The 57,671-nt window shown below is 65.6% G+C and carries 47 protein-coding genes and 2 tRNA genes (2 of these 49 running past the window's edge); 13 read left to right on the plus strand and 36 right to left on the minus strand.

All coding sequences use genetic code 11. From position 1 onward, the window contains the following. The 9 genes from rpoB to NLR35_RS11080 form a co-directional block, all read right to left on the minus strand. Window positions 1-208, minus strand: partial view of a DNA-directed RNA polymerase subunit beta gene (gene rpoB / locus NLR35_RS11040; protein WP_257166574.1) — the beginning only. 3,911 nt of this gene lie to the left of the window's left edge; only the first 208 of its 4,119 coding nucleotides appear in the window; the start codon lies at window positions 206-208; its stop codon lies beyond the left edge, outside the window. Window positions 209-753: 545 nt separating this feature from the next. Further along, window positions 754-1,131, minus strand: coding sequence for a 50S ribosomal protein L7/L12 (gene rplL, locus NLR35_RS11045; RefSeq protein WP_172108050.1), 378 nt, complete (start codon window positions 1,129-1,131; stop codon window positions 754-756). Window positions 1,132-1,191: 60 nt separating this feature from the next. Continuing rightward, the gene (rplJ, locus tag NLR35_RS11050) at window positions 1,192-1,710 is read right to left on the minus strand and encodes a 50S ribosomal protein L10 (protein WP_006611827.1); all 519 of its coding nucleotides are present in this window, start codon (window positions 1,708-1,710) and stop codon (window positions 1,192-1,194) included. Window positions 1,711-2,293: 583 nt separating this feature from the next. Then, the gene (locus NLR35_RS11055; protein ID WP_257166575.1) at window positions 2,294-3,262 is read right to left on the minus strand and encodes a 2-hydroxyacid dehydrogenase; all 969 of its coding nucleotides are present in this window, start codon (window positions 3,260-3,262) and stop codon (window positions 2,294-2,296) included. An 81-nt stretch (window positions 3,263-3,343) separates the two neighbouring features. Further along, window positions 3,344-4,036 (minus strand): 50S ribosomal protein L1, encoded by a 693-nt coding sequence (gene rplA, locus NLR35_RS11060; protein WP_015667632.1) that lies wholly within the window; start codon window positions 4,034-4,036, stop codon window positions 3,344-3,346. A gap of 6 nt (window positions 4,037-4,042) precedes the next feature. Beyond that, window positions 4,043-4,471 carry a 50S ribosomal protein L11 gene (rplK, locus tag NLR35_RS11065; protein WP_007602986.1) on the minus strand — a complete coding sequence of 143 codons (429 nt, stop codon included), beginning with the start codon at window positions 4,469-4,471 and terminating at the stop codon, window positions 4,043-4,045. Window positions 4,472-4,705: 234 nt separating this feature from the next. After that, a complete protein-coding gene (gene nusG / locus NLR35_RS11070) occupies window positions 4,706-5,266 on the minus strand; it encodes a transcription termination/antitermination protein NusG (RefSeq protein ID WP_257166576.1) in 561 nt (186 codons plus the stop codon). Continuing rightward, window positions 5,266-5,457 carry a preprotein translocase subunit SecE gene (gene secE, locus NLR35_RS11075; protein ID WP_006611822.1) on the minus strand — a complete coding sequence of 64 codons (192 nt, stop codon included), beginning with the start codon at window positions 5,455-5,457 and terminating at the stop codon, window positions 5,266-5,268. The genes nusG and secE overlap by 1 nt, the downstream gene beginning before the upstream one ends. 267 nt (window positions 5,458-5,724) lie before the next feature. After that, on the minus strand, window positions 5,725-5,883 hold the full coding sequence (locus NLR35_RS11080; protein WP_257166577.1) for a hypothetical protein: 159 nt from the start codon (window positions 5,881-5,883) through the stop codon (window positions 5,725-5,727). Here NLR35_RS11080 and NLR35_RS11085 point away from each other — a divergent pair. Further along, window positions 5,882-7,120, plus strand: coding sequence for an ABC transporter substrate-binding protein (locus tag NLR35_RS11085; protein WP_257166578.1), 1,239 nt, complete (start codon window positions 5,882-5,884; stop codon window positions 7,118-7,120). The genes NLR35_RS11080 and NLR35_RS11085 overlap by 2 nt on opposite strands. A gap of 104 nt (window positions 7,121-7,224) precedes the next feature. Here the strand turns inward: NLR35_RS11085 and NLR35_RS11090 are convergent. Further along, window positions 7,225-7,300, minus strand: a tRNA-Trp gene (locus tag NLR35_RS11090). A gap of 150 nt (window positions 7,301-7,450) precedes the next feature. Here NLR35_RS11090 and NLR35_RS11095 point away from each other — a divergent pair. Further along, the gene (locus NLR35_RS11095; protein WP_257166579.1) at window positions 7,451-8,683 is read left to right on the plus strand and encodes a serine hydrolase; all 1,233 of its coding nucleotides are present in this window, start codon (window positions 7,451-7,453) and stop codon (window positions 8,681-8,683) included. Between the two features lie 353 nt (window positions 8,684-9,036). Here the strand turns inward: NLR35_RS11095 and NLR35_RS11100 are convergent, their stop codons facing one another. Then, window positions 9,037-9,804, minus strand: coding sequence for an SDR family NAD(P)-dependent oxidoreductase (locus tag NLR35_RS11100; RefSeq protein ID WP_257166580.1), 768 nt, complete (start codon window positions 9,802-9,804; stop codon window positions 9,037-9,039). A gap of 314 nt (window positions 9,805-10,118) precedes the next feature. Continuing rightward, complete coding sequence (locus NLR35_RS11105) at window positions 10,119-10,826, minus strand: histidine phosphatase family protein (RefSeq protein WP_257166581.1); 708 nt, start codon at window positions 10,824-10,826, stop codon at window positions 10,119-10,121. Window positions 10,827-10,970: 144 nt separating this feature from the next. Here NLR35_RS11105 and NLR35_RS11110 point away from each other — a divergent pair, with 144 nt between their 5' ends. After that, the gene (locus tag NLR35_RS11110) at window positions 10,971-11,756 is read left to right on the plus strand and encodes an SDR family NAD(P)-dependent oxidoreductase (protein WP_257166582.1); all 786 of its coding nucleotides are present in this window, start codon (window positions 10,971-10,973) and stop codon (window positions 11,754-11,756) included. Between the two features lie 983 nt (window positions 11,757-12,739). Here NLR35_RS11110 and NLR35_RS11115 read toward each other — a convergent pair. Next, the gene (locus NLR35_RS11115; protein WP_257166583.1) at window positions 12,740-13,696 is read right to left on the minus strand and encodes a phosphotransferase family protein; all 957 of its coding nucleotides are present in this window, start codon (window positions 13,694-13,696) and stop codon (window positions 12,740-12,742) included. 340 nt (window positions 13,697-14,036) lie between these two features. Between NLR35_RS11115 and NLR35_RS11120 the strand changes: the two genes are divergently transcribed. Next, window positions 14,037-14,306: a hypothetical protein gene (locus NLR35_RS11120; RefSeq protein ID WP_257166584.1), complete on the plus strand. Its 270-nt coding sequence runs from the start codon at window positions 14,037-14,039 to the stop codon at window positions 14,304-14,306. Window positions 14,307-14,485: 179 nt separating this feature from the next. On the opposite strand, the gene NLR35_RS11125 is transcribed toward NLR35_RS11120, so the two are convergent. Further along, complete coding sequence (locus NLR35_RS11125) at window positions 14,486-15,544, minus strand: phosphotransferase family protein (protein ID WP_257166585.1); 1,059 nt, start codon at window positions 15,542-15,544, stop codon at window positions 14,486-14,488. Between the two features lie 281 nt (window positions 15,545-15,825). Further along, the gene (locus NLR35_RS11130) at window positions 15,826-17,061 is read right to left on the minus strand and encodes an acyl-CoA dehydrogenase family protein (protein ID WP_257166586.1); all 1,236 of its coding nucleotides are present in this window, start codon (window positions 17,059-17,061) and stop codon (window positions 15,826-15,828) included. Window positions 17,062-17,286: 225 nt separating this feature from the next. Here NLR35_RS11130 and NLR35_RS11135 point away from each other — a divergent pair, with 225 nt between their 5' ends. Then, window positions 17,287-17,958, plus strand: a complete 672-nt coding sequence (locus NLR35_RS11135) for a TetR/AcrR family transcriptional regulator (protein ID WP_257166587.1) — start codon at window positions 17,287-17,289, stop codon at window positions 17,956-17,958. 19 nt (window positions 17,959-17,977) lie between these two features. Next, complete coding sequence (locus tag NLR35_RS11140) at window positions 17,978-18,223, plus strand: hypothetical protein (protein WP_257166588.1); 246 nt, start codon at window positions 17,978-17,980, stop codon at window positions 18,221-18,223. A gap of 164 nt (window positions 18,224-18,387) precedes the next feature. On the opposite strand, the gene NLR35_RS11145 is transcribed toward NLR35_RS11140, so the two are convergent. Next, entirely contained in the window at window positions 18,388-19,614 is a 1,227-nt protein-coding gene (locus NLR35_RS11145; RefSeq protein ID WP_257166589.1) for a CaiB/BaiF CoA-transferase family protein, read from the minus strand. A gap of 325 nt (window positions 19,615-19,939) precedes the next feature. Then, complete coding sequence (locus NLR35_RS11150) at window positions 19,940-22,039, minus strand: methyl-accepting chemotaxis protein (RefSeq protein ID WP_257166590.1); 2,100 nt, start codon at window positions 22,037-22,039, stop codon at window positions 19,940-19,942. A 244-nt stretch (window positions 22,040-22,283) separates the two neighbouring features. Here NLR35_RS11150 and NLR35_RS11155 point away from each other — a divergent pair, with 244 nt between their 5' ends. Beyond that, on the plus strand, window positions 22,284-22,865 hold the full coding sequence (locus NLR35_RS11155; protein WP_257166591.1) for a hypothetical protein: 582 nt from the start codon (window positions 22,284-22,286) through the stop codon (window positions 22,863-22,865). Between the two features lie 309 nt (window positions 22,866-23,174). On the opposite strand, the gene NLR35_RS11160 is transcribed toward NLR35_RS11155, so the two are convergent. After that, complete coding sequence (locus tag NLR35_RS11160) at window positions 23,175-23,927, minus strand: NUDIX domain-containing protein (RefSeq protein WP_257166592.1); 753 nt, start codon at window positions 23,925-23,927, stop codon at window positions 23,175-23,177. A 110-nt stretch (window positions 23,928-24,037) separates the two neighbouring features. Between NLR35_RS11160 and NLR35_RS11165 the strand changes: the two genes are divergently transcribed. Both NLR35_RS11165 and NLR35_RS11170 read left to right on the plus strand, forming a co-directional pair. Continuing rightward, a complete protein-coding gene (locus NLR35_RS11165; RefSeq protein ID WP_257166593.1) occupies window positions 24,038-25,075 on the plus strand; it encodes an SPFH domain-containing protein in 1,038 nt (345 codons plus the stop codon). Continuing rightward, the gene (locus tag NLR35_RS11170; RefSeq protein ID WP_257166594.1) at window positions 25,062-25,991 is read left to right on the plus strand and encodes a sugar kinase; all 930 of its coding nucleotides are present in this window, start codon (window positions 25,062-25,064) and stop codon (window positions 25,989-25,991) included. The genes NLR35_RS11165 and NLR35_RS11170 overlap by 14 nt, the downstream gene beginning before the upstream one ends. Window positions 25,992-26,355: 364 nt before the next feature. Here NLR35_RS11170 and NLR35_RS11175 read toward each other — a convergent pair whose 3' ends face one another. From NLR35_RS11175 to NLR35_RS11230, 12 genes are all read right to left on the minus strand, one after another. Further along, a complete protein-coding gene (locus NLR35_RS11175) occupies window positions 26,356-26,823 on the minus strand; it encodes a hypothetical protein (protein ID WP_257166595.1) in 468 nt (155 codons plus the stop codon). A gap of 15 nt (window positions 26,824-26,838) precedes the next feature. Next, a complete protein-coding gene (locus tag NLR35_RS11180) occupies window positions 26,839-28,800 on the minus strand; it encodes an alpha amylase C-terminal domain-containing protein (RefSeq protein ID WP_257166596.1) in 1,962 nt (653 codons plus the stop codon). 14 nt (window positions 28,801-28,814) lie between these two features. Then, entirely contained in the window at window positions 28,815-29,186 is a 372-nt protein-coding gene (locus NLR35_RS11185) for a tRNA-binding protein (protein WP_257166597.1), read from the minus strand. 650 nt (window positions 29,187-29,836) lie between these two features. Then, a complete protein-coding gene (locus NLR35_RS11190; RefSeq protein ID WP_257166598.1) occupies window positions 29,837-30,181 on the minus strand; it encodes an ankyrin repeat domain-containing protein in 345 nt (114 codons plus the stop codon). Window positions 30,182-30,303: 122 nt separating this feature from the next. Then, window positions 30,304-31,278 carry an ABC transporter ATP-binding protein gene (locus tag NLR35_RS11195; RefSeq protein ID WP_257166599.1) on the minus strand — a complete coding sequence of 325 codons (975 nt, stop codon included), beginning with the start codon at window positions 31,276-31,278 and terminating at the stop codon, window positions 30,304-30,306. Then, window positions 31,275-32,264 (minus strand): ABC transporter ATP-binding protein, encoded by a 990-nt coding sequence (locus NLR35_RS11200; protein WP_257166600.1) that lies wholly within the window; start codon window positions 32,262-32,264, stop codon window positions 31,275-31,277. Before NLR35_RS11200 ends, NLR35_RS11195 begins: the two co-directional genes overlap by 4 nt. Before the next feature lie 259 nt (window positions 32,265-32,523). Further along, window positions 32,524-33,441: an ABC transporter permease gene (locus NLR35_RS11205; protein WP_257166601.1), complete on the minus strand. Its 918-nt coding sequence runs from the start codon at window positions 33,439-33,441 to the stop codon at window positions 32,524-32,526. After that, entirely contained in the window at window positions 33,438-34,379 is a 942-nt protein-coding gene (locus tag NLR35_RS11210; protein WP_257166602.1) for an ABC transporter permease, read from the minus strand. Before NLR35_RS11210 ends, NLR35_RS11205 begins: the two co-directional genes overlap by 4 nt. 14 nt (window positions 34,380-34,393) lie before the next feature. Continuing rightward, complete coding sequence (locus NLR35_RS11215) at window positions 34,394-35,995, minus strand: ABC transporter substrate-binding protein (RefSeq protein WP_257166603.1); 1,602 nt, start codon at window positions 35,993-35,995, stop codon at window positions 34,394-34,396. A gap of 285 nt (window positions 35,996-36,280) precedes the next feature. Further along, window positions 36,281-37,237 (minus strand): N-carbamoyl-D-amino-acid hydrolase, encoded by a 957-nt coding sequence (locus NLR35_RS11220; RefSeq protein WP_257166604.1) that lies wholly within the window; start codon window positions 37,235-37,237, stop codon window positions 36,281-36,283. A 73-nt stretch (window positions 37,238-37,310) separates the two neighbouring features. Then, window positions 37,311-38,840, minus strand: coding sequence for an aldehyde dehydrogenase family protein (locus NLR35_RS11225; protein ID WP_257166605.1), 1,530 nt, complete (start codon window positions 38,838-38,840; stop codon window positions 37,311-37,313). An 8-nt stretch (window positions 38,841-38,848) separates the two neighbouring features. Next, window positions 38,849-39,724, minus strand: coding sequence for an NAD(P)-dependent oxidoreductase (locus tag NLR35_RS11230; protein WP_257166606.1), 876 nt, complete (start codon window positions 39,722-39,724; stop codon window positions 38,849-38,851). 109 nt (window positions 39,725-39,833) lie between these two features. On the opposite strand from NLR35_RS11230, the gene NLR35_RS11235 reads away from it, so the two are divergent. Continuing rightward, window positions 39,834-40,760 carry a LysR family transcriptional regulator gene (locus NLR35_RS11235; protein ID WP_257166607.1) on the plus strand — a complete coding sequence of 309 codons (927 nt, stop codon included), beginning with the start codon at window positions 39,834-39,836 and terminating at the stop codon, window positions 40,758-40,760. A 73-nt stretch (window positions 40,761-40,833) separates the two neighbouring features. Then, window positions 40,834-41,157, plus strand: a complete 324-nt coding sequence (locus NLR35_RS11240; RefSeq protein WP_257166608.1) for a hypothetical protein — start codon at window positions 40,834-40,836, stop codon at window positions 41,155-41,157. A 65-nt stretch (window positions 41,158-41,222) separates the two neighbouring features. On the opposite strand, the gene NLR35_RS11245 is transcribed toward NLR35_RS11240, so the two are convergent. The 3 genes from NLR35_RS11245 to NLR35_RS11255 form a co-directional block, all read right to left on the minus strand. Further along, a tRNA-Gly gene (locus NLR35_RS11245) sits at window positions 41,223-41,296 on the minus strand. 452 nt (window positions 41,297-41,748) lie between these two features. Continuing rightward, on the minus strand, window positions 41,749-42,351 hold the full coding sequence (locus NLR35_RS11250; RefSeq protein WP_257166609.1) for a TMEM175 family protein: 603 nt from the start codon (window positions 42,349-42,351) through the stop codon (window positions 41,749-41,751). A 141-nt stretch (window positions 42,352-42,492) separates the two neighbouring features. Beyond that, window positions 42,493-43,407, minus strand: coding sequence for a hypothetical protein (locus NLR35_RS11255; RefSeq protein ID WP_257166610.1), 915 nt, complete (start codon window positions 43,405-43,407; stop codon window positions 42,493-42,495). Between the two features lie 305 nt (window positions 43,408-43,712). Between NLR35_RS11255 and NLR35_RS11260 the strand changes: the two genes are divergently transcribed. Beyond that, window positions 43,713-45,596 carry an acyltransferase family protein gene (locus NLR35_RS11260; RefSeq protein ID WP_257166611.1) on the plus strand — a complete coding sequence of 628 codons (1,884 nt, stop codon included), beginning with the start codon at window positions 43,713-43,715 and terminating at the stop codon, window positions 45,594-45,596. 22 nt (window positions 45,597-45,618) lie between these two features. On the opposite strand, the gene NLR35_RS11265 is transcribed toward NLR35_RS11260, so the two are convergent. Together NLR35_RS11265 and NLR35_RS11270 are read right to left on the minus strand one after the other, a co-directional pair. Then, the gene (locus NLR35_RS11265; RefSeq protein ID WP_257166612.1) at window positions 45,619-47,517 is read right to left on the minus strand and encodes an acyltransferase family protein; all 1,899 of its coding nucleotides are present in this window, start codon (window positions 47,515-47,517) and stop codon (window positions 45,619-45,621) included. 160 nt (window positions 47,518-47,677) lie between these two features. Beyond that, a complete protein-coding gene (locus NLR35_RS11270) occupies window positions 47,678-49,582 on the minus strand; it encodes an acyltransferase family protein (RefSeq protein ID WP_257166613.1) in 1,905 nt (634 codons plus the stop codon). A 323-nt stretch (window positions 49,583-49,905) separates the two neighbouring features. Here NLR35_RS11270 and NLR35_RS11275 point away from each other — a divergent pair, with 323 nt between their 5' ends. Then, complete coding sequence (locus tag NLR35_RS11275; protein WP_257166614.1) at window positions 49,906-50,334, plus strand: hypothetical protein; 429 nt, start codon at window positions 49,906-49,908, stop codon at window positions 50,332-50,334. A gap of 88 nt (window positions 50,335-50,422) precedes the next feature. Here NLR35_RS11275 and NLR35_RS11280 read toward each other — a convergent pair whose 3' ends face one another. Next, on the minus strand, window positions 50,423-57,671 hold the 3' portion of the coding sequence (locus NLR35_RS11280; RefSeq protein WP_257166615.1) for a VCBS domain-containing protein. 6,974 nt of this gene lie beyond the right edge of the window; 7,249 of the gene's 14,223 nt are visible here — the last part of the coding sequence; its start codon lies beyond the right edge, outside the window; it ends in the stop codon at window positions 50,423-50,425.

The raw sequence follows: 57,671 nt of genomic DNA on the forward strand, positions 1-57,671 counted from the left end.
TGCCGGAGAAGTCGGAGATCGGGAACACCGAGCGGAACACCGCCTGCAGGCCCTCATCCGGCCGGCCGCCCGTAGGCTCGTCCACCATCAGGAACTGGTCATAGGACGCCTTCTGAACCTCGATGAGGTTCGGCATCTCCGCGACTTCCTTGATGTGTCCAAAGAACTTGCGAACACGTTTGCGACCGGTGAATGTCTGCTGCGCCATCGTGGGCCTCTCATGTCGTCGCCCGGAGGGGCGATCCTTCCGAAACAGCGGCTGCCACCGCCATCCCGGGTTGAATTTCGATCCATTTCGAAGGTCTGAGGCACAGAGCGCGGAACGGAAACGTCCCAGATCTGTTCTTCAGACCGCCAAAACGCAAAACGACGCGCGAGGCGCGAGGGCGCACCCGCTCGTCAGAACTAGTTCGTCACGGACTGCAAAAGCCCGAAATTGCCTATCTCCCAACGGCTTACGATAGAGACGCCACTCCATCGCGAAAACCGGCTTTTCGTGCTGCCGACCCAATATGGGTTGACATTAGTCGAGATTCGAGAGCGACGTCCCCAAATCTCCACACTTTTCCGTGTTCGGCCCGCAGCGGACTTCCCCGTTGCACGCCTTTTGCAACGATTCCGGCCGATCCGGATACCCCCGCAAACGTCTTTGTCTTTATGATGACCGGGCAATGTTACCACCCGGTCACCAGATCGTCGGGGAGCGCCCCGCGCTTGGCCCTCAGGCGCGGGACGCTCCAGAGCCAATCGCGCTTACTTGAGCTCGATCTTGGCGCCAGCCTTCTCGAGCTGAGCCTTGATCTTCTCGGCCTCGTCCTTGTTGACGCCTTCCTTGACCGGCTTCGGAGCGCCCTCGACCAGGTCCTTGGCTTCCTTCAGGCCCAGGCCGGTGATGGCGCGGACTTCCTTGATGACCTCGATCTTCTTGTCGCCGGCCGAAGCCAGGACAACGGTGAACTCGGTCTTCTCTTCCGCCGGAGCGGCAGCAGCGCCACCAGCGCCCGGAGCGGCGACGGCCACGGCGGCCGCGGCGGACACGCCCCACTTCTCTTCCAGGAGCTTCGCGAGCTCAGCAGCCTCGAGAACGGTGAGGGCCGAGAGGTCGTCGACGATCTTCTGCAGGTCAGCCATTGATGTAGTCCTTTAGTGTGGTTCGGTTCGAAACCAGGTTGTGAGTGTTTGCGAAGGGCGTCAGGCCGCTTCGCCCTTTGAGGCATGAGCCTGAATGACGCGCGCGACCTTGGCCGCGGGAGCGTTGGCGAGCTGGGCCAGCTTGGTCGCCGGAGCCTGGATCAGGCCGACGAGCTTGCCGCGCAGTTCGTCCAGCGACGGCAGCGAGGCGAGAGCCTTCACGCTGTCGACATTCAGGACGGTTGAGCCCATCGAGCCGCCGAGGATGACGAACTTTTCGTTCGCCTTGGCGAATTCGATGGCAACCTTGGGCGCCGCGACTGGATCGTTCGAAGTTGCGATCACGGTCGGCCCCTTCAACAGGGAACCGATGCCGACGACGTCCGTGCCTTCAAGAGCAATTTTGGCGAGACGGTTCTTCGAGACCTTCACCGACGCGCCAGCCTGCTTCATCTGCATGCGCAGCTTCTGCATCTGGGCCACGGTGAGGCCGGAATAGTGAGCGACGACCGCGACGCCCGTGGTCTTGAAGACCTCGTGCAGTTCTTCGACCGCCTCTTTTTTTGCCGCTCGTTCCACAGCAAGCTCTCTCCGGTTGGCGGCCTTCGCCCAAAAGCGGGACCGCCGGGTTAAACCCGCCGCCCCGCCAAACATGACCTCTGGACTCATGACCCCGAGGACACGCAAGGCAAAACGGCGATGAATAGCCTGCCCTTCCGAAAGCCCTGATGAAGGGCTCGCGGAGTGTCGAGGTTCGAACCAAACCTGCATGCCACCGCGACAAAGCGCAGAGGACATGCCGAAATCCGGTTTTCACCCGTCTATGCAGGCTGGATGATTAAGCCATTGAGGAAATTGGATTTCCGCACCGGCGCCTGCAGTCTCGGACAGGATTCGGGGTGATCGGCGGACCGACCTCCCCTGCGGCATTTCGAGAGCAGAAAGATCCTTCTTCCTTCCGAGACATCCGAACGGATATTCTCAAAAGGAATGCCGGCTCTCCACGTCTTTCGGAATGCGCGCACGGGCGCGCCAGCAAAAGCCAGCCCGCCCGGAAGCCGGTTCTTTAACGGGTCGATGACGACTTGCCAAGACCCCCATCAGCAAAAATCGCACCAATTTGGAGGTGCGGCGGCCGCCGGCCGGAGGCCCTTAAAGTCCTTTATGAGCCTGCTGAGGACGCAGATACCGCATAAGGCAGCCTCTGACCCGCGAAGAACGCCGCGAGATTGGCCACCACGCAGGCCTGCATCGCAACGTGCGACTCACGGGTGTTACCGCCGATATGGGGCGTCACCACGACATTGGGAAGCGCCGTCAGTTCATCCGGCACATGAGGTTCGGTCTCGAACACATCCAGGCCGGCCCCGGCGATGGTGCCGTCCTTGAGCGCTGTCTGCAGCGCGCGCTCGTCAATGACCGAGCCGCGCGAGATGTTCACGACATGACCGTCAGGTCCGAGCTTCTTCAGCAGCCCGGCATTGACCACGTGGGTGGTCTCGGCGCTGGCGCGGACGGCGATCATCAGCACGGTGCACCATTCGGCCAGCGCATCCAGGCTCGGGACGTATCGGTACGGCAGGTCGTCGTACCGGGTGCGGTTGAAATAGCCGACCTCGGCCTCGAACGCGGCGACGCGGGCCGCGATCTTGCGGCCGATCTCGCCCATGCCGTAGACGCCGACCTTGCAGCCTGAAAGGCTCGGCGGCGGCTTCATCAACGGCGACGGCTTGGCCGCGGCCCAGCCGCCATCGCGCACGTATGCGTCGGCGACGATCAGCCGCCGCGTGCTCGCCAGCATCAGCATGACCGCGATATCGGCAACGGCTGCGGCATTGGCCCCCGGGCTGTGGCCGACCGCGATGTTGCGTTCAGCGGCAGCCTTGAGGTCGACGCCATCATAGCCGGTGCCGTAGCAGACGATCGCCCCCAGCGCCGGCAGCCGGTCCATCTCGGCCGCCCCCAACCGCTGGGCGCCGGCCGTGACCAGGGCCCGCACCTGCGCCACCTCCGCCGCCGGAAACACCTCGTGCGCCGGCTTGCCGCCGGTGTCGAGCAGGTCGAAGCGGTCGGCGAAGCGCTGGGTCAGCGATTTGGGGAAGCGGGAATAGATCAGGACCTTGTCGGGCATCGCGGCTGCGGACTCCAAAAATGCGAAGGGCGGGATCGATCAACGATCCCGCCCTTCTTAATCTAGCTCATGCGTGGCCGCTTAGGCGAGCACGGTGCCCGGCTCGACCTTGACGCCCGGGCCCATCGTCGAGGACACCGCGACGCGCTGGACGTAGGTGCCCTTGGCGCCTGCCGGCTTGGCCTTCACGACCGCATCCGCCAGCGCCTTGATGTTCTCGACCAGCTTGTCCTCACCGAACGAGGCCTTGCCGACGCCGGCCTGGATGATGCCGGCCTTCTCGACGCGGAACTCGACCGAACCGCCCTTGGCACCCTTGACGGCGCCCGTGACGTCCATGGTCACGGTGCCGATCTTCGGGTTCGGCATCATGCCGCGCGGACCGAGCACCTTACCGAGACGGCCGACCAGCGGCATCATGTCGGGGGTGGCGATACAACGGTCGAAGTCGATGTTGCCGTTCTGCACCTTCTCGACCAGGTCCTCCGCGCCAACCACATCGGCGCCGGCAGCCCGGGCTTCGTCGGCCTTGGCGCCACGGGCGAACACGCCGACGCGCAGCGTACGGCCAGTGCCGTTCGGCAGCATCACGACGCCACGGACCATCTGGTCGGCGTGACGCGGATCGACGCCGAGGTTGATCGAGACCTCGATGGTCTCGTCGAACTTCGAGACGGCGCGCTCCTTGATCATCTTGATCGCATCAGCAAGCGGGTAGAGCTTGGTGCGGTCGATGCCCTCGCGGGCCTTCTTCAAACGCTTTCCGATCGCCATGGCCGCTTACCCCGCAACTTCCAGACCCATCGAGCGGGCGGAGCCCTCGACCATCTTCATGGCCGACTCGATCGAGTCGCAATTCAGGTCCTTCATCTTCTTCTCGGCGATCTCGCGCACCTGCGCCTTGGTCACCGCGCCGGCCTTGTCGCGACCCGGGGCCTTGGAGCCCGACTGGATCTTGGCGGCCTGCTTGAGGAAGAAGGACATCGGCGGGGTCTTCATCTCGAAGGTGAAGGACCGGTCCGCGTAAATGGTGATGACCACCGGGATCGGGGTGTTCTTCTCTTCCTTCTGGGTCTGCGCGTTGAACGCCTTGCAGAACTCCATGATGTTCAGACCGCGCTGACCGAGCGCGGGGCCGATCGGAGGCGACGGGTTCGCCGCGCCGGCCGGGACCTGAAGCTTCAGGTAGCCGGTTACTTTCTTTGCCATTCTGATTCTCCAACGCGTCCGCGCTTTTGCCTGATGCGAACGCACCGCCCTCGGGGCGACAAAACCCGTCGGGCGAGGTTTGGGACCGTGGTCCGGCGCGCTTGATCCGGCTGGCAAAGCCGGCCGCGCCTCCCACGAACGAAATCGCCCCCCGATTGGGGAGCGAAGCGCGCCCGATACACGAGATCGGACGAAAAGGAAAGCCCGGGGACGCCGCAGATGCGGCGGCCTAGCTTAGCCGACCACCTTCTCGACCTGGTTGAATTCCAGCTCGACCGGGGTGGCGCGGCCGAAGATCGACACCGCGACCTTGACGCGCGAGCGGGCCTCGTCGATTTCCTCGACCACGCCGGAGAACGAGGCGAACGGGCCGTCGGCGACGCGGACGTTCTCGCCGATCTCGAACGACACCGAGGATTTCGGCCGCTCCACGCCTTCCTGCATCTGGTTCAGGATGCGCATCGCCTCGCCTTCGGAGATCGGCATCGGCTTGTTCTCGGCGCCGAGGAAGCCGGTCACCTTGGGCGTGTTCTTGATCAGGTGGAACGCCTCGTCGGTCAGCTTCATCTTCACCAGCACGTAGCCGGGGAAGAACTTGCGCTCGGCGTTGATCTTGCGGCCGCGGCGCACCTCGGTGACGTTCTCGATCGGCACCAGCACCTGCTCGAACAGGTCCTCGAGATTGCGCTGCTTGGCCTGCTCGCGGATCGACTCCGCGACCTTCTTCTCGAAGTTCGAATAGGCGTGGACGATGTACCAGCGCTTGTCGGACGAGCTTTGCGTTGCGATTGCCATCAGTGGATGCCCAGCACGAGGGTGATGAGATAACGGATGATCTGATCGGCGGCGAAGAAGAACACCGAGGCCAGCGCCACCATCACGAACACCATGATCGTGGTGATGGTGACCTCGCGACGGCTCGGCCACGAGACCTTGGCGGTCTCCGAGCGCACTTCCTGCAGGAATTTGAACGGGCTTGTAGCCATCGTCAGGGGTCCTCGTCCGTCATCGGACGATTGAAGAGTTGACTGGGAAAACCGAACAGCCGACCGCTGCCCACCCTCTTGTTCGGAGAGATGAGCCGAATACACGGGCTCGCTTGTTCGGGGAGTGAAAAGCCGCGCCGGATATCCGCTGTTTCAGCGGGCCGGCTGCAGGTCCTCGATATCTACTGTCGGAGCGGCCTGAGGTCAAGATATGGGCAGGCCGGGGTGTCCCGGTCATATCGGCGGCAAGCCTCCACCTGCCCCGCCTCACGCCGGTTTTTCGTATCGCGGCAGGGCATTTCCGCACCACGGCAGGTTGAGCAGTTGCCGCGACGAAATGCCCGTGGCGAGGCGGTTCCAGCCCTTGCCGCGCCTGCGACGGCCGCTCATGCTCGCCGGCACAAGAATAATCAGGAGGAAACCCATGACCTTTGCCACGGGCAAGGGACTGACGCGCCTTGCCGCCGTCGGCCTCGTTGCCAGCCTTGTTACCAGCCTTGCCGCCCTCACCGCCGCCCCTGCCCGCGCCCAGGCGCCGCTCAAGATCGGCGTGCTCAGCGACTTCTCGTCGGTCTATTCGGACATCGGCGGCCAGGGCAATCTGGAGGCCACCAAGCTTGCGATCGAGGAGTTCGGCGGCACCATGTTCGGCAAGCCGATCGAGGTGATCAGCGCCGACCCGCAGAACAAGGCCGACATCGCCGCCACGATCGTGCGCAAATGGTACGAGAACGAGGCCGTCGACATGGTCATCGACATGCCGACCTCGGCCACCGCGCTCGCCGGGATGGAGATGTCGAAGCAGTTCGAGAAGCTGATGATCGTGACGGATGCCGCGAGTTCCGACATCACCGGCAAATCCTGCTCGCCCTACACCATCCACTGGACTTACGACACCTACGGCAACGCCCACACGGTCGGCCAGGCCATCGTCAAGAACGGCGGCGACACTTGGTTCTTCGTCACCGCGGACTACCTGTTCGGCCATTCGATCGAGCGCGACACCGGCGACGTCGTGCGCGCGGCCGGCGGCAAGGTGGTCGGCAGCGCCAGGCATCCCCTGAACAACCAGGACTTCTCGTCCTTCCTGCTGCAGGCGCAGGCCAGCAAGGCCAAGATCATCGGCATGGCCAATGGCGGCGGCGACACCATCAACACCATCAAGCAGGCGGCCGAGTTCGGCATCGTCGCCGGCGGCCAGAACCTCGCCGGCATCGTGATGTTCATCTCGGACATCCACAGCCTCGGCCTGAAGCTGGCCCAGGGCCTGATCATCACCGAGGCCTATTATTGGGACCTCAACGACCGCACCCGCGCCTTCGGCAAGAAGTTCTTCGACAGGATGAAGCGGATGCCGACCATGAACCAGGCGGCGACCTACAGCGCCACGCTGCATTATCTCAACGCGGTGAAGGCCGCCGGCACCCGCGACACCAAGCCGGTGCTCGCCAAGATGCGCGAGACCCCCGTGCGCGACGCCTTCACCGACAACGGCATCGTCCGCGAGGACGGCCGCATGGTGCACTCGATGTTCCTGTTCGAGGTCAAGAAGCCGGAGGAATCGAAGGGCCCGTGGGACTATTACAAGGTGCTGGCGGAGGTGCCCGGCGACCAGGTGTTCCGGCCGCTGAAGGACGGCAACTGCCCTTACGTGAAACAGTAGGGACCCGCCAAAATGCGTTCGGGGCTCGCAGATCGCGGGCCCCGGCCAAACTGTCTTCGTCGATTTTGGTGTTAAGTGCTTGATCTCGCTGGCAGCCATCTCGCTGGCAGGAGTGGAGAGGCTCGAACTCCCAACCCCCGGTTTTGGAGACCGGTGCTCTACCAATTGAGCTACACTCCTAGCGAGCCGGGACTGCGTCGCCGGTTCGGGCGCTTTCAAGCATAGACCTCCCCCCCAATGCAAGGGTGCATTGGGGCAAATCGACTGGTCAGGCCACAACTTCCACGCCAGACTTGATGCAAACCGACAACATGACCCCAGGGAGAGCCCATGACCCCGTCCCCCGCCCCCAGCATGCCGCTGTCCGCGCTCCGCTCCCTGAGCCCGCCGCTGCCGGATGACCGGCCGGAGGCGCTTGGACTGTCGCCCACGCGGTTGCAGCGGGCCTCGGACGCCTTCAAGCGCGAGGTCGACAAGGGCACGATCCCCGGCGCGACCCTGCTGGTCGGCCGCCGCGGCCGGATCGGCTGGTTCGATGCCATTGGCCGGCAGTCGCCGGATCAGGACACGCCAATGCGGCCTGATTCGATCTTCCGCATCTTCTCGATGACCAAGCCGATCGTCTCGCTCGGGATCATGATGCTGGCCGAGGACGGTGAGCTGCTGCTCTCCGACCCCGTCGCCAAGTTCATTCCGGAGTTCGCAGACCAGAAGGTCGGCGTCGACGTCAGCGGCAAGCTGGAGCTCGTCCCGGTCGCCCAGCCGATGACAGTGCAGGACCTGCTGCGCCACACCTCCGGTCTGGCCTATGAGCACACCGGCACCGGGCCGGTGCACCAGCTCTACCAGCAGTCCCGGGTGCGCAGCCGCAAGATCACCAATGCCGAGCACGCGGCGATCGTCGCCGGCCTGCCGCTGATCTGCCAGCCCGGCGCGGAGTTCAACTACAGCCGCTCGACCGACATCCTGGGACGGATCATCGAGGTGGTCTCCGGCCAGTCGCTCGGCGCTTTCCTTGCCGGCCGCATTCTCTCGCCGCTGGGCATGAACGAGACCGGCTTCTTCACGGCTGAGGCGAATGCCGGCCGGCTGGCCGAGCCGTTCGCCAAGGACCCGTGGACCGGCGAGGCCGTGAACCTCTTCAAGATGACCGAGCAGCCGGTGATGGAGTCCGGCGGCGGCGGCCTGGTGGCGACCACCATGGACTATGCCCGGTTCTGCGCGATGCTGCTCAACAAGGGCAGCCTCGATGGTATCAGGCTGGTCGGCCGCAAGACGCTCGAGCTGATGGCCTCCGACCATCTCGGCCCCGGGGTGAAGACGGTCGGCACCCTGCTCTCGCCCGGTCACGGCTTCGGCCTCGGCTTCGCCGTCCGCCGCGACGCCGGCATCGCGCCCTTCCCCGGCTCGGTGGGCACCTTCTTCTGGAGCGGCATTGCGGGGACGTTCTTCTGGATCGACCCGAAGGAGGAGCTGTTCTGCGTGTTCATGGCCCAGGCTCCGGGCCAGCGCGACTACCTGCGGACGCTGGTCCGTGACGTCGTGTATGCGGCGGTGGAGTGAGACGGCTGCCCGGCAATCGCTGTCGTCCCCGCGAACGCGGGGACCCATACCGCGTGATCTGTCGAGGAATGTCACTGCCAGTTGCCTGCCTCATGCCGGCCGGTGGTTATGGGTCCCCGCGTTCGCGGGGACGACACCGGGGTGTGTGGCGAGCAGCGATCCTTCACCGCGGCAGTCGCGCGACACCCACCGTCGTCGTCCCGGCGAACGCCGGGACCCATACCGCGTGATCTGTCGAGGGATGTTACTGCCAGTTGTCTGCCTCATGCCGGCCGGTGGTTATGGGTCCCGGCGTTCGCCGGGACGACGGCTGAGAGTGTAGCTGCACCGTCCCGCTACACTCTCAATCGCCTTCAGCTGATCGTCGCGCCGCCGTCGATGACCATGGTCTGGCCGGTCATGAAGTTGCCGGCGGCCGAGCCCAAGAACACCGCGGCGCCCGCGATCTCGTCGGGGATGCCGATGCGCAGCAGCGGCGAGCGGGCGGTCGAGGCTTTGAGGTTGTCCGGATTGTCCCACAACGCCTTGGCGAAGTCGGTCTTGATCAGCCCCGGCGCGATGCAGTTCACGCGCACATTGTGCGGGCCGTATTCACAGGCGAGATTGCGCGCGAGCTGCATGTCGGCGGCCTTTGAGATCGCATAGGCGCCGAGGATCGTCGAGCCCTTCAGGCCGCCGATCGACGAGACGATGATAACAGAGCCGTCCTTGCGCGCAATCATCTGCGGGACGACCATGCTGATCAGCCAGTTGTTGGCGACGATGTTGTTGTCGAGAATTTTCCGGAACTGATCGTCGGAGATGCCGGCCAGCGGCCCGTAATACGGGTTTGAGGCGGCGTTGCAAACGAGCACGTCGATCTGGCCGTAGATGCGGTTGGCCTCGTCGACGAGGTTCTGAAGATTTTCCTTGCTGGAGATGTTGGCAGCGACCGCGGCCGCCGTGCCGGCGCCGAAGCGCTCATTGAGTTCCTTCGCAACGGCATCGCAGACATCGGCCTTGCGCGAGGAGATCACGACCTTGGCGCCGTGCTCGGCCATGCGCTCGGCAATGGCGAGCCCGATGCCGCGCGTGGATCCGGTGATGACGGCCACCTTGCCGGTCATGTCGAACAGGGTCATGGGGAGTTCCTCCGAATTATGAGTTGTTAGCGATAGAAGGTTAGCACCGCAGGGCCGCCAAGCTCTCCGCGGTGCCAATGACTGCGCCCTCTCCCCTTGTGGGAGAGGGCTACACAGCTGCCAGCGTCATCCTCGCTTGGGTGAGGGGTTTGTCTCCATAGGCACCGTCTTTGCGGAGAGAGACCCCTCACCCGGTATGATCGCGCAAAGCGCGATCATACCACCCTCTCCCACAAGGGGAGAGGGGACACCGCTCGTGTGGCCAGATGTAATTAGCTCGCGTGTATCGAACATGGAATAGGCCAACCTCCCCCTCACGCCAGCTTGCTCACCGTCACCTCCGGGCCGGCCGGCTGGTGCATCGCGCGGTGTGCGGCATCGGCGATCCAGGGCTGCTGGTTGACCATCGGCAGGCGCCATGTGCTGGTCTCGCCGGCCACGATATGATCGAGCCGCGTCACCGAGCAATTGTCGATGTCGAAGGCGAGGCCCTTCTCGACGAGGCCGCCGAGGGCGAGGCCGACCGCGGCCTTGATCGTGCCGCCATGTCCCACCGCGATGACATCGCGGCCGGCTTCGGCCACCGTGACGCGCGCGATCGCTGCGGTCACGCGCAGATACAGATCCAGGTAGCTCTCGCCGCCCGGCGCCGGCTCGTCGATCGCGGCGAACCAGCTGCTGCCGGCGGGCCGGCTGGCGAGGAAGGCAGCGCGGTTCATGCCCTGCCATTGGCCGAGATGCTGCTCGGCAAAGGCGGCTTCCTTGATCATCATGGGGGGCTGCGGAAACCCGGCGGCCCAGATCGCCTCCGCCGTCTGATGCGTGCGCATCAGATTGCTCGCATACCAGACCCCGCTGCGCGGCAGGATTTTTGCGACCGCCTCGAACACCTCGCGATCGGACGTGTCGCAGGCGATGTCCGACTGGCCATAGATGTTGCCGCCGTCGCTGCGCACCGGCGCGTGGCGCACCCACCACCAGCGCGTGGTGACCACAGAAGGCTTGCTGCCATCACTTGTCATCGCTCACCCTTCCCTCTGCTGGTCTCTCGCTGTACGTGAAGGCCTCAGTCGTCTCAAGCCGGTTGGCGATCCCGACACGTTTGAAACGGCGTTTGAATTCCGTTGCGCGGCACGCAACTGATCACAACGACAACAGGAGGAAACATGGGCCGCCTCGAAGGCAAATCCGTCATCATCACCGGCGCCGGAAGCGGAATCGGCCGCGCCGCATCCTTGATGTTCACGAAGGAAGGCGCGCGGCTGATCGCGGTCGACCGCAGCGAGGCCGTCAAGGAGACGGTCGAGATGGTCAAGCAGCAGGGCGGCATCGCGGAAGCCGTGATGGCCGACGCCGGCTCGGAGACTGATGTCTCGGGCTTCATCGATCGCGCGGTCGCGACCTACGGCAAGCTCGACGTGATCTGGGCCAATGCCGGCATCTCCGGCGGCTTGATCCCGATCGCCGAGCAGACCGTCGAGCACTGGCAGGAGATCCTGCGCATCAACCTGATCGGCCCGTTCCTCGCGGTGAAATACGCGATGCCGCACATGATCAGGCAGCAGCGCGGCGCGATCGTCTGCACGGCCTCCGTTGCGGGCCTGAAGTCGGGCGCCTCGGGCCATCCCTACGCGGCCAGCAAGGCCGGCGTCATCAGTCTGGTGCAGACCACGGCCTACTCGTTGTCCGGCACCGGCGTGCGCATCAACGCGGTCTGTCCGGGCCTGATCGAGACCGGCATGACCAAGCCGATCTTCGACGGCGCCAAGGAGCGCGGCACCGAGGGCAAGATCGGCCAGCTCAATCCGCTGAAGCGCGCCGGCCAGCCGCACGAGATCGCCGCCATGGCCCTGTTCCTCGCCAGTGACGAGGCGTCCTACGTCAACGGCCAGGCGTTTCCGGTCGACGGTGGCCTCACGGCCTCGATGCCGTATGCGGGCAAGCCGATTTAGTTGAATTGCCGCCTCGCTCTCCGCCGTCGTCCCGGCGAACGCCGGGACCCATAACCACCGGCCGGAGCGAGGCAGGCAACTGACAGCGACATCCCACGAGAGATCACGCGGTATGGGTCCCCGCGTTCGCGGGGACGACACCTGTTGTTGCCGCACGCCTGCCGTTCTTGCAGCCCAGTTGGCACAACAAACTCCACTGTCGTCCCCGCGAACGCGGGGACCCATACACCCAGGGAGCGGTTCGAGGCAGGCTGACGATGGGCTTGTTGTCCAACACATTTGCTGCGGCGTATGGATCCGGGCTCTGCACACCGCCAGCGCGTTCGCGATGTCGATGCTTGGCTGTAATGACGATATCCAAACATGCGCATTCATTCCCGCAACGCTGTCGCGCCCGAGTGATCCCAAGAACTCACCGCCCCTCGCAATCGAAGGGCGCAGGGAAGGCCAGGCGTCGGCTGACGCCTGCGGCCCGCCTGCGAGAAAAATGCAGGCGGCAGGTACCACAGGTGCAGCCGAGAACACCCGGCCTTCCCTGCGCGACGGTCTTCACGCTTATACGCAGTCTGCCTGGTGCGCCGGGCTGTCTGGCCACCATTCGCGACAATGCTTACGCATGACGCTGGACACCAGCATCGGGGTGTCAGCACGCTGCGACTTCGCGTCCACGCCTAACCGTTCGTCCACGTAGCAAGCTACGCTGCGGCTCGATCGCGGCCATCGCTCCCCGCCTCGCGTGTCGTGACGATCGCGCGCAACGCCCCTTCGGTGAGGCGGGATGGCGCAAGCAAACCACAAATTCCGAAAAAGCGAAAGAAAAATCTTTTGCCTGTCCGGACTGGACGAGACGATCGCCTTGATCGCACGGGTGAACTTTCTGTTCCGGAGACGGCTCAACTCGGCGATCATGGGACGTGTGCACGACCCAACGAAGCAGCATGCATGAGGTGATTCGCCCGACGGGCTGCCCGGAGCGATCCCGCTCAACCACGCAACAGGCGTTCGATGTCATCGATCAGCGGCGAAAGCTTGTCGGTCGCTCCGAACTGCTGGTACCAGCACCACAGCTCCAGCGAGAACAGCAGACGATAGACCGCGAGTGTCGGCTCGATCTCGCTCCGGGCGATTGGCCCGTAGCCATCCAGAAATGCGTCGCGCTGCTCCGGCGACAGATAATAGATCGCCTTGGCGACATCCATCAGCGGGTCACCCGCCAGCGCGCCTTCGAAGTCGACCACGCCGGTCAGGCGCACTGCTCCATCGGCCATCTGGGCCAGCACGTTGCCGGGATGCAGATCGTTGTGGCATAGGACCGGCCCAGCGCAGGTCTCGAACAGATCACCTCGGCCTGCCACATGACGCGCGATCCGCTCGGCCAGATCAGGCTGGCCGCCGCGACGGCCCCATTCCGCGAGCTTGCGCTCGAACTGATAGGTGAGATAGCTACGATTATCGGTATGGGCCGGCGAGACGCCGTCGGCGCCGATGTAGCCGAACGCATCCATGGCAATGTCATGGAACGCGCGTGAGAGGCGGCCGACCTGCCGGAAGGCGTCCCGTCGCTGCGGCTGCGAGAGCGACTGCTCCAGTGGACCCAAGAGATCGCCGTCGAGCCAGCTCATGACGACATAGTGCAGACCGATCAGCTCCCGCGTCGCATCCGCCAGATGAAGACGCGGCGCGGGCACCGGCAGCCGGTCATGCACCAGCTCGAGCAGGCGCGCCTCTTTTCGCATCTTCCAGCTCATGCTGTCAGGGTAGATCTTCGCGACCAACGGCGGATGATCGTCTTCGATGTCCAGCGCATATACAGCGCTGATCTCACCGCCATGCAGCAGTGAGACCGATCGGACTCGCGCATCGAGCTTCGCGCGAGCCAGCATGGCCTCGGCGCTCGAGACATCGAGTTGACGGTCCGGCTTGATCGGAAGCGACGACATGCTTGACGGCTCCGCCTGCGGGATCAGGCCGCGAAACGCCTCATGCGCGCCCTTTTGAGAGGTAGCCGATTCATACTATCGCAGCCGTCGCGTCAAGGTCCGGACGACAGGCTCGATGGCAATGTCCAATGGTCGGACTTGCAAGCGTCAGCAACATCAGAGGTGCTCACGCGCAGGCGGCAGCCCGCTTCACGTCGTCCTGCTCAGTCATCGGGTTCAAGCGCCCGCCGCAGTGCCAGCCCGATTTTTTCGGCCCGCAGCTTCGAACCGCCTGCTCTGAGGCCCCGTCGAACCTCGCAAGCGGACCATTCCGGCCTCGCCGAAACGAAGGATGGACAACATGTCGAGAGTATCGAAATTGGCTTTGCTCAGCCTGGCGGCCGGCGCATTTGCGACGAGCGCCAGCGCACGCGAGACGCAATGGCCGGGCTGTGAGCTCGTGTCCTGGACAGCCTGCGGGACCGACGTCCAGGTACAGCAATCCACGCGCCGCCAGAGCCGCGACACCTCGCCGATCTACATGAAGCAGACCGATCCGCGCTACAGCAGCGCGATGACGACGGCCGGTGGTGGCGGCGGCGGAGGTGGTGGAGGCGGCGGCGGGCGCTGAGCCTCACAACACGGGCGTGATGAAACGCAGGGCGGGCAAAGGCGCTGACGTGCTCGCCCGACCTACGAGATCGTGGTGGCGCCGTGCCCACCGTGCTTGCTGATGAGTTCGCGGATGGACGGTGGGCACGCTGCCGCCTTCGGCGGCCGCTTTGCCCACCCTACGCGAACGGCGGTGCCTTACGCAGCGCCGGCCTTCTGGGCGTAGGCCCATGCCTGCTTGGTCATCGGCACCATGCGCTTGACGGACTCGATCGCCTTGTCGTTGGCGGCGGTGCCGTCGCGGATGCGGCCGATGATGCCCTGGAGAATGCCGGCGAGGCGGAACAGGTTGTAGGCGAAGTACCAGTTGAGGTCGGGCATGTCAGTGCCGGTGACGCCGCCGTAGATCGCGGCCGCCTCCTCCAGCGTCGGGATGTTCAGCGCCTTGAGATCGACGCCGGCGAGGCCGGGCATGATCCACTGCATCAGAAGATAGGTGAAGTCGGCCATGGGATCGCCCAATGTCGACAGCTCCCAGTCGAGCACCGCGATGACGCGCGGCTCGGTCGCGTGGAAGATCATGTTGTCGAGCCGGTAGTCGCCATGCACGATCGAGACGCGCTGCTGCGCCGGCAGGGTGCGCGGCAGCCATTCGATCAGCTTCTCCATTTCCGGCAAGTGCTCGGTCTCGGAGGCGCGATACTGCTTGGTCCAGCGGTCGACCTGGCGGGCGAAATAATTGCCCGGCTTGCCGAAGTCGGCGAGGCCGATCGCGGCGGGATCGTAGGTGTGGAGCTTGGCCAGCGTCTCGATCTTGCTGGTGAAGATGGCGCGGCGCTGGGGCGCGTCGACATGCGGCAGGGTCGGATCCCAGAACACCCGGCCCTCCTCCATCGACATGATGTAGAAGGCCGAGCCGATCACGCCGTCGTCGTTGCACAGCGCATAGGCCTTGGCGACCGGGAAGCCCTGCTTGCCGAGGGCTGCGATGACGCGGAATTCGCGGTCGACCGCATGCGCCGACGGCAGCAGCTTGCCGAACGGCTTTCGTCGCAGCACGTAGGAACGGCCCGGCGTGTTCAGCCGGTAGGTCGGGTTCGACTGGCCGCCCTTGAACTGCTCGACGGCGAGCGGACCGGCATAGCCCTCGACATGCTCGGCCATCCAGGCCGCGAGCTTGGCCTCGTCGAAACGATGCCGCTCCTCGACCGGCTTGGTGCCGGAGAATTCTTCGTCCTTCTTGACGCCGTCGGCCACGACGAGGCCTCCCTCTTCTCACATGTTCGTCATTCCGGGGCAGCCCGAGAGGGCTGAACCCGGAATCTCTGTCTTGGCGGACTCATCTCTGGATCCCGGTTCGACGCTGCCCGCCGCCCGGAATGACGGGAGTGGTGAGTCTCCGCCAGGTATTCGAATCCGTAGGGTGGGCAAAGCGAAGCGTGCCCACCGTCTTGCTTCGGGCTCGACAATGGTGGGCACGCATCCGTCCCCGCGCTCTGCGCGGCGACGGACGCTTTGCCCACCCTACGAGATTACACTCAGTGCCGCGGCTCGTTGGCGTATTTCTTCATCTCGAGCCGGGCGATGGCGCGGTTGTGCACCTCGTCGGGGCCGTCGGCAAGCCGCAGCGTGCGGATGTTGGCGTAGTCCTTGGCAAGACCCGCCTCGTCCGACACGCCGGCGCCGCCGAACGCCTGGATGGCGTCGTCGATGATCTTCAGCGCCATGTTGGGGGCGGCGACCTTGATCATGGCGATCTCGCCCTGCGCGGTCTTGTTGCCGACCTTGTCCATCATGTCGGCGGCCTTGAGGCAGAGCAGCCGGCACATCTCGATGTTGGTGCGGGCCTCGCCGATGCGCTGCTCCCACACCGAATGCTCGATGATCTTCTTGCCAAAGGCCTGGCGGGTCATCAGCCGGCGCACCATCTTCTCCAGCGACTCCTCGGCCTTGCCGATGGTGCGCATGCAGTGATGGATGCGGCCCGGACCGAGGCGGCCCTGCGCGATCTCGAAGCCGCGGCCCTCGCCGAGCAGGATGTTTTCCGCAGGCACGCGGACGTTCTCGAGCAGCACCTGGGCGTGGCCGTGCGGCGCGTCGTCGAAGCCGAACACCGGCAGCATCTTCTCGACCTTGATGCCGGGGGTGTCGAGCGGCACCAGGATCTGCGACTGCTGCTGATGCTTGGCGGCGGACGGATCTGTCTTGCCCATCAGGATCGCGATCTTGCAGCGGGGGTCGCCGACGCCCGACGACCACCATTTGCGGCCGTTGATGACGTAGTGATCACCGTCGCGCACGATGCGGGTCTCGATGTTGGTCGCATCCGACGAAGCAACTGCCGGCTCGGTCATCAGGAACGCCGAGCGGATCTCGCCGTCCATCAGCGGGCGCAGCCATTTGCGCTTCTGCTCCTTGGTGCCGTAGCGGATGAACACTTCCATGTTGCCGGTGTCCGGCGCCGAGCAGTTGAAAACTTCGGAGGCCCAGGAGATGCGGCCCATCTCCTCCGACAGCAGCGCGTATTCGAGGTTGGAGAGGCCGGCGCCGCGGAACTCGTCGTCCTCATGCGGCGACGGCGGCATGAACATGTTCCAGAGGCCCTCGGCCTTCGCCTTGGCCTTCAAATCCTCGAGGATCGGGATCACCTTCCAGCGGTCGCCCTCGGCGTCCTGCTGCTTGTAGATCGGCACCGCCGGGCGGACATGCTTGGTCATGAAGCTGCGCACGCGCTCCAGCCATTCCTGCTGCTTCGCCGACATCGTGAAGTCCATGGGACTCTCCTTGAGCGTTTCCTCGAACGTGTTTTGGCCGCAGTGTCGATCCGCCAGCCGCATCGGCGCAAGAGCGATCTTGCGCGGCACGATTTCGCGGGGCCCTTCGCTGCAGCGCCGAAATGTCGTCCCGCGGAAGCACCGCGATTGACATTCCGGCCGTCTCAAACAATAGTTTCATACAATTGTTTGAAACGCAACTCCCCACCCCTTCGGGAGGTGACGATGGCCACCGACCAGACCCGGACCGCGATCCTCATCGCGGCGGAACGTCTCTACGCCGAGCGCGGATTCTCCGACGTGACCTTGCGCGACATCGTCGCGGCGGCGAACGTCAACCTCGCCGCGGTGAACTATCATTTCGGCTCCAAGGACGAGCTGATCGCCGAACTGTTCGTGACGCGGTCGATCGCGCTGAACCGCGAGCGGCTGCGCGAATTGCGGGCAGCGGAAGACGAAGGCGGCGGCCGCGCCGAGATCAGCGCCATCCTGCGCGCGCTGGTGGGCCCGATCCTGCGCGGCTGCTTGGGGCCGCAGAACCAGCGCTCCGCCGTGGCACAATTCATGATCCGCGCCTCGATCGAATCCGTGCCGCCGATCCGCCGCATCAAGACCAAGGAAATCGACCATCTGCGCAAATTCGCGGGCGCCATGCAGCGCGCCCTGCCCGACAGTTCGGAGGTCGACCTGTTCTGGGGCCTGCATTTCGCGCTGGCCATGGCGCATCACACCATCCGCGAGAGCGAGCGGCTGACCAAGCTGTCCGACGGCCGATGCGACCTCGACGATGTCGAGGATGTGATCGAGCGTGTCGTGCGCGGCGCCGTGCTCGGCTTGACCGCGCGGATGTCGGCGGCAAAGTCAGCGCCGAAGGTCGCAGCGCGCGAGGCGCGCTAACGAGAATGGAGCCCGCCTGATGACGCAGCGCCTGCGATTGATCATGGCCATCGCCGCGTCCACGTTTGCGATGGTCATCGCCAGCGAGCCGGTGCTCGCCCGCGGCGCCGCCGCCAACATCATGAACTCCCCCGGCTATCAGCGACGCCTGCAGGAGTCGCGGCAGCAGCTCGGCGCCCCGCCGCCGGCCCCGTACGTCACGGGGCCGCGCTATCATGCGCCACGACACAAGGCGAAGCGGCTCCGTCATCACCGCCACAATTAGAGGCACACTCTCTCCACGGGGCGTCCCGGCGAACGCCGGGACCCATACCGCGTGATCCGTCTTGAGGCACGCGGGGAGAGATCGAGCCTCAGCACACCGGCCGGTGGTTATGGGTCCCGGCGTTCGCCGGGACGACACCGGAGAATGTCGCGATTAATCGCGCCCTACACCACGCCCTGCTGCTTCAGCGCCGCGATCTTGGCCTCGTCATAGCCGAGCCCTGAGAGCACGTCCTGTGTATGCTCGCCGAGCAGCGGCGGCGCCCGATACTCGGTGATCGGCGTCCCCGAGAAGGTCAGCGCGTTGCGGATCACCGATAGCTGCGGCTCGAACGGGTGCTCGACCTTCACCTCCATGCCGCGCGAGCGGACATGCGGATCAGCGAACACGTGAGCGAAGTCGTTGACGGGGCCGCAGGGCACACCGGCCTTTTCCAATTCCTCCAGCCAATGCGCGACCGAGTTCTTCAGGAACAGGCCGGCGAAAACGGCCATGATCTCCTTGCCGTTCACCACGCGGTCGTTGTTCTTGACGAATTTCGGATTCGTCGCGAGCTCCGGCGCCCCCAGCACGGCGCAGGTGCGCGCGAACTGCGCGTCGTTGCCGACCACCAGCATCAATTCGCCGTCGGTGCAGCGGAATACACCGGCCGGCATGCCGCCATTGCCCCAGGTGCCGCGGCGCGGCGGTGACTTGCCGTTGATCAGGAAGATCTGAGCGTAGTGCGACAGCGAGGCGATCACGGTGTCAAACAGGCAGACATCGACATGCTGGCCGCCGCCGCCATTGACGTCGCGGTGGTACAGCGCCGAGAGGATGCCGATCGAAGTGTTCATGCCGGTCATGTAGTCGACGATCGACGGCCCGACCTTCATCGGCCCCGCCCCCGGCTCGCCGTCCATGTGGCCGGTCACGCTCATCAGCCCGCCCATCGCCTGGAAGATCGCGTCATAGCCGGCGCGCGGCGAATACGGGCCGGTCTGGCCGAAGCCGGTGACCGAGCAATAGATCACGTCGGGATTGATCGCCTTGATGGCCTCGTAGTCGAGGCCATAGCGCTTGAGATCGCCGACCTTGTAGTTCTCCATGAACACGTCGCAGTCTTTCGCCAGCGCGCGGATGATCTCCTGGCCCTCCGGCGAGGCGATGTTGACCGTCACCGATTTCTTGTTGCGGTTGGCGCAGATGTAGAACGAATTGTTGTTGTTGGCCTTGCCCGCGGGATCCACGAGGTACGGCGGACCGAAGGCGCGGGCGTCGTCGCCGGTCTTGGGCCGCTCGATCTTGATCACCTCCGCGCCGAGATCGGCCAGCATCTGGGCCGAGAGCGGACCGGCCAGGACGCGGGTCAGATCGAGAATCTTGATGCCAGACAGCGGCAGGGCCGACATGGAGTTCCTCCGGGAGTTTATTCCTTGTGGCGGACATGCCCGTGGAGGCGCCGCCTGTCACCCGCGGATACACCATTTCGGCCGGATGAGCACTGCGCTCTCGGCATGCCGCCTTGCCAGTGTCGATGGAAGCCGGTTTCGCCACGGCATTCACTGTCGTCATTCCGGGGCGTGCGCAGCACGAACCCGGAATCCATTCCTCAGCATCGCCTGCCGCCCGATGGATTCCGGGCTCGCGCTGCGCGCGCCCCGGAATGCCAGCGATGGTGGGGCTCCCGGCGGCGGCATCAGGTCCGACCCAGACAACGGCCGGAGATAACGGCCGCTACGCCGCGCGCAGCTGGCTCACGAACTGGTCGACGTCGTGGCGCAGATCGGCGGACAGCTTCGACAGCGTCCGGACCGAATCCAGCACGCCGCCGGCGGCCTGGCCGGTCGCGGCGGTCGCTTCCGAGACGCTGGAGATGTTGTGCGACACGGCATTGGTACCTTCCGATGCCTGCTGCACGTTGCGGGCGATCTCGCGCGTCGCCGCGCCCTGCTGCTCGACCGCCGCCGCGATCGCCGCGGCGATCTGGTTGACCCGGTGGATGGTCGAGGAGATCGCCTGGATGGCATCGACCGAGGCCTTGGTGGCGCCCTGGATGCCGGCCACCTGCGAGGTGATCTCCTCGGTCGCCTTGGCGGTCTGGTTGGCCAGCGTCTTCACCTCCGCGGCGACCACCGCGAACCCCTTGCCGGCCTCGCCGGCGCGCGCCGCCTCGATGGTCGCGTTCAAGGCCAAGAGGTTGGTCTGCTCGGCGATGCCGCTGATCAGGGCGACGACGTCGCCGATGCGCTGAGCGGCGTCCGACAGCGCACGCACCTCGTCATTGGTCTTCTCGGCCTGGGTCGCCGCCGCGCCGGCGATCGTGGTCGACTCGGTTACCTGGCGGCTGATCTCGCTGATCGAGGCCGACAATTCCTCGGTCGCCGCCGCCACCATCTGGACGTTGCCTGAGGCGCGCTGCGACACGTCGGCGACCGACGAGGCCTTCTGGCGGCCCTGGTCGGCGGTCGTGGACATCGATTGCGCGGTCGCGTTCAGCTCGCTCGACGCCGAGGTCAGGGTGTGCAGCGAAGCGGTCACCGTCGCCTCGAACTGCCGGATCAGCGCGTCGACGGCCACCTGACGCTGCTCGCGGCGCGCCTGCGCGGCGTCCTTCTCGCTCGCCAGCTGGTCGCCGGTGATCATGCTCGTTTTGAACACGGCCACGGTGCGCGACATCTCCCCGATCTCGTCGCGGCGGTCGAGCCCTTCGAGCTCGACCGTGTAGTCACGATCGGCCAGGCGCTGCATCGCGGCGGCCAGTGAGCGGATCGCCGCCGAGATGCGGCTCTGCACCACGATCATGCCGACGAGCGCCACGGCAAGCGCGATGCCCATCATCACGAGGTTGATGATGAGGCTCTCGCGCGCCTCGCCGATGCGCCGCCCGGCGACCGCGACCATCTCGGCCAGCGCGGCATTGGCGGCATCGACGCTGTAGGAGAGCAGCGCGGTGTTGAGCTTCGAAAGTTCGGCGAACTTGAAATCGATGCTCTGGTTGTTGCGCAGCGCCTTGATGAGGCCGGCCTGCTGCTCGGCCATCGCAATGGCCTCCGCCTGCTTGGAGCGGTTGACGGCATCGACGAGCGCGGCCGGCGCATCGGGCCGCGCCGCGGCCGTCAGCACCTGGCTCCAGGCCTGCGCCTGCCGCCCGGAATCCTCCGCGCCGGCGACGATCTCGGCCGTGGTCCACGGCTTGCCGGAGGCTGCGGCGTTCTCGATCTTGATCGCGAACTGGCCGCCGAAATTGCGCGCCGCCCAGGCCGATTGCTTGACATTGACCATCTGGTCGACGAGCGGGTCGGCCAGCTTCACCGTCTCTTCGAGATCGGCGGCGATGACGAGCAGCGCATCGAGATAGTCCTGCGCGGCCTTGCGGAAGGCATCCGCGGCCTGCGCGTCGCGCGACGCCTTGGTCTGCCTGATGGCGCGCTCGGCATCGGGCCGCAGCGAGGCCAGCCGGTCATGCGTCGCGACGAGGGTGCTGAGGCGGCTCGCGATCTTGCCGTCGGCGACGCCGGACAGCGCGTCCTGCACCTGCCTGTAGGCCGTCTCCGAGATCTGGCGATTGGTGGTGATGCGGGTCTCTGCTGCCTGGTCGGCGGTCCCCTCCGCGGCCAGGGTCGCCAGGAACGTGCCGCGCTCCAGCCGGAAGCCGATCAAGCTGTTGAACAGCTGCTGGTCGGCGCCGGCGAGCCGCGCGATCCGCTGCGCCGACTGATAGCGGCTGAGCGCGTCGACCACGCCGGTGGCGAGACTGCCGATCAAGAGCAGCGCCAGCGCTCCGATGATCAGACCGAGAACGGTTCGTATGGTCAGGCCGTCGAGCAATCGCATCTGATCAATTCCACCCCGAAATTATCCGGAGCTACTTTCGCTGCTCGTCCTTAATAATTCGTCTGGCGCCCTTCGCAGCCGCATTTGCGAATACCCCGTAAAAACACGGGAGTTGCCGACTTTCTTGCTTCGTTTTGTGTGCAGCCCGACTTCGGACACATCGGGACATACAGCACAAGAAGCTGTTAAGCGCTCCGATCAACAGCTGGACGCAGGTTTGATGTCGCAACTCTCGGAGCACGCCATGACGTCGATCTCTGCCTCCTCCATGAGCGGTTTCTCGCCGCTCGACCTGCTCAAGCAGGAGCTCACCAAGGAAGTCTCCGCCGGCAAGGTCAGCTCGACGGACCAGACCGCGCTGTCCTCGGCGCTCGACGATATCGATTCCGCGCTGCAGAGTGGCAGCAGCAGCTCGTTCTCCTCATCGACGAGCTCGAGCACGCCGCCTTCGCCCAAGGAGATGCAGTCGAAGATCGACGATCTCATCCAGAGCGAGGTCGACAGCGGCAAGCTCACCTCGGATCAGGCCACCGAGCTGAAGAACGTGTTCGCCAGCGCCTTCTCCGGCGGCCCGGGCGGCGCCGGTGGCGCGGGCGGTCCGCCGCCCGGTCCGCCGCCGAGCGATGACAGCAGCAGCAGCGACGCCACGTCGAGCACGTCGTCCTCGTCGGATTCATCATCCTCGTCTCAGGTCGAGGAGCTGCTGAAGAAACTGCTCGAGGCGCTGCAGAGCTCGAACAGCAGCCAGACCTCGTCCTACAGCTCGAATGGCAGCAGCTCGTCGAGCTCGACCAGCAAATCGCTGGTGGTGGACTTCTCGGCCTGACCCACTGAGGATACGCGGGCCACTGCGCGCCCGGGGAGGAGAAGCAGGGCTGGCGAATTGACGATCGGACTGGGTGCGCTCGTCCGTCTGGACATCGTCATGGCCGGGCTCGTCCCGGCCATCCACGTCGTTCGGCACGCTGAGAACCACGTGGATGCCCGGGACAAGCCCGGGCATGACGGAGTCCTAACTGCCAGGATTGCTTGTCGCGACAGCCCCTATCTCCATATGCGATAGCCCTACATGGGATGAAGGGCGCCCCTACGCAGCCCTTAGCGCACCGCCGCGCTCATGCGGGCTCCACCGCTCTCACTCCGGCGCGTTGAACGTCCGCGCGAAGTACACCGGCGCGGCCGCCGGCTTGAGGCGATAGAGCTGCGCCGGGCGGTTCGGTCCCTTGCGCATCTTTTCGATCGGCTCGATCAGGTCGGCCGAGAGCATGCGGGTGCGGAAGGCGCTCTTTTCCAGCGGACGATCGAGCACGATCTCGTAGCTTCGCTGCAGCTCGGGCAAGGTGAACTCCTCCGGCATCAGATAGGCCGGCAGCGAGGTGTATTCGACCTTGTTCCGCAGCCGCTGCACGGCGGCCCGCAGGATCTCGGCATGATCGAAGGCGAGCTTCGGCTTGACGCTGGCGCCTTGAAGCAAAAACCATTGCGCATCGGCCGCCAATGCAGCCTCCGCCGCTGACGACGGGATCAGCGCGAAATAGGCATGCGTCGCCGACCAGCCGCGCGGATCTCGGGTGGCGCTGCCCCAGCTGCCGAGCTGCTCCAGATACGGGCTGACGACGCCGGTCTTCTCGGCGAGCTTGCGCCGGGCGCAGGCGGCGAGATCGGCATCCTTGGTCACGTCGACGAAGCCGCCGGGCAACGCGAAAGTCTCCGGGAACGGTTCGCCGGCTCCCTTGCCCCGTCGCACCAGGAGCACGTGCAGAGCCTCCAGCCGGATCGTGAAGATGACGATGTCGACCGTGGTCAGCGGCCGCGGAAAATCCAACGCCGCCCTCCTGGCCACCGGCTGATCCCCTGATCCACCGCCCTGCCCCTGCCGTCCCGCCATACCCGCCGCCTCCCAATCTTGCCCCTTGACACTAGCATACTTAGTTGTACTGTCCAACTTACTTAGTTGGTGTGACACACTTACACCATCGAATGACACAGGAGGCCGCCATGTTCGGCATGCGTTTCATCAAGGCCCAGCCCACCACCTACCTGCTGAAGTACCGCGCCGGCACCGTGGTCGAGGAAGGCGCCGGGCTCTCCACCTTCTATTACGGCCCCGCCACCTCGCTGGTCGCGATCCCGATCGGCAGCCGCGACGCCAGCTTCATCTTCCAGCAGATCGCCCGCGACTTTCAGACGCTGACGATCCAGGGCCAGGTCACCTACCGCATCGGCGAGCCGAAGAAGGCGGCTTCGATGCTGAACTTCACCCTGAAGCGCGACGGCAAGTCGTACGAGTCGGATGACCCCGAGGAGCTGCCGCGGCGCGTGCTCGGCGCGGTCGAGGTGCTGGCGCAGCAGGCCGTCAAGGACATGACCCTGAAGGAAGCGCTGCGCGCCTCCGACCGCATTGCGGAAGCGATCGCGACCGGACTGCAGCGACGGGCCGATATCGATGCGCTGGGGCTGGAGATCCTCGGCGTCGCTGTGCGCGCGGTGAAGCCCACGCCGGAGACCGCCAAGGCGCTGGAAGCCGAGGCGCGCGAGGCGATCCTGAAGACCGCCGACGAGGCCATCTTCGCCCGGCGTAACTTTGCGGTCGAGCGCGAGCGGGCCATCCGCGAGAGCGAGCTGGATACGGAGATCGCGGTCGAGCAGAAGAAGCGCTCGATCCGCGAGACGCAGATGGATGCGGAGACCAGCGTCGCGGCAAAAAAGAACGAGCTGCGCGAGGCCGGCATGGTCGCCGACATCGGGCTCGAGGCCAAGCGCAAGGACTTTGTATCGCTGAATGCGGCCAACACCCGCACGCTGGCGGATGCGGAAGCCTACCGCGTCGGGGCGCTGATGAAGATCTTCGAGGGCGTCGACACCCGCGTCATCCAGGCGCTCGCGGCGACCGGCATGCAGCCGGGCCAGCTGATCGCGCAGGCCTTCTCCGGCCTCGCCGAAAAGGCCGAGAAGATCGGACAGCTCAACGTCTCGCCGGAGTTGCTGAACAGCCTGATGCAGAAGCCCGCGGAGGCTCCCCGTGTCCGGCAGTGACCGCAAGGTGATCCTGGTCACCAGGAGAACGCGGCTCGAGGAGCTGATCGCAAGGTTCCTCACCGCGGACCAGGCCCGCTTCTATGTCGAGCATCTCGGCGCCGACTTCTCCGACTACGAACGCGAGCACGCGGCCTACCAGGCCGCGCGCGCCACGGCGACGCAGACGCTGGAGCGCTGGGGCCGCTACCAGATCGTCGACCGCGGCTTCCTGCCGAACTTCATCTTCGGCCCGGCGGACATCGTCGCTGCCCTCGGTCCCGACGGGCTCGTCGCCAACACCATGAAATATCTCGACGGCCAGCCGCTGCTCGGCCTCAACCCGGATGCCGCCCGCCATGACGGCGTGCTGCTGCCGTTCGCGCCTGATGATCTCGCGAGCCTGCTGCCTGAAGTGGCCGCCGACAAGCGCGCCGCGAAGGCGGTGACCATGGCGCGCGCGAGCCTCGCCGACGGCCAGGTGCTGCATGCCGTCAACGACCTCTTCATCGGCGCCAGCACGCATGTGTCGGCGCGCTACGAGATCGCGACCCGCGAGGCTCATGAGCGGCAGTCGTCCAGCGGCCTGATCGTTGCCACCGGCCTCGGCTCCACCGCCTGGTTCAAGAGCATCGTCACCGGCGCGCTGGCGATTGCCGGCAGTTATGGCAGCCACGGCGATGGCGACTATACCGCCCTGCCCTGGGATGCCCGCGCGCTCCGCTTCGCCGTGCGCGAGCCGTTCCCAAGCAAGACATCGCAGACCTCGCTGGTGTGCGGCGGCCTCGACGGCGCCGAGACACTGCGGCTCCGCTCGCTGATGCCCGAGAACGGCGTGATCTTCTCCGACGGCATCGAGGCGGATCATCTCGATTTCAACGCTGGAACGGAAGCTGTCATCTCGATTGCGGAACGCCAGGGGCGGCTGATCATCTAAGCCGAGGCCGCAATCGGGATGGCGGAGCGCCAGGGTGGCTGATTGTGTAGTTTACCTCTGCAGATCGCTTCGCTGATACCGCGCCCCGCTCTCACCACGTCATTGCGAGCGCAGCGAAGCAATCCAGAGTCCCGCCCACCACCCTGGATTGCTTCGCTGCGCTCGCAATGACGGTGGAGAGACCGCTATCCATATTTTGCATATCGTCGCGCCGAGCGCGGTGCCGTAGGGTAGGCAAAGCGGCCGCCGAAGGCGGCGGCGTGCCCACCGTCGAGCCGCGAGCACGTCGGCAGATGGTGGGCACGGCGCCTCTGCGATCTCCTTTGTGGAGAGAGCAGTGCAGCGCCTTTGCCCACCCTACGGCTTATGCATCGGCTCCAGTGGCTCGCTTATAGATCAATTCAAACATGCCGTTGAACTCGCAGCATGCGGCAAATAGTTCATCCCGACGGGCTCGCCGATTTGATAGATCACCGCCAGACCTGCATGTGATCCACACGCCGTCCGGATCGTCAGGCCGTGGCCGTGCGTCTGTCGTCCATTCGAAATGCCTGTAGGGATAGCTGACGCTGGTTCGGTCCCTGCGTTGACAGGCCGTTCTTATCGAACCGATGATTTCACTTGCCTGCTCGAACGTCAGATCGAGCGGCTCGCCCTCAGAAAGGCGCGCGTCCAATTTGATCTTGAGAGGCGGAATCTGCATCATCAGCCCTGGCGCCAGATCGATGCGATGAGGCGGCGGATCGCGGTCAGCCTCCCGGCGCGCTCGATTGGCCTGATGAGTCCGGGCGATCGCAGTAAACAGTGCCTTGATCGCCGATGACGCCCCCATCAAGTAAGATCCTTTCTACGTCCGCGCGAACACCAGCACGCCGTTCGCCGGGATCGTCACCATGGCCGAGTTGGGCTGGCCGTGCAGAGCCGGGCCGTTCGCATTCACCGCGCCGTTGTTGCCGACCACGCCCGGATTGACCCAGTTGTCGTAGACGTCGCTGTTGAACACCTCGTGCCACGCGCCGCCGGCGGGGAAGCCGATGGCGTAGTCGCGCCAGGGCGTCTCGCTCAGGCTGACGATCACCATGACGTCGTCGCCCTTGCCGTCCCAGCGGTGGAAGGCGAGCACGCGGTTGGAATCGTGGAAGTGGACGATGGCGCAGCCCTCGGCGGTCAGCGCCGGATGGGTGCGGCGGATCGCGATCAGCTCACGGGTGAAGCGCATCGCGTCCGCGGTGATCTTGTCCTCGCCGTCGAGCAGCGCCCATTGGATCGTGGTGTCCAGGCTCGGCGTGTCGCTCCAGGGCCGGTCCTCGAACAGCTCCTGGCCCATGAACAGCATGGGGATGCCCGGCGCGGTCAGCAGCAATCCCGTCGCCACGCGGCTGCGGCTGCGCGCGTACCAGCAGCGGCTGTCGATGGGATCAGCGAGGCGCGGGATGCGCGGCTCGCGGCCGGCATAGACGATGTCGTGGTTCTCGATCGAGTTGACCGCGCGCCAGCGATGGCCCAGGCCGAGATCGGCGATCGCCGCCGCAATCGGCTGCATCGCGACCTCTGCCCCCGCCCCGCCGGCGGCGCTGGCAATCGCGCCGCGCACGGCGAGCCGCAGGCCGTCGCTCCAGGTGGCATCGAAGCCGGCGCCGCCCGTGGCGATGTCCTTCACCACCCACGGATTGACCGGCCAGAATTCCGCGATCTGGATCGCGTCCGGCTTCTCCGCGCGCAGCGCCTCGGTGAGCTGCTGGCAGGTCGCCCAGCCGCCGAAACGGTCCATCACGCTGACCTCGTCGAAGCGCAGGCCGTCGGCGTGATATTCGCGATAGAACATGATGGCGTTGTCGACGAGGTACTGCCGCACGTCGGCATTCCAGTAGGCAAACACCTGCCCGCCGGCCCAGCCCTGGTCGGTGAAATACAGGCTGCGGTTGGGATCGCCGTAAGGCTGGCGGTCGAAGAACCAGATGCTGGCCTCGTCGAAACCGCCGCCGGCGTGGTTGTAGACGACGTCGAACAGCACGGCGATGCCGTGGACATGGCAGACGTCGATCAGCGCGCGCAGCTGGTCGTCGCAATGCCTGACCACGCCGATATCGGCGTAAGGCGCCGCACCAGCGGCCGTCAGGATCTCGTTGGTCCGCGCGAAATAGGCTGCGAGATGCGCCGCCTCCGCCTCGCCGTAGTCGGTCTCCGGGCTGAACAGATCGGTGCCGTTGTAGCCCATGCTGAACATCGACGGGAATTCCTGCACCGGCAGCAGCTCGATGGCATTGATCCCAAGCTTCTTCAGGTGCGGCACGCGCTCGATCACGTCGAAGAAGCAGCCGTCGGGATTGCCGGCCTTCATGTCGAAGGTGCCGACATGGAGCTGGTAGATCACGAGTTCGTTGTTGGGCGGCGGCGTGAAGTCCGTGTCGTGCCAGGGAAACGCCTGCGGGTTGCGCAGCACCGAATGCGCCTGCGGAAATGGCGGATCGACGGTGAGCAGGCGTGCATGCGGATCGCGCTTGTAGCCGGAATTCCCCTCGCCCTCGACGAAGTACATGTAGGCGTCACCGTCCTTCAAGCCGGGGACGAAGATTGCCCAATGGCCGTTGCCGATCGGCGCCAAGCGGCAGCTCGAATCCTGCGCCCAGTCGTTGAACGGGCCTGAGACGTAGACCGCCTTCGCATGCGGCGCGAACACGCGGAAGGTGGCGCCGCCGGTCACCAGGGTGCCACCCATGGGAGCCTGGAGAAGATGCATCTGCCGCAGCGAAATCCTCAAGCCTTCAGGGAATGGCGGCAGCGTAACAGGTTCCAGCAACATATCCATCGCCAGCGCCCCGCTCAGAACAGCCGCGCGCCGTTCGGCACGGTCTTGTCGGGCTGAAACAGCACGACGTTGCCGGCCTCGTCCGGAAAGCCGAGCGTCAGCACCTCCGACATGAACTTGCCGATCTGCCGCGGCGGGAAATTGACCACGCCGGCGACCTGGCGACCGACCAGCGTGGCCGGATCATAGAGCGAGGCGATCTGGGCGCTGGAGCGCCTGGTGCCGATGGCCGGGCCAAAATCAATCGTCAGCTTCAGCGACGGCTTGCGCGCCTCCGGATACGGCTCGGCGGCAACGATGGTGCCGACGCGGATGTCGACGGCGAGGAACTGGTCGAAGCTGATCTGCGCTGCCGCGGGTGCCGTGGGATCGTGGGATAGATGCATGACGGCCTCATCGAACGCGGGACTGGCCGCGCGGCTTGGTTCCGGCGCGGCTCGGAAGGGAGATTCCTCAACCAGATCAATTTCTAGTCGCCGGGTCGCGCGGTGACAATGCACCGTCCTGGGGACGGCGCCCCGCGCAAGCGACTGGCGGGCCCGGTGTGGCGGATCGGTCGCAGCCGAGCCTGAGGCAACGCCGTCGTCTCGGCAGCCTTCGCTGCTTCGATACCCTCAGCTGTCGTCCCTGCGAACGCAGGGACCCATAACCACAGGAGGACGTCGTGACACGAGATGGCCCGACTTGCGCAAGCCAACGACCGGCACGGCGTATGGGTCCCGCGTCAGCGCCCCGCCGCCGCTGCGCGCCGTCGCGGCTTGCCCGGGACGACAGCCACGTAGCCCGGGCGAGCGCAGCGACGCCGGGTTCTCCGACGCAGCCCGTGAGATCCCGCATGTTGCTTCGCTCATGCGGGCTACGCGATGCTTGGAGATCATGATCCCTCGCCCGTCCGGGAGGCATATGCGTCAATCAAGACCGCGGTATCGTCCTCCCCCTTCTCGCGCGCAATATCGGCGGCCGTTGCACCGCTGCGATCAGTCTTTACAGGGTCCGCTTGGTTCTCCAACAAGAGCTTCGCGCAATCGGTGTATCCCTAGGCCGCCGCGCACATCAGCGGGGTGACGCCCTGGGCCGTCTCGGCGTTGACGTCCGCGCCCGCGGACAGAAGAAAGTTGGCGATCACCGTCTGGCCATTTGCAGCAGCCTCATGCAATGCCGTCGTTCGATAGTGACCTGTCACATGGACCGAGGCACCGCTCCGCACGAGTATCTCGGCCGTCGCAAGCAAACCTTCAGCTGCCGAGACCATAAGGGGAGTTCGACCATGTAGACCGAGGTCGTTCAGATCGAGTTGCATGGACTCGATGTCGAGCTGCTCTGGTAAGGCGCCAGCCAATATTCGTTGGATGAGCCGCTCGATCTTCGAGTGGTCGGTCATGCAGTATATCTCGTGGGCGAACTGAACTGGGTCAAGTTGTCCGTCGGCTTGGCACGGTGGTGGGCACGTCGCTTCGCGGCTGCCGCCGCGAACCGCCTTTGCCCACCCGACTCCACTACAAACTACGCATTCTCCAAATGACACGCCACCCACTGATCCTCGCCCTTCAGCCTGAGCTCCGGGACTTCGCTGCGGCAGCGGTCGAACGCCAGCGGGCAGCGGGTGTGGAAGCGGCAGCCTTTCGGCGGGTTCACCGGGCTCGGCACGTCGCCCTTCAAAATGATCGGCGTGCGTTCGGCGCCGGGCTCCGGCACGGGCACGGCCGACAGCAGCGCCTTGGTGTAGGGATGGCCCGGGGACGCGAAGATCTGCCGCCGCGGCGCGATCTCGACGATCTTGCCGAGATACATCACGGCGACGCGATGGGTCATGTGCTCGACGATGGCGAGGTCGTGGCTGATGAAGAGCAGCGCGAGGCCGAACTCGCGCTGCAGATCCTGCAGCAGGTTGACGATCTGCGCCTTGACGGAGACGTCGAGCGCGGACACCGCCTCGTCGCACACGATCAGCTCGGGCTTGGCGGCGAGCGCGCGCGCAATGCCGATGCGCTGGCGCTGGCCGCCGGAGAATTCGTGCGGGCGGCGGTTCACGGCGTCGCGCGGCAGCCGGACGATTTCCATCAGCTCGGCGATGCGCGCGTCGCGTTCGGCCGCGCTCTTGGCCAGACCGAAATTGTTGATCGGCTCGGCGAGGATGTCGCGGATCCGCATGCGCGGGTTGAGGCTGGAGAACGGGTCCTGGAACACGACCTGGACGCGGCGGCGCATCTCGCGCAGCCGGTGCGGGCCGAGATCGTCGATCCGCTCGCCATCGAGCACGATCTGGCCGGCGGTGATGTCGAACAGCCGGAGGATCGCGCGGCCGACGGTCGACTTGCCGCAGCCGGATTCGCCGACCAGCGACAACGTCTCGCCGCGCGCGATCTCGAACGACACGCCGTCGACCGCATGCACCTTGCTCTTGGTGCGGCCGAACAGGCCGCCCGAGATCGGAAAATGCTTCTTGAGGTCGTTGACCTGGAGCAGCGGCATGGTCATGCGGCGGCTTGCTCCTTGGCGGCGAAGTGACAGGCGGCGATATGATGCGCGGCCTTCTGCTCCAGCCCCGGCGCATACTGCCGGCACAAATCGGTCGCGAGCGCGCAGCGGCCGGCGAACACGCAACCTTCGATCCGCTGCTTGAGGTCCGGTACCTGGCCGGGGATTTCCGCGAGGCGCTTGGTCTCACCCGACAGCGACGAGCCGAGCTTGGGCAGCGCGCCGAGCAGGCCCTGCGTGTAGGGATGGCGCGGGCTGCGGAACAGCTCCTTCACCGGGGCTTCCTCGACCTTGCGTCCGGCATACATCACCATCACGCGCTCGGCGACCTCGGCAACGACGCCGAGATCGTGGGTGATCAGGATGATCGCAGCGCCGACGCGCTGCTTCAGTTCGAGCATCAGCTTGAGGATCTGCGCCTGGATGGTGACGTCGAGCGCGGTGGTCGGCTCGTCCGCGATCAGGAGCTTTGGATTGCAGGCCAGCGCCATCGCGATCATCACGCGCTGGCGCATGCCGCCGGAGAGCTGATGCGGATATTCGCGCACGCGGCGCGCGGGTTCGGGGATGCCGACGAGCGTCAGCATCTCGACCGCGCGCGCTTCGGCCTGCGCCTGGTCGAGGCCCTGGTGCAGCCGCAGGGTCTCGCCGATCTGGCGGCCGACGGTCAGCACCGGATTGAGACTGGTCATCGGCTCCTGGAAGATCATCGAGATGTCGTTGCCGCGGAGCGCGCGCATTTCGCGATCGGAGAGCGTCAGGATGTCCCTGCCCTCGAGCAGAATCGAGCCCGCGATCTTGCCCGGCGGCTCCGGGATCAGGCGCATCATCGACATCGAGGTCACGGACTTGCCGCAACCGGATTCTCCGACGATGGCCAGCGTCTCGCCGGGATTGACGTGGAACGACACGCCGTCGACGGCGCGGTTGATGCCGGTGGGCGTGCGGAAATGCACCTGGAGATTCTCGACCTCGAGCAGCGGCATTAGGTGAGCTCCCTGCGAGAGGTCGGGGCCTCATGGTTCGAGACGCGCCGCGCGCTCAACACGGTCGACTCCTTGATCATCTGTGGCGCGTGGCGCTCCTCACCATGAGGAATTGGTTTCGAATCTGGCGCGGCACATCGACGATGAGCCTCGTCGCCATCTGCAACGCTCTCACCCCTCACCCTGAGGAGCTCGCCGAAGGCGGGCGTCTCGAAGGGCGAGGCCGCAACTCTGGCCTCTCGGCTAAACATCACCGCGCTCATGGTGACTTCGCCATGCGCGGATCGAGCGCGTCGCGCAATCCATCCCCCACGAGGTTCACCGCGAGCACCGTCACCGACAGGAACGCCGCCGGGAAGAACACGATGTAGGGCTTGACCTGCCACAGCGCGCGGCCCTCGGCCATGATGTTGCCCCAGGACGGGATCGTCGGCGGCGTGCCGGCGCCGATGAAGGACAGGATGGCCTCGGTGATCATGGCGCTGGCGCAGATGTAGGTCGCCTGCACCAGCATCGGCGCGGTGGTGTTCGGCAGGATATGGCGCAGGATCACCATCGGCGTGCGCGTGCCCGAGGCGACCGCGCCGTCGACATAGGGCTGCTCGCGCAAGCTCAGCACCACGCCGCGCACGAGCCGCGCGACGCGCGGGATCTCTGCGATGGTGATGGCGAGGATGACGTTGCCGACGCTGCCGCGGGTCAGCGCCATCAGCGCCACCGCCAGCAAAATCGGCGGGATCGACATCAGCCCGTCCATGCAGCGCATCAGGACGCCGTCGGCCCAGCGCACGAAGCCGGCGACGAGGCCGATCGTGAGGCCGATCAAGGACGCGCCGAGCGCCACCGCAAGGCCAACCGTGAGCGAGACACGGGTGCCATAGAGCACGCGCGAATAGATGTCACGGCCGAGCGCATCGGTGCCGAACCAGAAATCGGCGGATGGCAGCCGCGTGCGCTTGGCCGGGGCGATCGCGGTCGGATCGACGGTGAACAGGAACGGCGCGAAGACACCGATGATGACGAGCACCAGCAGCAGCGCGCCGCCGATCGCGACAGTCGGATGATTGCGCAGGAAGCCGATGGCGCCGCGCCGGATCTTCGGCGCGGCCATCAGGTCCGGCAGGCGAGGTGCGACGACGAGGCCCGGCGGCGGAGAGGTTGTGGTCGTGACGGTCAATAGCGGATCCTCGGGTCGACCAGAGTGTAGGTGATGTCGATCAAGAGATTGACGAGCACGTAGACGAAGCTGAACAGCAGCACGATGCCCTGGATCACCGGATAGTCACGGCGCAGGATGGCGTCGATGGTGAGCCGTCCGAGGCCGGGAATGGCGAACACGCTCTCGGTGACGACGGCGCCGCCGATCAGCAGCGCGATGCCGATGCCGACGACGGTGACGATCGGCACCGCGGCGTTCTTCAGCGCATGGATGAACAGGATGCCGCCCTGCCCCAGCCCCTTGGCGCGCGCCGTGCGGATGTAGTCCTGCTGCAGCACTTCGAGCATGGCCGCGCGGGTGATGCGCGCGATCAGCGCGATGTAGACGCAACCGAGCGCCACAGCGGGGAGGATCAGGTTCTGCAGCCAGGGCCAGAAGCCTTGGGACAGCGGCGTGTAGCCCTGCACCGGCAGCAGGTCGAATTTCAGGGCAAAGACATAAGCGAGGATGTAACCGACCACGAACACCGGCACCGAGAAGCCGAACACGGCAAAGGCCATGATGACGCGGTCGATCCAGGTCCCCGCCTTCCAAGCCGCGAGGACGCCGAGCGGCACCGCGATGATGATGGTGAGAAACAAGGTCACCATCATCAGCGACAGAGTCGGCTCGATGCGCTGGGCGATCATCGCCGCCACCGGAAGATTGGTGAAGATCGAGGTGCCCAGGTCGAAGTGCAGCAGGCGCCACACCCAGCTGCCGAACTGGACCAGGAAAGGCTGGTCCAGTCCGAGATTGGCGCGGATGCGCTCGACGTCGGCCGGGCTCGCCTGGTCGCCGGCGATCACCGCGGCGGGATCACCCGGCGCGATGTATAGCAGGCTGAAGACGAACAGCGCGACGATCGCCATCACCGGCAAGGTCGACAGCACGCGTCGGAGCGCATAAGCGAGCATGTGAGTTCAGCGCCCTATGCGGTCTTCGACACGCCCCAGAACAGCGGGATCGGCCCCTTGGTCACGCCGGAGACGTTCTTGCGCCACGCGGTGTAGCCGAGGAAGAAGCCCGTCGGTGCGAACACCACGTCGTCGAGCGCCGCCTTGTTGATGCGGGCAGCAACGGTCTTCTCCTCGTCGAGCGACTTGGCGTTGAACCAGTTGGTGATCTCCGTCTCGACCTTCTCGCTGGTCGGCCAGCCGAACCAGGCCTTGTCGCCATTGGCGCGCAGCGCGGTGTAGGCCGCCGGGTTGATGCAGTCAGCACCCGCATGCCAAGTGTGGAACATGTGCCAGCCGCCTTGGGCAGGCGGCGTCTTCTGCGCGCGGCGGGCGCCGACGGTGCCCCAATCGGTCGCGACGAAGTCGACGTTCATGCCGAGCTTCTTCAGCAGATCCGCAGTGACGTCGCCGAACGCCTTGGTGATCGGCTGGTCCTGCGCGACGACGCAGGTGATCGGCTCGCCCTTGTAGCCGGCCTCCTCCAGCAGCTTCTTGGCCGCAGCGAAGTCGCGCTTGCCCTTGAGGATCTCTCCGCCGGCCTCGGTATAGAGCGGTGTATCCGGCGTGAAGAAGCCGGGCAGCGGCTTCCACAGCGCGTTGTCATCGCCGACCAGCGAGCGCATGTAGTCTTCCTGGCTCATCGCCATCAGGATGGCCTGGCGCGCCTTCACGTTGTTGAACGGCGCATGCAGATGGTTCATGCGGAACGAGCCGACATTGCCGAGGGGATCGCCGATGTCGACGCCGATGTTCTTGTTGCCCTTCAGCACCGGCACGAGATCGGTGATCGGGTTCTCCCACCAGTCGACCTCGCCGTTCTGCAGCGCCGCGGCGGCGGTCGCGGGATCCGGCATGATCACCCATTCGACGCGATCGACCAGCACCTTCTTGCCGCCGGCCAGCCACACCGGCTTCTCGTCGCGCGGCACGTAGTCGGCGAACTTCTCGAACACGGCTTTCGCGCCCGGCACCCATTCGCCCTTGGCGAATTTGAACGGACCGGAGCCGACATATTCGGAGATCTGCTTGAACGGATCGGTCTGCGCGATGCGCTCGGGCATCACGAAGGCGCAGGGCGCATTGCCCTTGCCGAGCGCGAACAGCATCTTCGGATAAGGCTGCTTCAGCACCCATTTGAAGGTCTTGTCGTCGACCGCGGTGAGCTCGTTCTGGATCGCCTTGAGCATCAGACCCATCGGGTCGCGTGCCGACCAGCGCGTCAGGCTGGCGACGACGTCCTTGGCGAGCACCGGCGAGCCGTCATGGAATTTCAGGCCGGGGCGCAGCTTGAAGGTCCAGGTCAGGCCGTCGGACGAGACCTCTTCCGACTCGACCATCTGGCGCTGCGGCACGAACTGATCGTCGATGCCGTACAGCGTGTCCCACACCATCGCGGCCGCGTTGCGCACGACATATTGCGTGCCCCAGATCGGATCGAAATTGGCGAGATTGGCCTGCGGGACGAAGCGCAGGGTCTTTGCCGATGCGCCTTGCGCGATCGCCGGCGCGGCAAAACCCGTCAGCGCCAGACCACCCGCGCCCGCCAATCCCTTCAATACCGTTCTGCGATCCATGTTCTCTCCTGATGCAACGTGACCGAGTTCAATTGCCGAAATTGTAAGCAAGGCCCATGCCATGCACGTCGAGTGCATTCATTTGAACGCAAATGAGGCATGGGACGCAAGGATGAAGGTGCCGTAGGGTGGGCAAAGGCGAGACTCCAATCTTTCCACATGCAAGATCGTGGTGACGCCGTGCCCACCATCGCGCCGCACGGTCCGCAGCGAGACGGTGGGCACGGCGCCATTGCGATCTCGCGTTGGGAAACAGCACGGCAGCGCCTTTGCCCACCCTACGCATCACGGCTTCTTCACCGGCGAACCATCCGCCATCAGCGCCGTGCCCCTGCGCTCGACGATCATTCCGTAGGCCGCGGGCTGGCGATGGATGTCGAAATTGAAGATCGTCTGCTTGTAGGAGTTGCACAGATCGAGGTCGCAGCGCGCCAGCGCGATCTCGTCGCCCTTGGTGGCGCAGGCCGCGACGATCTCGCCGGACGGAGCGATGATGCAGCTGCCGGCGATGGCATCGACGCCCTCCTCGATGCCGCCCTTGGCAACGCCGATCACCCAGGTGCCGTTCTGATAGGCACCGGACTGCATCACGAGGCGGTTGTGGAACAGCGAGAGGTCGTCATGCTCGGGCGCGGGCGGATTGTGAACGGGCGTGTTGTAGCCGATCAGCACCATCTCCACGCCCTGCAGCCCCATCACGCGATAGGTCTCGGGCCAGCGCCGGTCGTTGCAGATCGCCATGCCGATGACGCCGCCGAAGGCGTTCGTCACGCCGAAATTCCGGCCCGGCTCGAAATAGCGTTTTTCCAGATGCTGGAACTTGCGCCATGGCTCGTGCTCGGCATGACCCGGCAGATGCACCTTGCGGTACTTCGAAACGATCAGCGCGTCCTTGTCGACGAGAATGGCGGTGTTGTAGCGATGCACGACGCCGTCCTCGACCGCGAGCTCGGCATATCCCAGGCAGAAGCCGATGCGCAGCTCCTTCGCGAGCGCGAACAGCGCCTGCGTCTCGGGCCCCGGCATCTCACGCTCGAAGTAGGTGTCGACCTCGGCCTGATCCGCCATGTACCAGCGCGGGAAGAAGGTCGTCAGCGCGAGTTCGGGATAGACGATGAGATCGCAGCCATTGGCGTGCGCCTGGCGCATCAAGGCGGTCAGCCGCGCGACGACCGCGCTGCGCGGCTCGCTCCTGGCGATGGGGCCGAGCTGGCCGATGGCGACGTTAACGAAGCGCGGCATTGATCTGTTCCTTATTCCGGAACTGTATCGTTCGCGGCGTGCGCTGCTCCTGCACTCATCATGCCATGCAGGTTCAATCGCGCAAGCCGGGTGCGTAGCCGAACGCGACCGCCGGCTCGGCCGCGGTCTCGACCCACACGCTCTTCACCTGCGTATATTCGTACAGCGCCTCGACGCCGGAGGAGCGGCCATGGCCGCTGTTGTTGTAGCCACCGAAGGGTGAGGCGACGTTGATCGTCTTGTAGGAGTTGATCCAGAAGGTGCCGGCCTTCACGCTTGCTGCGACGCGGTGCGCGCGCGCGACGTCACGGGTCCACACCGCGCCGGCAAGGCCGAACTCGCTGTCATTGGCGATCGCGATCGCCTCGTCTTCCGTGTCGAACCGGATCGCGGCGACGACCGGTCCGAACACTTCCTTGCGTGCGATGCCCATGGCGTTGGTGACGTTCTTCAATACGGTCGGCTTGACGTAGTAGCCCTGCTGCTGTGCGGTGCCATCGCTGCCGGTGACGATCTCGGCGCCCTCCTCCGCGCCCTCGCGGATCAGCGACAGCACGTGATCATATTGCTTGGCGTTGTTGATCGGACCGATCTCGGTGTCCACAGACAGCGGGTCGCCGCATCTGATTTTGCCGGCTCCTCTCGCGACCAGCTCGACGAACCGGTCATACACCGCGCTCTGCACCAGCAGACGCGAGCCCGCGACGCAGCTCTGTCCCGCGCCGCCGAAGATCGCCGCCTGCGCGCCGATGGCGGCGCGTTCGAGATGGGCATCGGCGAACACGATGTTGGCCGACTTGCCGCCGAGCTCGAGCACCGACGGCACGAGCCGCCGCGCCGCGGCCTCACCGATCAGCCGCCCTGTCGGCACCGAGCCGACGAACACTACCTTCTTCACCGCGGGCTGCGCCAGCGCCGCCTGCCCCGTCGTATGACCAAGGCCCGCGAGCACGTTGACGACACCCTTCGGCAGGCCGGCGGTTTCCGCGATCACCGCGAGCGCCAGCGACGTCAGCGGCGTCAGCTCGGACGGCTTGAGAAGAACCGCGTTGCCCATGCTGATCGCCGGCGCAATCTGCCAGCCGGCGGTGAAGATCGGCGCATTCCAGGGCGTGATCTGCAACACCACGCCGATCGGCTCGCGGCGGGTGTAGTTGAGATGGCTCGACGGCACCGGGATCACTTCGCCGTGGAATTTGTCCGCCCAGCCGGCATAATACTCGAACATCTCCGCGACCTTGGCGACCTCGCCCCTGGTGTCGCGGATCGGCTTGCCGGCGGAGAGCGACTCCAGCTGCGCAAGCGGCTCTGCGGAAGCGAGGATCGCGCGCGCGATCGCCTGCATCACGCGGCCGCGGCCCGCAGCCGTGCTGCGCGCCCACTCCGCCTGCCCCACCTCGGCGGCCGCGGCAGCCTTGGCCGCGACATCGGCGCCGGCATCCGAATAGCTGAGCAGCAATGTTCCGGTGGCGGGATCATTCACCGAGATCGTCGCGCCGTTGCCGACGACGCGCTCGCCGCCGACATGCGAAGCAATCGGCTCGGCTTCCGGCCAGAACGGCTTCATGGCCTCGCGCAGGCGGGGATCGATGAAATGGGTCATGGCTGCACTCATGTCTTCGAGATCGAGCCGAGCTGCAGCTCGACGATGCGGTTGAAATCCTCGGAGTCGGCGATGCTGGCAGCACTGTCAGCCCAGATGCGCGCGGTGTCCGCCGCGATCGGCAGCGCCAGGCCGAGTTCGCCGATGAATTGCGCGGCGAGCCTGACGTCCTTGCGCATCAGCTGCATCGTGAAGCCGGAATCGAAGGCCCCGTTGAGGATCCAGTTGGGCACGTTGACCTGCGTGACGCCGGAGCGGCCGGAGCCGGCATTCAGGCCCTCGAGCAGCCTGAAGGCATCGACGCCGGCCGCCTTGGCCATGCGCAGCGCTTCCGCGGCGGTGAGCAGATGCGCGGCGCACAAGAGATTGTTGACGATCTTGGCGACGTTGCCCGCGCCGACGCCGCCGACATGGACGCGCTTGGCGCTCATCCGCTCCAGCACCGGCAGCACGCGGGCGAGATCATCGTCGTCGGCGCCGATGACCATGGTCATGGTGCCGCTCGCCGCGCCCTTCGGCCCGCCGCTGACCGGGACATCGACGAAGCCCATGCCGCGCGCCTTCAGCAGGCCGGCGAGCCGGCGCGAGGTCTCGGGATGCGAGGTCGATGTGTCGACGATGACGACGCCGGAGCGCGCATGCGCGAGAATGCCATCCGCCACGACGCGCTCGACGATCTCGGCCGTCGGCAGCGACAGGATGATCATGTCGGCGCCGGCGACCACCGCGCCGATGCCGTTCGCAATGGAGAGGCCCTCGGCGGCCAGCGCCGCGCATGTCGCCTCGGATGCGTCGTATCCGGTGACGGCAAAGCCCGCGCCCTTCAGCGTCAGCGCCATGCCGCGCCCCATATTGCCAAGTCCGATGATACCGACCGCGGTCACGATGCCTCCTGCGAAAACGACCAGGAAAAGCTAGCGATCCGATTTCAGGGCAGACATCAGCGGCCCCCGCCGCTACTGTTGACTTCAAGTCAACACACGTTCGAGGCCCATGTCCGCCCTGCTCGATCATCACCGGCTGCACTACCTCCATGAGACCATTCGGCTTGGCTCGGTCCGCGCGGCAGCCGAAGCGCTCGACATCAACGCGTCGGTGATCAGCCGGCAGATCGCGCTGTTGGAGAAGGAGCTCGGGCTCACGCTGGTGGAGCGGCTCAGCCGCGGTATCCGCGCCACCGAGGCCGGCGCCCTCCTGGCCGAGCGTTTCCGAAAGTGGCAGGCCGACCAGACGGACACCGTTGCCAAGCTGCGCGAGCTTCAAGGTCTCAAGCGCGGCCATGTCGACATCGTGCTCGGCGAAGGCTTCGTCAGCGACCTGATGTCGGGCCCGCTCGGCCGGTTCTGGCAGCGTCATCCGCAGCTGACGATGTCGTTCGATCTCGCCGGCACCAACGAGGTCGTCAACGCCGTGGCTGAGGACCGCTATCACATCGGCCTGGTGTTCAACCCATCAGCCGATCCGCGCATTCGCGTCGCCACCGCGAGCCGCCAGCCGCTCTGCGCGATCGTGCCGCCCGATCATACGCTGGCGCGACTGGGCCGCTCCTTGCGCCTGCGCGAACTCGCCGAGCATCCGCTCGGCCTGATGCATTCGAGCTACGGCACACGGCAGATCGTCGCGATGGCTGAAACCGCCGAGCATATCGCGCTTCAGCCGAAGCTCACGACCAGCTCGATCAACGTGCTCCGCCATTTCGTCAAGAGCGGCCTCGGCCTGACGCTGCTGCCGGCCTTCTCCATCGCCGCCGATCTCGCCGACGGCTCGCTTGCCGCCGTGCCGATCGACAACCGCCTGCTGTCGTCGAGCGAAGCGTGCGTCATCACCCGGCGCGGCCGCGAGCTGCCGCACGCGGCAAGTCACCTGCTGCGCTTCCTCGGCGGCCAGATGCGGGCGTTCAAGGTCGCGCGAAAAAAGTAGGATGGAAACGGGCGTTGCCGTTGTGCTCCCGCACCGGTTGCGCTTGAATGCTGCAATCCCAGGAAAACCAGCCATGCGCACGATTCTCACGATCGCCGTCAGCCTGTTCGCGGTCACGGCAGCTCACGCCGAGAACTGCCAGACCATCGGCAACCAGATCATGTGCGACAACGGCATCTCCGGCCAGCGGATCGGCAACAACACCTATTGGAGCGACGGCACCTCGTCGCAGCAGCTCGGAAGCTTCACCTACAACAGCGACGGCACCAGCTCACAGCAGGTCGGCCCGCACACTTATTACAGCGACGGCACGTCATCGCAGACGATCGGGACCACCACCTATTTCAGCGATGGCAAGTCCTGCCGGCGAATCGGCAACCAAATGTATTGCGATTGATCGGCTTGCCGCCAGGACCGGCCGGACGGCACGGGCTTGCAGATCCATGTTGCAGATCCATGGACTGGAGCGGGTGAAGGGAATCGAACCCTCGTATTCAGCTTGGAAGGCTGCTGCTCTACCATTGAGCTACACCCGCGTCGGGGCGTTCCCTAACACGGTCCGTGGCGGGTCTCAACCTCTTCGGGCGGGTCCGCGGAGGGATCGAAACGGGCCCGACCGGTCTGGAACACCGGCGGATTCGGTCACGGCCGCCGCTTTGAGGCCGCACTGCAGCATGTCCCAAGTTCCGTATTCGGCCCCCCCTACCGCGCCCCCGATCGTCAGCCTATATTGGTTGGACCATCAACAATGAAAGGAGGTGATCCAGTGTCTTTCACCAAGCGCTGTCACCTCGCTGGGATCGCCCGCTGAGCGGCTCTTCATGAGCAACGTTCGATGAGTGCGTGATTCGTCAGCATCCGCGCCATCGCGGCTCGGCAACGGGGCGGTCTCAGCCCTGGACCAGCGAGTTCAAGATCGGAGACGCGGCGGGTCGGACGGCCCGCCGCGTTTTTTATGGGCTGTGTTTATGGGCTCGAGTCTGATGGCTCAGCCGGCGTCGCCCGGCGGTTTGACCGGGCTCGTGCCGACGAAGCGACGCGCCAGAAATCCGCCGAAGCCGAGCATCCAGAAATACTGCACGTATTCCGGCGCGTAGGCGGCCAGCGCGATTCCCGGCACGAACACGATGACCGGAAAGACGGCGCCGGCGATCTCGGCATGACGGCCGCCCGAAAGGGCAAGCCACCAGAGCGCGGCGTTCAATGCAGCGATGATGGTCAGATGCAGGCCGTAGAGCACGGCCACCGCGCTCGCGAGCCTGTAATTGCCGTAGAGCCCGTTGGTGACCGGCAACAGCACGATCGACAGCAGGAAGAACAAATTGAGGATGACGACGAAGCGGCTGCCGAACGGCTGCCGCGCCAGCCGGCGGTGGTGACTGATCCAGAACACCCCGGCGATGATGAAGCTGAGCACGAGCCCGGCGAGGCGCCCGGAATAGGTGTGAGCCAGATCGTCCCAGCCCGGCATGTGGGCGAAATTCGGCTTCGGGAGGTCGTAGGCGAGAAGCGTCATCGCCACACCGAAGATGGTGTTGGAGAGCGATTCCAGCCGGCGCATCTCGAACAGGTCGGGTTGAGGCTCGGTCATGTCAGATCGGATGCCGCGGCAGGCATGAAGGTCAATTCGATGCCGATCCTATAGCAGGTCTGTCGGGCCGTCGCGTGGCCCGTACGAAGACGGCACGCTATGCGCCGCCTCCTCCCTCGTCATCGTCGCCGCGGCTCGAACTCAGCGGCAGGCATAGACGTGGCCGTCGAAGCCCCGATAGCTCCGCGTGCTCGGATTATAGCTGCGGAATTGCATGCAGCCGGGCATTCCGGCGGTGCGCAGCCGCGGCTTGTCCTCGGCCTGCGGCCGGGCCAGGACCGGCGTTCCGGTGTTGGCCGGCTTGGCCATCACGATCATCTTTCTGATCGCCGACATCGCCGTCGGCTTGCTCGCCGCGGCCGGAGCCTCGGTCTGCGTGCTCTTCGCCGCGGGATCCTTGACCGCAATCACGACGGGCTTACCCGGCTTGCCGGCTGACGACTTGCCCGGCTGCACCGTCGCCGTCGCGGACTTGCCGGACGCTGCGTTGCCCGTCGCGGCGCTCGCCGTGACAGCGCTGCCGGGCGCCGACTTTGTGGCAGCCGACTTGCTCGTGGCCGGATTGCCCGCGACAGGCTTGCTCATCCCAGGCTTGCTGATGGAGGGCCTACCGGCCGGGGCTTTGGGGGCTGCCACAGGATCGAGGCCGGCCGCCTTTTGCGGCGTCCCAGGATTGGTCTCTGGCTTGTTTTCGGACTTGTCGGTCACCGCCGCCTGCTTCGGCTCACCGGGCGCCGGCTGGGCAACCGAGGCAGCCTCATTGGCCGCTGGCTTGATGTCCGGAGCCGGCTTGTCGGCTACGGAAGACGGGAGTGGCCGCGACGGCGCCGCCTCCGTCGACGCAGTCCTGTCTTCCGTCGCGCTCTTGTCCTCGGCGACCGGCGCCTCCGCAGGCTTCTTGATCAGCTTCTTGCATTCGAGCGGAAACACCAGCTCGCCCGATGCCGTGAGCCCGATCGGCTCGCAGCCGCCGAATGGACCGCCATCCTTCAGCGTCTCCTTGGCCGTCTCGGCGGCACCTTGCTCTGCGCTGTGCGCAAGGGTGACGCCAACCACAACCTGAAATAGTACAACGCCACACACCAAACCGGCTTGGCCGGCCTTCCGCCCCAATGTACGCATGACACGCTCGCTCGACGCACAAACTGGCATCGAGGCGAACACGCCATTGAGGCAAGTCTGTGAAGGCGCGTTGCGTGAGACCGGAGCGATGTCAATTCAATGGCATTGTGTCCTATCTGCACGACCGGCTCGCCACAGGAAGCCCGCAACTCGGTTGCAATCAGAGCTTATGCAGGTCGCCCATGCGCGGCGACTGAAAGGATCGATGGTCGCCGGCCGCGAGCGCCCGGACCGTCATCTTGAGCTCAATCAACTATCGTCCCGACATCGACTGCCTGCGCGCCTTCGCCGTGATCTCGGTGATCGCGTTTCACTACGACATCCCACCGTTCCGCAGCGGCTATGTCGGCGTGGACGTGTTCTTTGTGATCTCGGGCTTCCTGATCACGCGGATCATCCGTGATGAAGCGCGCGCCGGCACGTTCTCCTTCGCGACGTTCTACCGCCGCCGCGCCCGGCGCATCCTGCCGGCCGCCTTCGCCATGCTGTGCGCCACGCTGCTCGGCGCCAGCGTGATCCTGCTGCCGCAGGACACGGTGTCGGCCGCACAGCAGGCTCTCGCCGTGCTCACCTTCTCCTCGAACATCCTGTTCTGGTCGCAGCAGGGCTATTTCGACGCGGCAGCGATCACCAAGCCGCTGCTGCACACTTGGTCGCTCGGCGTCGAGGAGCAGTACTACCTGCTGTTTCCCGTGTTCGCGCTGGCGGTGTTCAGGCTGCGCCGCCCCCTGATGCTCGCGAGCCTCATCGCCGTGTGTGCTGCGTCCGTCCTGCTCTGCGTGATCCAGACCCGGACGCACCCGGCCGCGGCCTTCTATCTGCTGCCGGCGCGGACCTGGCAGCTGGCGCTTGGCGCGCTGCTCGCGGTCGAAGCGCTGCCGACGCTGCAGCCTCAGTCGCTCAGGATCGCGGTGACCACCGTCGGATGGATCGCACTCGGCGTCTCCGTCAACATCTACTCACCGCGCACACCCTACCCCGGCGTCGCCGCGCTGCTGCCCTGTCTCGGCGCCGCCGCCGTGATCTGGGGCAAGCCGGACCTGAACAAGACGGTTCTCACCATTGCATCGCCGATGATCGCAATCGGGCTGTGGTCGTACTCGCTGTATCTCTGGCATTGGCCGGTGGTGTCGTTCGCCACCGCCGTCTGGGGCCCTCCAAACTCGGCCCTGGACAGGCTGGCGCTGCTCGGCGCCTGCACGACGCTGGCGCTGGCGAGCTTCTATCTCGTCGAGCAACCCGCGCGCCGCGCGGACTGGCCGTTGACGGCGCGGGGGCTCGCAGCGACCGGCGGCGCCGCGCTGGCGGCCAGCATCGCCATGATCGTGCTGTCCGGCTTTCCCACCCGTTTTTCCCCCCAGCAGCAGGCCATGGCCGCGTTCCTCGGCTACGACCACCGGAGCGTCTATGAAGAAGGGCGTTGTTTCCTGGCGCCGGGTCAGACCTTCGCAGCGCTGCAGCCCGACTGCCTTGCCAAGGGCGCCCGGCCCCGCGTCCTGCTCTGGGGCGACAGCCATGCCGCGCACCTCGTCGACGGGCTGAAGCGCGCTCTGCCGCAGATTACACTGGCGCGCGCGACGATGGCGCAATGCGTTCCCTACGACGAACCGGGCCAATCCGTCCCCTGCGCAGAGTTCAACCGCCGGCTGCCCGGCCTGGTGCGTGATCTCGTACCCGACATTGTCATCCTCTCAGGCAATTGGACGCGCACGGCCATGACGCCAGCCGCGCGCGCGAGCCTGCAGGCGGCGATCAAGACCATCGCGGACACCGGCGCCGAGATCGTCGTGGTCGGGCCGAGCCCGCAATTCGACCGGCCCCTGCCGCATCTGCTGATCGCGGCGCAGCGCTTCGGCGTCGCCACTGATGGTCACACGCTGGATCTGCTCGGCGAAGTCGACGTTTTCCTGCGCGAGCTGTTGAAGGGCCTGCCGCAGACCGACTACGTGTCGCTGATCAATCGGCTTTGCCCCGACAACGACTGTATGTTGCAGACCTCCGACGGCGCGCCGCTCGCCTGGGATGACGGCCATTTCACCGCCCAAGGCTCGGCGCTCGCGGCGATCGAGATCGTCAAGGCCTCACCGGCGCTGGCCGCGTCGATCACGCCGCGGAGCGACTGAAGCATCCCCGCGGCGCCCAGGACTAATCGTCAGCCAGGAACGCCGCAAAGATCGGCGCGGCGCGCTCGCCCATGCGCTGCGCGCCCGCCACGGTGAAATGGCCGGCGTCCTGGAACAGCCAGACGCCGTCTTCGACGACAGGACAATCCCGGTCGCAATACACCTCCGACGGCCGCAGCAGCATCACCTTGGCCAACGGCCTGATCGCCTCGCTGAGGACCACATCGATGGTGTGATTGGTCGCGAGCGCCTCGCTCTTCGGCACGGCCTCGCAGGGTCTCGCCGGCGCATGCCAGCGCGGGCCCGGCAGCATGCGCAGCTGATCGAAGGCGCAGTTCACAGGCCGCACCTGGCCGCCAATCACGAGGAAATGGCGGCCCGGCCGGTCCAGCAGGCGGATCGTCTCGACGAGGCGCTGGGCGACCTCGGCGTTGCGCGCCTGCGCCGCCGGTCCCTCGCGCAGATCCAGGTAGTTCTGCCACGCCTGCCCGATCACGACGAAATCGGCCGGCGACTGCCGGATGCGCGGCAGCTCGCTGTCACGCAGCTCGGCGCAGGCGCGCGCACGCGGGCCCTCCGCGGTCAGGCCCGCCAGGGTCGGGCAGCCGCTCATCGTCGAGACGTGCCCGATCATGCCGCGCGTCTTCAACGACGTATCGAGCGCGGCGACATATTGCTGGACATAGGAGTCGCCGAGCAGCTCGACGCCGCGCGTGCCCTGGAGATCGCCGAAGACGCAGAGGCGCCCGACAGTGCTGCCGCATTTGTTCAGGCCGAAGCCCTGTAGCCGAAACAGCGCGAGCTGGTCCTCCGGCAATCGCGAGACGACGCCGTTGGCGCGATATGTCACGTTGGTCAGGCCCGCCCCGACCAGCAGCACGGTCGCAAAGCTCGCCACCTGCGCCCAGCGCGGCCAGGGCAGCCGCCGCAGCGGCTGCTCGACCGCGATGAACATCAGCGTGGCCAGCGCGGCCATCAGCGCAAGCTGGGCCGCGACGCCTGTGGATGTCTGAGCCGCCTCGCCGAAGATGAAGCCGGCGAAGAAGATCACCGGCCAATGGACGAGATAGAGCGAATAGGAGGCTGTGCCGATGGCGCGGACCGGCGGGGCCATCACCAGCGAGGTCGGCGCGTTGGCGGCGATGATGAGAGCAGCGGCAGCGCATGGCACGAGCGCCGCGACACCTGCATAGGCCTGGTAGCGGCCGATGACCACGAGGCTGCCGATCAGGACGATGTCGCCGCAGGCCGCCGCGATGGTCCGCGCGCGCGGCAGCGATGCCAGCCGCGCCTCCAAGGGAATGGCGAGCGCGCCGAGCGCGAATTCGAACACGCGGAACGGCGTCAGGAAGAACACAGCCTCCGAATCCCACGGCAACCAGACCGCAGCCGCAGCCAGCGACAACAGCCCGATCGCTGCGATCGCCCTGAAGAACTGGCCGCGGCGCCCCGCCCACATCAGCAGCAAAGGTGCCAGCGCGTAGAACTGCACCTCGAGCGACAACGACCAGAGATGCAGCAGCGGCAGCTGGTCGGCGGTGGGCGCAAAATAGGCGCTCGCCTCGCGCCAGTACTGGATGTTGGAGATCGAGAGCAGCCCGTGCGTCGCCTCCTTGGCGAGCTGGCGCAGGGCTTCAGGCGACAGGAACAGCCAGCCGACCGCGAAGGTCATCGCGATCGTCGCGACCAGCGCCGGCAGGATGCGCCGCGCGCGCCGCAGATAGAACTCCGACAGCGAGAACCGCCCTGTCCTGACATCGCGCAGGATCTGGCCGGTGATCAGATAACCGGAGATCACGAAGAAGATGTCGACGCCGGCGAAGCCGGCTTCGAAGCCTGCGATCTTCAGATGGAACAGGATGACGATGACGACCGCGATCGCCCGGAGCGCATCGATATCGGCGCGATGACTGCGTTCCAATGTTGTCCACCCCGCGCATTGTTCGAGGCGAACGACATGCGCAGAGACGGATGGCAACAGCGGGAAACAGTCATGACGTCATCGGACCGATCCCATGACGCCGGGCCGGCAGCGGCAAGGCAGCGCCCAGGAATGGCCAATGTTGCGGGCCGGCGCCGGGTTACGGCTTGGAGTGTCCGGAGAGGAACGAGGAGATCAGAGAGTCTGCGCGTTGCCCCATCAGCCGCGCGCCTGCCACGGTGAAATGGCCGGGGTCGAGAAACAGCCAGACGCCGTCGTCACGGACGACCGGACAGTCCTTGTCGCAATACAGCTCGGTCGGCCGCAACAGCTCGGCATTGTCGCGTCCCATCAAGGCATAGCCGAGCAGGCCATCGATCTCACGCGCATTTGCGCGCGCCCTGGCGGTTTCGAACGGGGCGCATCGCGGCGGCGGCGCGTGCCACAACGGGCCCGGCTGCATCCGCATATGGTCGAAGCTGCACGTGACCGGCCTGACCTGGCCGCCGATGATCAGGAAGCGGCGGCCCGGCCGGTCGAGCCGAGCCAGCAATGCTTGCAGTCCGTCGCGGATCTCGCTCGCCTTGCGCTCGTCCGGCTGTCCAGGCCCCTCCAGATACAGATGCCAGGCCTGTCCGATCACGACCAAATCGGCCGGCGATGCCTTAACGCGCGCCAGCTCGCGATCGCGAAGGGCGATGCACTCCGCCGTTCGCGGCGGGAGTGGAATCACTCCTACCAGCATCGGACAGCCGCCGACCGTCGATGTTCTGCCGTGAATGCCGCGCGCCTTCAGGTGGTCGTCCAACGCGGCGACATACTGATGCACATAGGAGTCGCCGAGCAGCTCCAGCCCGCGGGAGCCGGCCAGCGCACCGAACTCGCAGTCCTCGCCGGAGCGACCACAGGGGCTCATGCCGAACCGCTGCAGCTCGAGCCGCGCGCGCTGATCCTCCGGAAGCCGCCACGGCACGCCGTCTGCCTTGAAGGCCCCATGCGTAGCGACGACACAAAGGCCGATCACCGCGGCAAAGGCGGCCCCCTGCTTCCATGCCGCGCCCTGCAGGCGACGAATGGGCTGCTCGACCAGGACGAACATCGCCGCGGTCAGCGCCGCCATCACCAGCAGCTGCGTGATCCGCCCCGTGCTGCTGGCGGCCTGCGCGCCGAAAATGAAGGTTGCGAAGTAGATCACCGGCCAGTGCACGAGATAGAGCGAGTAGGACGAGCGGCCTACGGCCAGAACCGCGCGGTTCGCGAACAGGCGGAGCGGCCTGTTCGCTGCGATGATCGCAACCGTCGCGAGGCTCGGCGGGAGGGCGCCGAGTCCCGCGTCGTGCTGGAAGCGCGCGATGACCAGAAGGCTGGAAAACAGCACGGCATAGCCGCCCCACGCCGCGGCGGTGCGGATCGCCGGCCACGACGCAACGCGCCGCTCGAGCGCGATCGCCAGTGCACCGAGGGCGAACTCGAACACGCGAAACGGCGTCAGGAAGAACACGGCCTCCGGATCTCGCCGCAACCAGATGATGGCTGCCACGAACGACACCACGCCGGACAGAGCAATGCCTGCCGCGACCTGGCGCATGCGGCTGAGCAGCACGAGGACCAGTGGCGTCACCAGATAGAACTGCTCCTCGGCCGACAGCGACCACAGATGCAGCAGGCCGAGCTGATCCGAGCTCGGCGCGAAATACTGGTTGGACTCGCGCCAATATTGAATGTTGGCGATCGACAGCAGACCGTGTGTCGCCTCCTTGGCGAGCTGGCGCAACGCGTCCGGCGGCAGCCACAACCAGCCGGCGGCGAAGGTCAGCATGACGGTGACGATGAGCGCAGGCAGAATCCGCCGCGCACGGCGCGCATAGAACGCCGCGAACGAAAACGCGCCGAGCTCGATGTCGCGCAGGATATGCCCGGTGATCAGATAGCCGGAGATGACGAAGAAGATGTCGACGCCGGCAAAACCGCCACCAAAGCCGGCAACCTTCAGGTGGAACAAAACCACAATGCAGACCGCGATCGCCCTGAGGCCATCGATATCCGCCCGATAACGCGCTTCCAACTCAGTCCATCCCACGCCTGTTCGCAGCGCGATATATGGACAGACACGAGCGGCAACAATCGGAAACAGTCACGGCCACGTCGTGACGATCAGCCGATGGCGCCTTTAGCAGCGGCGACGTCAGGATTTGCGAAACTGAGCGCAATTCGCGCTACAGCTCATGCTCGCAGTCCACGTAAATACGACGATCCGTTGAACGCTTGGGCCGAATGCGGCAATCTGGTGGCGACGCAGGGAGCGAGGGGCGGATGCTGAGGACGAATCGATCAGGGCAGACATGGTGGAGCTTGCTTGAAGGACTTGCCGTTGCGGGGCTGCTCGTCATGACGCCGGCAGCCCTGGCGCAAGCGCCGGTTGCACCCGCGACACCTGCGCCTGCCCCGGTCCCTGCTCCAGCGCCTGCTCAGACCACGGTCGAGCGCAGTGCCAAGGGCGTCGCCGGCAAGGCGATCCAGGTCGGCGTCTATCTCAACGTGCAGCCCGACTGCTCCTCGGGACCGTTGCCTTCGATCCGGCTGGTCACGCCGCCCGGCAACGGCACCGTCTCGATCAAGCGCGGCAAGATCTCGGCAACGAACTACAAGCAGTGCCTGGCGCTGGAAGTGCCAGGCTTCATCGCCTTCTACCAGTCCAAAGCCGACTTCGCCGGCACCGATACGGTGACGCTGGAGGTCAAGTTCCCGCAAGGCCGCACCGAGTTGCAGCGGATCACGATCAACGTCGGCGTCGGGCCCGCGGGACAGAAGATCTGAGCTGATCGCGCGTCTTGGACGACGGCGCTCCGGAATCAAAAAGGGCCGCCTCATCGGCGGCCCTTTGCCTTGTCCGAGGCGCGTCAGATCAGACGTGGACCTGGGTCTGCGTATGACTGTTGTCGAGGATCATCTTGATCACGTCATCGCCGCCCGTGAGGTTGGCTCCGGTGTCCTTGATGGTCGCGACATTGGTCCAGCCGGAGCCGGTATTGATCTGCACCATCAGGTCGCCATTGCTCAGCACGCCGGCGCCATTGGCCGAGGCGAGGCTGGAGTGGCTCGGGTTCGAGCTGTCGACGAACCGCACCGCATCGGCGTGGTTGCCGGAGACGTTGGCGAGCAGCGCCGAGAGATCGATGACGTCGCCGGACGTGCCGGTCTGGAAATCAAGGATCGCGTCGACGCCGCCGCCGGTCAAATCGCCGGCCTGCCACTTGAACGTATCCGAGCCCCCGTTGCCGGTGAGCTGATCGCTGCCACGGCCGCCGATCAAGACGTCGTCGCCCGACGAACCGTAAAGCGCATCGTTGTACGCCGACCCGATGACGCCTTCCATGTTCTTATAGGTATCATGGCCGACACCCGACAGGTTGGCGCCGATGTAAGTCGGGTTGCTGCCCTGCACCAGCGTGAAGCTGATGCCGGCGGTGGCGTCGGAGAAGTCGAGCAGATCGATTCCGGCACCGCCGTCGATCGTGTCGTCGCCGCCGCCGCCGCGGATGATGTCGTTGCCGTTGCCGCCGTTGAGCGTGTTGGCAAGGCTGTTGCCGACCAGCGTGTCGTCACCGGAGCCGCCGGTCACTCGCTCGACATTGAGCAGCGACGTAAAGCCGGTCGCAGTTCCTGCCGCCAGATCGACGTTGACCGCCTCCGTCGTGGTGTAGGTCAGCGTGTCGTTGAAGCTGCCGGCGAGATCGGCGATCACCGACTCGATATTGGTCAGCTTCGTTCCGTTGACGTCCGTGATCGTTCCATTCGAGAGCGTCACGTACAGCAAATCCTGACCGCTCGTTCCCTCGATGGAGAAGGTGTCCGTGCCGGTCCCGCCGTCGACGACGTCGACACCGTCGTTGATGGCCCAGTCGAAGCGATCGTTGCCGGAGCCGCCGAGCATGACGTCGTTGCCGGTTCCACCGCGGATCGTGTCGTTGCCGGCACCACCGTCGATGAAGTCGTTGCCGGCGCCGCCGAGCAGCGTGTCGTTGCCGCCGAGGCCGTAGATCGCGTCGTCGCCGGCGCCGCCGTTGAAGACGTTGCCGTTGGTGCCGTTCGACCCGATCATCACGTCGTTGCCGTTATTGGCGTTGGCTTCGATCAGGTTGTCCACCGTCGCGGTGATCGCATCGCCATCATAAGCACTGAAACCGGACAGCCAGGGAGCAGAACCAGCGACGTTCGGATTGCTGGACGTCGAGTTGATGGTGAGGTTGTACGCCTGGTTGTCGAGCGCGCTGAAAGCCAGGTAGGTCGTCACCGACGACGACGAGTCGGTTGCCGTCACCTTGTAGACGTACAGCCCGGCGTCGTTGTTGTTCGGATCACCCGCGAACTGGGTGCCGCTGCGGTGAATCCAGCTGTCGTCGCCCGTCGAGCTGTAGACGAGCGCGTAGCTGTAGGTGACCGGCCCGTTTCCGCCCGAGAACAGCGATGCAGCATTCAGGCTGATCGTGTTCGGCGAGTCGGTGTTCTGCGACAGTGCATAGCGCCCGTCCGCGCTCGTGGTGTCCACAACCGCCAGCGGACCAGGCTCATTGGTGCCGTTGATCGTGACGTCGATGATCTGGCTCGCCGTGCCGTCGACCGACTTCACCGTCAGCGTGTCGTGCTTGACGTCACTGTCGTTGAGGGCCTGCACGTTGGACGCGGAGTTGTTGAGCGTATAGCCCCAGGCTCCGGTCGCCGCATCGAAGGTGAAGGTGCCATAGGTGCCGGCCAGCGACGCCGGGGTCTGGAACTGGTTCTCCCCCGTGTCGACGTCGGCCACCGTCAGCTTGCCGCTGGCGGCGAGCGTGCCGTCCTCCTTCACGGTGCCGGTCGCCGTGCCGGTGATGGACGCCGCATCGTTGACGCCATTCACGGTCACCGTGACGTCCTGCGTGGTGCTCCCGCCATGACCGTCGTCGATCTTCACCGTGTAGGTCTGATCGATGTGATCGCTGGCGCGCAGCGACTGGATGTCCGAGTCGTTGACGGTAAAGGTCCAGTTCACCTTGTGACTGGTGTTGTCGACCGTGGCGTTGAACGTGCCGTAATAGTTGCTCCCGGCCGGCGTGGTGTAGCTCACCGTCTGATTGTCGCCGTCCACATCGGTGAAGGCAATCGCGCCGGACGCCTTCTCGACCCCGGGCGTCACGCCCGCAACCTGCACCGAGATGTCGTCGATGAGGGCACCGCCTGCGCTCGCGAACTTGATGGTGGTCGACGTCGACGTCGCCGTGAACTGATAGGTCTGCTCCGTCCAGCCGGCATGCCAGGTGCCGGACGTCAGAACGGTGGTGCCGTTCACGGCCGATGTCACGGGCGTGCCGTTGGCTTCCACGTAGAAGTCGACAGTATAGGTCATGCCGACGACGGTGCTGATGGTTTGGCTGATCGAGCTCGATGCGCCGTAGAAATCAGCCGAGCCGCCGTCCGTGTGGCCCCCCATCACCGTGACCGCCTGGGCGCCTCCGACCGTCCACGCATTCAGCGTGTACCAGCTGCCGTTATAGAGGCTGAACGTGCCGTTCTGGATCAGGTTGCCGGTCGAGGCGGCATAGGAGGCGTCCTCGGTGACGCTGCCCGCGATCGTTCCCGACCCGAACGCCGGGGCATGGTTCGGCGTCGAGACCGAGCCGGTCTGGCCGCTGGTTACGTTCTCCGCAAAGCCCTGTCCGTCGGTATAGGTGACATTGGCCGAGATCTTGTGGCCGACGTCATTGGCGCCGAGCGTGTAGGTCGATCCGGTTGCACCGTTGATCACGGCGCCGTCGCGCAGCCAGTGATAGGCCACATTGGAGGCCGCGCCATCCGGGTCGCTGCCGAGATTGGCGGTCAGGATCTGGCCCTGGATCGCATTGCCCGACACCGTCACGGTGGCCGGGCCATCATTGACCGGCGTGATCGTCAGCGTGAACGTGTCCGAGGCGGCATATTCGCCGTCGCCGGCATAGACCGTGACATTCACTGCGCCGGCAAAATTCGCCGGCGGCGTGCCGCTGAAGGTGCCGGTCGCCGCATCGAAATGCAGCCAGGCCGGCAGCGCGCTGCCGTCCTGCTGGACGGCCTCCAGCGTCAGCGGACCGTTGCTGCCGTCGAAGCGGCCATCGACGTCGGCAAAGGTGTTCGCCGGGATGGTGAAGCTGAACGGCTGGTCCTCGGCCGAACTGCGGTCCGAGATCGCGTTCTGCAGCGTCGGTGCGTCGTTGTTGCCGATGATCTGGATCGTCACCGTCTGGGGAGTGCCGTCCTCCGTATAGACCGTGAAGCTGTCGGTCAGCGTGGTCTGGCCTTCCTTCAGCGCCTGGATCGTCGGGTTGTTGTTGTAGAGCCCGTAGGTCCACTTGCCGTCAGTGCCGATGTCGAACCAGCCGTAGCCGTTGGCCGTGTTCGAAGAGGCCGCCTGCCAGACGTCGTTGTGACCGTCGACGTCGGTCGAATTGAGGTCGCCGCGGGCGATGCCGTAGAGCGGGCTGCTCTGGCTGTTGGCGATACCGCCCTCCTCGGCGATCGTGCCGGTGGCATCTCCGGTGATCACCGCAGGGTCGTTGACCGGAGTCACCGTGACATCGATGTCTTGCAACGACACCGTCGAGACGTCGGTATGGTCCTTGCCGTCCGACAGCGTCGCGTGGTCCGTCGTCTCCACGACGAACGAGAGCTTGAACGTGCCGTTGTAGTTGGCCGGCGGCGTTACCTTCAGCGGGTTGCTGTCGAACGATGCGATCGCGGTCTGATCGTCAATCACCCATTTGCCGGTGTCCGCGCCGGTTCCGGCATGGCCGACTGAGAAGGTCGCGCCTGCCGGATAGCCCGAGATCAGAACCCGCAGGCTTTCGGAGCCGTCTTGGTCCGTGACCGCGGCGCTGATGACCTTCAGGCTGATCGCCGAGTCCTCGGCGCCCGAGGCCGGACCGAGGTCCATGGAGCCGAGCGTCAGCGAGTCGGTCTTCGGTGCGACATCGACCGTGACGTGCGCCGTCGCCGTGCCGCCATCGCCGTCGCTCACCGTGTAGTCGAAGCCGGCGACGCCCGAGAAGTTCTTGTCCGGCGTGAACAGCGGATTGCCGTTGGTCAAGGAAACCGTGCCGTGCGTCGCATTGCCGACGCCGGTGACCGTCAAGGTGTTGTTGTCGACGTCGGTGTCGTTGTTGAGCAGGCTCAACAGGGAGTTGATCGAGAGCGGAGAATCCTCCGTCGTCTGCACCTTGTCGTCGTGGGCCGCCGGCGGCGTGTTGAAGATGCCCGTCAGGGTGCGGGTGCCGTCGGTGAAGGTGAAGCTCTCGTAATTGGTGAAGGTGTCGGTCACGCCGTTGTGGGTGACCTGCACGCCGATCAGGGTCTGACCGTCGAACACTTTCGTATAGGTTGCCTCGGCAAGCTGGAAGCCGAACTTCACCGTGTCGGTGTCGCCACCGCCGTCCGACACCACGCTGGTGTTGCCGGCAAAGCGGGTGAGATCGAGCGTATCGTTGCCCGAGCCGCCGTTGAACACGATGGTCGACGGCGCAATCGCGGTGCTGGTGATATCGGTGATCGTCAACGTGTCACTGGCGGTGCCGCCGGTGATGGTGACGCGTTCGATCTCGTCGGCGCGGATGGTGGCGCCGTTCGGACCGTCATAGCGCACCAGGATATCGGTGGCGTTGACTCCGCCGTCATTGGCGGCCGGATTGATCTCGGTGCCCGTCGTCGTCTTGCCGATGGTGAAATTGCGCGCGTTGCCGTCGCCGGTGATCTCCAGCACGTCGTAGTTCGGGAACGCCGAGCCGGACTCCGCGCCGCCGTCGATGACGTCGTTGCCGTCACCGACCGTGTACAGGAACTTGTCGTTGCCGGCGCCGCCGAACAGCCGGTCGTCGCCTCCTCCGCCCTTGATGACGTCGTTGCCGGCGCCGCCATAGAGCACGTCGACACCGCTGCCGCCGACCAGGATGTCGTCGCCGCCGGAGCCATGCGCCTCGGTCACGCCGCCGAGCTTGTCGATGCCGACCACCTTGTCGGTGACCGACGCCCTGTCGGTCACGCTGTGGGCAGCGACCGTTTCACCAAGGATCGTGGCCGAGCTGTCGCCGAGATTGACGAACACCGGCGAGTTCGGCGCGTCGTAGCGCGTCGTCGTGACGGTGCCGGCCGCATCCACCCGGACGGTGAAGTTATTGTTGAAGATGTCGTGATCGCCATCCTGCACCGCGAAGGCGAAGTTGAGATCGAGATACTGGTCGGCTGCGCTCGCCGTGCCGATCGGAGCCGGATGATCGAGCGGCTGCAGCAGGGTGAAGTTGTAGGAGCCGGTGCCGGCGTCCGACAGCGTCACCGTGAACACCGCCGCGTCGGCGGCATTGCCGGTGACCTGCCCGTTCTGGCCGATATAGTTGCTGCCGCTCATGCGATAGGCGGTCAGCGTGGTGGAATCTGCCGAGAGCACGTAGCTCAGCCCGAAGCCGAGCGAGGTCAGCCCGGACATCGGGTGATGGCCGGCGTCGTAAACGCGCACCGGCGAGACGCCGGCGAAGGTCACCGACGGGCCTGAGCTGTCGCCATCGGCGCCATACATGATCTTCAGATCGACCGCGCCGGTCGAGACGTCGCCGGCGGCCTCCGAGATCGCGACCGTCGCCACGTCCTGCGACTGCGCGCTGTCGTCGTTGACGGTGACGATGATCTGGTCGTGCAGCGCGAGCGAGTCGCCGTCGGAATCCACGGCTGTGACGGCCGTCGACAGATCGAGCGTCAGCGTGTTGTCATGACCGGTCCCGACATGGTCGAGCGCGCCCTTCAGGCGGAACGAGTACTGGCCGCTGTTGGCATCGACCTGGAACTCGAAGATCGTGACGCTGCCGGCCTTCGCGACCAGCATGTTGTTGGCGGTGTCGATGCTGTAGGTCAGCGCCACGCCACCCGACGTCAGCGACAGCAGCTCGGGCGCCAGGTTGGTCTTTTCGACCACATAGGTGCCGGGCTTGTCGGCGCCGAAGGACACCAGCGAGGTCAGGTTGCCGGTGTAGTAGGAATCGTTGCCGTTGGCGTCGCCGTTGAGGTCGCCGCCATGCTGGCCACCGCTCGAGACCGTCACCGTTCCATTCGGCAGCTCGCTCTCATAGACCGCCGCCGACAACACCGTGGTGGTCGCCACAGGGCTGTCGTCGTTGATCGTCACGACGAAGGACGAGCTGGTGCTGTCGCCATCGGCATCGGTGGCGGTGAAGCCGAGGGTGAGCTTGATGTCGTTCTCGGCCTGCCCGGCCGGATGATCGACATGCTTCAGCAGCGTGAAATTGTAGCTGCCGGCGCCGGAATCATCGAGGCTGACCTTGAACACCTGGTTGGCGGCTGCCGGCGCGGTGTTGGCATTCGCCGGATTGGAGCCGGTGAAGCCGTAGAGCGTGTTGCCGACCACCCAGTACTTGACCTGCTCGCCATTGACCTTGAGCAGGCCGGCATCCGAGGACGCGTTCGCGCCGTTGGTGAAGCCGGAGAATGTGACGGCGCGATTGACCGAGCCGCTGTTGTTGTCGTCGGCGCCCCAGGAGATCGCGAGCGAACCGGTGGCGGAGACACTCGCACCGAGAACGTCGCCGCTCGCAGCCGCCGTGTTGCCGCCGGACAGGCCATCCTCGTCCACCACGCCGGCCACGGGCGCACCGATCGCCGGCCGGCCGTTGTCGTCGTTGATGGTGACGGTGAAGTTGCCGGTGGCCGGATCGCCGTCGGCGTCGGTCGCGGTGAAGCCGAGCTTCAGCGACAGGGCATTGGCCTGGCCGCTGCCGACGTGGTCGACATTGTCGAGGAGCTCGAAGGTGTAGCTGCCCGAGCCGTTGTCGGACAGCGTGATGTGGAACACCTTGCGGTCGTTCAGCGTCAGCGAGCCGCCATTGTCGTTGGCGACGCCCCAGATCTCCGTATCCGAGACGCGGATGAACTGCACGGTCACGCCGTTCGAGGTCAGCGCCGGGCTGCCGGAGCCGGCCGTGCGCACCACGTCGCCGCTGTCGATTGTCGGATCGAAGGCGATGCCGCGGTTGGCCGAGCCGGAATTGCTGTCGTCCGCGCCCCAATTGATGTTGAGCGCGACGTTGGAGGCGGTCTGGGTCTCGAACACCTCCGCTCCCGCCGCACCGGTGGTGTTCTCGGTC

The organism is Bradyrhizobium sp. SRS-191, assembly GCF_024586915.1.
Lineage (GTDB): Bacteria > Pseudomonadota > Alphaproteobacteria > Rhizobiales > Xanthobacteraceae > Bradyrhizobium.

Bases quoted from the DNA above. Each gene is read 5' to 3' on its own strand.
- nusG (WP_257166576.1), bottom strand. From the start codon at position 5,266: ATGGCAATCGCAACGCAAAGCTCGTCCGACAAGCGCTGGTACATCGTC.
- NLR35_RS11110 (WP_257166582.1), top strand. From the start codon at position 10,971: ATGGGCCGCCTCGAAGGCAAATCCGTCATCATCACCGGCGCCGGAAGC.
- NLR35_RS11225 (WP_257166605.1), bottom strand. From the start codon at position 38,840: ATGACCCATTTCATCGATCCCCGCCTGCGCGAGGCCATGAAGCCGTTC.
- NLR35_RS11155 (WP_257166591.1), top strand. From the start codon at position 22,284: ATGACGTCGATCTCTGCCTCCTCCATGAGCGGTTTCTCGCCGCTCGAC.
- NLR35_RS11135 (WP_257166587.1), top strand. From the start codon at position 17,287: ATGGCCACCGACCAGACCCGGACCGCGATCCTCATCGCGGCGGAACGT.
- NLR35_RS11210 (WP_257166602.1), bottom strand. From the start codon at position 34,379: ATGCTCGCTTATGCGCTCCGACGCGTGCTGTCGACCTTGCCGGTGATG.
- NLR35_RS11190 (WP_257166598.1), bottom strand. From the start codon at position 30,181: ATGACCGACCACTCGAAGATCGAGCGGCTCATCCAACGAATATTGGCT.
- NLR35_RS11195 (WP_257166599.1), bottom strand. From the start codon at position 31,278: ATGACCATGCCGCTGCTCCAGGTCAACGACCTCAAGAAGCATTTTCCG.
- NLR35_RS11085 (WP_257166578.1), top strand. From the start codon at position 5,882: ATGACCTTTGCCACGGGCAAGGGACTGACGCGCCTTGCCGCCGTCGGC.
- NLR35_RS11215 (WP_257166603.1), bottom strand. From the start codon at position 35,995: ATGGATCGCAGAACGGTATTGAAGGGATTGGCGGGCGCGGGTGGTCTG.
- NLR35_RS11095 (WP_257166579.1), top strand. From the start codon at position 7,451: ATGACCCCGTCCCCCGCCCCCAGCATGCCGCTGTCCGCGCTCCGCTCC.
- NLR35_RS11055 (WP_257166575.1), bottom strand. From the start codon at position 3,262: ATGCCCGACAAGGTCCTGATCTATTCCCGCTTCCCCAAATCGCTGACC.
- NLR35_RS11275 (WP_257166614.1), top strand. From the start codon at position 49,906: ATGACGCCGGCAGCCCTGGCGCAAGCGCCGGTTGCACCCGCGACACCT.
- NLR35_RS11180 (WP_257166596.1), bottom strand. From the start codon at position 28,800: ATGGATATGTTGCTGGAACCTGTTACGCTGCCGCCATTCCCTGAAGGC.
- NLR35_RS11220 (WP_257166604.1), bottom strand. From the start codon at position 37,237: ATGCCGCGCTTCGTTAACGTCGCCATCGGCCAGCTCGGCCCCATCGCC.
- NLR35_RS11200 (WP_257166600.1), bottom strand. From the start codon at position 32,264: ATGCCGCTGCTCGAGGTCGAGAATCTCCAGGTGCATTTCCGCACGCCC.
- NLR35_RS11105 (WP_257166581.1), bottom strand. From the start codon at position 10,826: ATGACAAGTGATGGCAGCAAGCCTTCTGTGGTCACCACGCGCTGGTGG.
- rplL (WP_172108050.1), bottom strand. From the start codon at position 1,131: ATGGCTGACCTGCAGAAGATCGTCGACGACCTCTCGGCCCTCACCGTT.
- NLR35_RS11250 (WP_257166609.1), bottom strand. From the start codon at position 42,351: ATGACCGAGCCTCAACCCGACCTGTTCGAGATGCGCCGGCTGGAATCG.
- NLR35_RS11115 (WP_257166583.1), bottom strand. From the start codon at position 13,696: ATGTCGTCGCTTCCGATCAAGCCGGACCGTCAACTCGATGTCTCGAGC.
- secE (WP_006611822.1), bottom strand. From the start codon at position 5,457: ATGGCTACAAGCCCGTTCAAATTCCTGCAGGAAGTGCGCTCGGAGACC.
- NLR35_RS11150 (WP_257166590.1), bottom strand. From the start codon at position 22,039: ATGCGATTGCTCGACGGCCTGACCATACGAACCGTTCTCGGTCTGATC.
- NLR35_RS11175 (WP_257166595.1), bottom strand. From the start codon at position 26,823: ATGGGGGCGTCATCGGCGATCAAGGCACTGTTTACTGCGATCGCCCGG.
- NLR35_RS11140 (WP_257166588.1), top strand. From the start codon at position 17,978: ATGACGCAGCGCCTGCGATTGATCATGGCCATCGCCGCGTCCACGTTT.
- NLR35_RS11080 (WP_257166577.1), bottom strand. From the start codon at position 5,883: ATGGGTTTCCTCCTGATTATTCTTGTGCCGGCGAGCATGAGCGGCCGT.
- NLR35_RS11130 (WP_257166586.1), bottom strand. From the start codon at position 17,061: ATGGACTTCACGATGTCGGCGAAGCAGCAGGAATGGCTGGAGCGCGTG.
- NLR35_RS11100 (WP_257166580.1), bottom strand. From the start codon at position 9,804: ATGACCCTGTTCGACATGACCGGCAAGGTGGCCGTCATCACCGGATCC.
- NLR35_RS11240 (WP_257166608.1), top strand. From the start codon at position 40,834: ATGCGCACGATTCTCACGATCGCCGTCAGCCTGTTCGCGGTCACGGCA.
- NLR35_RS11235 (WP_257166607.1), top strand. From the start codon at position 39,834: ATGTCCGCCCTGCTCGATCATCACCGGCTGCACTACCTCCATGAGACC.
- NLR35_RS11165 (WP_257166593.1), top strand. From the start codon at position 24,038: ATGTTCGGCATGCGTTTCATCAAGGCCCAGCCCACCACCTACCTGCTG.
- rplA (WP_015667632.1), bottom strand. From the start codon at position 4,036: ATGGCGATCGGAAAGCGTTTGAAGAAGGCCCGCGAGGGCATCGACCGC.
- NLR35_RS11145 (WP_257166589.1), bottom strand. From the start codon at position 19,614: ATGTCGGCCCTGCCGCTGTCTGGCATCAAGATTCTCGATCTGACCCGC.
- NLR35_RS11185 (WP_257166597.1), bottom strand. From the start codon at position 29,186: ATGCATCTATCCCACGATCCCACGGCACCCGCGGCAGCGCAGATCAGC.
- NLR35_RS11120 (WP_257166584.1), top strand. From the start codon at position 14,037: ATGTCGAGAGTATCGAAATTGGCTTTGCTCAGCCTGGCGGCCGGCGCA.
- rplK (WP_007602986.1), bottom strand. From the start codon at position 4,471: ATGGCAAAGAAAGTAACCGGCTACCTGAAGCTTCAGGTCCCGGCCGGC.
- NLR35_RS11160 (WP_257166592.1), bottom strand. From the start codon at position 23,927: ATGGCGGGACGGCAGGGGCAGGGCGGTGGATCAGGGGATCAGCCGGTG.